This is a genomic window from Demequina lignilytica (assembly GCF_030418375.1).
Classification (GTDB): Bacteria; Actinomycetota; Actinomycetes; order Actinomycetales; family Demequinaceae; genus Demequina; species Demequina lignilytica.
In genome coordinates, this window is record NZ_JAUHPZ010000001.1 from 56,563 (window position 1) to 113,389 (window position 56,827).

The 56,827-nt window shown below is 70.8% G+C and carries 50 protein-coding genes (2 of these 50 running past the window's edge); 24 read left to right on the forward strand and 26 right to left on the reverse strand.

What is annotated here, in order from left to right:
- On the reverse strand, window positions 1–509 hold the 5' portion of the coding sequence (locus tag QQX13_RS00280; RefSeq protein WP_301152058.1) for a restriction endonuclease subunit S. Its footprint begins 745 nt before the window's first position; only the first 509 of its 1,254 coding nucleotides appear in the window; its start codon is at window positions 507–509; its stop codon lies beyond the left edge, outside the window.
- Window positions 506–2,074, reverse strand: coding sequence for a type I restriction-modification system subunit M (locus QQX13_RS00285; RefSeq protein ID WP_301152059.1), 1,569 nt, complete (start codon window positions 2,072–2,074; stop codon window positions 506–508). Before QQX13_RS00285 ends, QQX13_RS00280 begins: the two co-directional genes overlap by 4 nt.
- 132 nt (window positions 2,075–2,206) lie before the next feature.
- Between QQX13_RS00285 and QQX13_RS00290 the strand changes: the two genes are divergently transcribed.
- Window positions 2,207–2,776 (forward strand): GIY-YIG nuclease family protein, encoded by a 570-nt coding sequence (locus tag QQX13_RS00290; RefSeq protein WP_301152060.1) that lies wholly within the window; start codon window positions 2,207–2,209, stop codon window positions 2,774–2,776.
- A gap of 453 nt (window positions 2,777–3,229) precedes the next feature.
- Here the strand turns inward: QQX13_RS00290 and QQX13_RS00295 are convergent, their stop codons facing one another.
- Window positions 3,230–3,712: an SRPBCC family protein gene (locus tag QQX13_RS00295; protein WP_301152061.1), complete on the reverse strand. Its 483-nt coding sequence runs from the start codon at window positions 3,710–3,712 to the stop codon at window positions 3,230–3,232.
- A 433-nt stretch (window positions 3,713–4,145) separates the two neighbouring features.
- Entirely contained in the window at window positions 4,146–4,991 is an 846-nt protein-coding gene (locus tag QQX13_RS00300) for a Sir2 family NAD-dependent protein deacetylase (RefSeq protein WP_301152062.1), read from the reverse strand.
- 232 nt (window positions 4,992–5,223) lie between these two features.
- Between QQX13_RS00300 and QQX13_RS00305 the strand changes: the two genes are divergently transcribed.
- Together QQX13_RS00305 and QQX13_RS00310 are read left to right on the forward strand one after the other, a co-directional pair.
- The gene (locus QQX13_RS00305) at window positions 5,224–5,457 is read left to right on the forward strand and encodes a hypothetical protein (RefSeq protein ID WP_301144163.1); all 234 of its coding nucleotides are present in this window, start codon (window positions 5,224–5,226) and stop codon (window positions 5,455–5,457) included.
- Window positions 5,458–5,680: 223 nt separating this feature from the next.
- The gene (locus QQX13_RS00310; protein ID WP_301152063.1) at window positions 5,681–6,040 is read left to right on the forward strand and encodes a UBP-type zinc finger domain-containing protein; all 360 of its coding nucleotides are present in this window, start codon (window positions 5,681–5,683) and stop codon (window positions 6,038–6,040) included.
- A gap of 28 nt (window positions 6,041–6,068) precedes the next feature.
- Here the strand turns inward: QQX13_RS00310 and QQX13_RS00315 are convergent, their stop codons facing one another.
- The 7 genes from QQX13_RS00315 to QQX13_RS00345 all read right to left on the reverse strand — a co-directional run bounded on the left by QQX13_RS00315 (window position 6,069) and on the right by QQX13_RS00345 (window position 14,646).
- Window positions 6,069–6,947, reverse strand: a complete 879-nt coding sequence (locus QQX13_RS00315) for a carbohydrate ABC transporter permease (RefSeq protein ID WP_436968537.1) — start codon at window positions 6,945–6,947, stop codon at window positions 6,069–6,071.
- Between the two features lie 9 nt (window positions 6,948–6,956).
- On the reverse strand, window positions 6,957–7,859 hold the full coding sequence (locus tag QQX13_RS00320) for a carbohydrate ABC transporter permease (protein ID WP_301152065.1): 903 nt from the start codon (window positions 7,857–7,859) through the stop codon (window positions 6,957–6,959).
- 78 nt (window positions 7,860–7,937) lie between these two features.
- A complete protein-coding gene (locus QQX13_RS00325) occupies window positions 7,938–9,242 on the reverse strand; it encodes an ABC transporter substrate-binding protein (RefSeq protein ID WP_301152066.1) in 1,305 nt (434 codons plus the stop codon).
- Window positions 9,243–9,428: 186 nt separating this feature from the next.
- Entirely contained in the window at window positions 9,429–11,090 is a 1,662-nt protein-coding gene (locus QQX13_RS00330; protein ID WP_301144167.1) for an FAD-dependent oxidoreductase, read from the reverse strand.
- A 9-nt stretch (window positions 11,091–11,099) separates the two neighbouring features.
- A complete protein-coding gene (locus tag QQX13_RS00335; protein ID WP_301144168.1) occupies window positions 11,100–13,343 on the reverse strand; it encodes a PAS domain S-box protein in 2,244 nt (747 codons plus the stop codon).
- A gap of 85 nt (window positions 13,344–13,428) precedes the next feature.
- Window positions 13,429–13,659, reverse strand: a complete 231-nt coding sequence (locus tag QQX13_RS00340) for a hypothetical protein (RefSeq protein ID WP_301144169.1) — start codon at window positions 13,657–13,659, stop codon at window positions 13,429–13,431.
- 105 nt (window positions 13,660–13,764) lie between these two features.
- Window positions 13,765–14,646, reverse strand: a complete 882-nt coding sequence (locus tag QQX13_RS00345; protein ID WP_301144170.1) for a hypothetical protein — start codon at window positions 14,644–14,646, stop codon at window positions 13,765–13,767.
- A gap of 274 nt (window positions 14,647–14,920) precedes the next feature.
- On the opposite strand from QQX13_RS00345, the gene QQX13_RS00350 reads away from it, so the two are divergent.
- On the forward strand, window positions 14,921–15,883 hold the full coding sequence (locus QQX13_RS00350; protein WP_301144171.1) for an ABC transporter ATP-binding protein: 963 nt from the start codon (window positions 14,921–14,923) through the stop codon (window positions 15,881–15,883).
- Complete coding sequence (locus QQX13_RS00355; RefSeq protein ID WP_301144172.1) at window positions 15,876–16,655, forward strand: ABC transporter permease; 780 nt, start codon at window positions 15,876–15,878, stop codon at window positions 16,653–16,655. The genes QQX13_RS00350 and QQX13_RS00355 overlap by 8 nt, the downstream gene beginning before the upstream one ends.
- 84 nt (window positions 16,656–16,739) lie before the next feature.
- On the opposite strand, the gene QQX13_RS00360 is transcribed toward QQX13_RS00355, so the two are convergent.
- Window positions 16,740–19,001, reverse strand: a complete 2,262-nt coding sequence (locus tag QQX13_RS00360; RefSeq protein WP_301144173.1) for an immune inhibitor A domain-containing protein — start codon at window positions 18,999–19,001, stop codon at window positions 16,740–16,742.
- Between the two features lie 637 nt (window positions 19,002–19,638).
- Between QQX13_RS00360 and QQX13_RS00365 the strand changes: the two genes are divergently transcribed.
- Genes QQX13_RS00365 through QQX13_RS00385 form a run of 5 tightly spaced genes read left to right on the forward strand, consistent with a single transcriptional unit; the run spans window position 19,639 to window position 26,610 of the window.
- Complete coding sequence (locus QQX13_RS00365) at window positions 19,639–20,835, forward strand: glycosyltransferase (RefSeq protein WP_301144174.1); 1,197 nt, start codon at window positions 19,639–19,641, stop codon at window positions 20,833–20,835.
- Complete coding sequence (locus QQX13_RS00370; protein WP_301144175.1) at window positions 20,825–22,132, forward strand: glycosyltransferase; 1,308 nt, start codon at window positions 20,825–20,827, stop codon at window positions 22,130–22,132. Before QQX13_RS00365 ends, QQX13_RS00370 begins: the two co-directional genes overlap by 11 nt.
- The gene (locus QQX13_RS00375) at window positions 22,129–24,738 is read left to right on the forward strand and encodes a glycosyl hydrolase family 8 (RefSeq protein ID WP_301144176.1); all 2,610 of its coding nucleotides are present in this window, start codon (window positions 22,129–22,131) and stop codon (window positions 24,736–24,738) included. Before QQX13_RS00370 ends, QQX13_RS00375 begins: the two co-directional genes overlap by 4 nt.
- Before the next feature lie 22 nt (window positions 24,739–24,760).
- Window positions 24,761–25,210, forward strand: coding sequence for a GtrA family protein (locus QQX13_RS00380; protein WP_301144177.1), 450 nt, complete (start codon window positions 24,761–24,763; stop codon window positions 25,208–25,210).
- Window positions 25,207–26,610 (forward strand): FAD-dependent oxidoreductase, encoded by a 1,404-nt coding sequence (locus QQX13_RS00385; protein WP_301144178.1) that lies wholly within the window; start codon window positions 25,207–25,209, stop codon window positions 26,608–26,610. Before QQX13_RS00380 ends, QQX13_RS00385 begins: the two co-directional genes overlap by 4 nt.
- A gap of 6 nt (window positions 26,611–26,616) precedes the next feature.
- Here the strand turns inward: QQX13_RS00385 and QQX13_RS00390 are convergent, their stop codons facing one another.
- Both QQX13_RS00390 and QQX13_RS00395 read right to left on the reverse strand, forming a co-directional pair.
- Window positions 26,617–27,876, reverse strand: coding sequence for a glycoside hydrolase family 5 protein (locus QQX13_RS00390; protein WP_301144179.1), 1,260 nt, complete (start codon window positions 27,874–27,876; stop codon window positions 26,617–26,619).
- Window positions 27,877–27,988: 112 nt separating this feature from the next.
- Window positions 27,989–29,566, reverse strand: a complete 1,578-nt coding sequence (locus QQX13_RS00395; RefSeq protein ID WP_301144180.1) for an SDR family oxidoreductase — start codon at window positions 29,564–29,566, stop codon at window positions 27,989–27,991.
- Between the two features lie 155 nt (window positions 29,567–29,721).
- Between QQX13_RS00395 and QQX13_RS00400 the strand changes: the two genes are divergently transcribed.
- Together QQX13_RS00400 and QQX13_RS00405 are read left to right on the forward strand one after the other, a co-directional pair.
- Complete coding sequence (locus QQX13_RS00400) at window positions 29,722–30,375, forward strand: class I SAM-dependent methyltransferase (protein ID WP_301144181.1); 654 nt, start codon at window positions 29,722–29,724, stop codon at window positions 30,373–30,375.
- Window positions 30,376–30,399: 24 nt separating this feature from the next.
- Entirely contained in the window at window positions 30,400–30,678 is a 279-nt protein-coding gene (locus QQX13_RS00405; protein WP_301144182.1) for a hypothetical protein, read from the forward strand.
- Between the two features lie 69 nt (window positions 30,679–30,747).
- On the opposite strand, the gene QQX13_RS00410 is transcribed toward QQX13_RS00405, so the two are convergent.
- From QQX13_RS00410 to QQX13_RS00420, 3 genes are all read right to left on the reverse strand, one after another.
- Window positions 30,748–32,175, reverse strand: coding sequence for an FAD-binding oxidoreductase (locus QQX13_RS00410; protein ID WP_301144183.1), 1,428 nt, complete (start codon window positions 32,173–32,175; stop codon window positions 30,748–30,750).
- A 337-nt stretch (window positions 32,176–32,512) separates the two neighbouring features.
- A complete protein-coding gene (locus QQX13_RS00415) occupies window positions 32,513–33,850 on the reverse strand; it encodes a flavin monoamine oxidase family protein (protein ID WP_301144184.1) in 1,338 nt (445 codons plus the stop codon).
- 87 nt (window positions 33,851–33,937) lie between these two features.
- Window positions 33,938–35,317, reverse strand: a complete 1,380-nt coding sequence (locus tag QQX13_RS00420; RefSeq protein ID WP_301144185.1) for an NAD(P)-binding protein — start codon at window positions 35,315–35,317, stop codon at window positions 33,938–33,940.
- A 36-nt stretch (window positions 35,318–35,353) separates the two neighbouring features.
- Here QQX13_RS00420 and QQX13_RS00425 point away from each other — a divergent pair, with 36 nt between their 5' ends.
- The 3 genes from QQX13_RS00425 to QQX13_RS00435 are packed head-to-tail and all read left to right on the forward strand — an operon-like array spanning window position 35,354 to window position 36,763.
- The gene (locus QQX13_RS00425; protein WP_301144186.1) at window positions 35,354–35,698 is read left to right on the forward strand and encodes a DUF2200 domain-containing protein; all 345 of its coding nucleotides are present in this window, start codon (window positions 35,354–35,356) and stop codon (window positions 35,696–35,698) included.
- A 58-nt stretch (window positions 35,699–35,756) separates the two neighbouring features.
- Window positions 35,757–36,443, forward strand: a complete 687-nt coding sequence (locus QQX13_RS00430; RefSeq protein ID WP_301144187.1) for an SDR family NAD(P)-dependent oxidoreductase — start codon at window positions 35,757–35,759, stop codon at window positions 36,441–36,443.
- 38 nt (window positions 36,444–36,481) lie between these two features.
- Window positions 36,482–36,763, forward strand: coding sequence for a hypothetical protein (locus QQX13_RS00435; protein WP_301144188.1), 282 nt, complete (start codon window positions 36,482–36,484; stop codon window positions 36,761–36,763).
- A gap of 12 nt (window positions 36,764–36,775) precedes the next feature.
- On the opposite strand, the gene QQX13_RS00440 is transcribed toward QQX13_RS00435, so the two are convergent.
- Window positions 36,776–37,939, reverse strand: a complete 1,164-nt coding sequence (locus QQX13_RS00440; protein WP_301144189.1) for an aminotransferase class I/II-fold pyridoxal phosphate-dependent enzyme — start codon at window positions 37,937–37,939, stop codon at window positions 36,776–36,778.
- Window positions 37,940–38,071: 132 nt separating this feature from the next.
- Here QQX13_RS00440 and QQX13_RS00445 point away from each other — a divergent pair, with 132 nt between their 5' ends.
- Window positions 38,072–38,476 carry a hypothetical protein gene (locus QQX13_RS00445; protein ID WP_301152068.1) on the forward strand — a complete coding sequence of 135 codons (405 nt, stop codon included), beginning with the start codon at window positions 38,072–38,074 and terminating at the stop codon, window positions 38,474–38,476.
- Between the two features lie 11 nt (window positions 38,477–38,487).
- Here the strand turns inward: QQX13_RS00445 and QQX13_RS00450 are convergent, their stop codons facing one another.
- On the reverse strand, window positions 38,488–39,087 hold the full coding sequence (locus QQX13_RS00450; RefSeq protein WP_301152069.1) for a TetR/AcrR family transcriptional regulator: 600 nt from the start codon (window positions 39,085–39,087) through the stop codon (window positions 38,488–38,490).
- A gap of 63 nt (window positions 39,088–39,150) precedes the next feature.
- Here QQX13_RS00450 and poxB point away from each other — a divergent pair, with 63 nt between their 5' ends.
- On the forward strand, window positions 39,151–40,908 hold the full coding sequence (gene poxB, locus QQX13_RS00455; RefSeq protein ID WP_301152070.1) for a ubiquinone-dependent pyruvate dehydrogenase: 1,758 nt from the start codon (window positions 39,151–39,153) through the stop codon (window positions 40,906–40,908).
- A 70-nt stretch (window positions 40,909–40,978) separates the two neighbouring features.
- Window positions 40,979–42,196, forward strand: a complete 1,218-nt coding sequence (locus tag QQX13_RS00460; RefSeq protein WP_301152071.1) for a cobalamin-independent methionine synthase II family protein — start codon at window positions 40,979–40,981, stop codon at window positions 42,194–42,196.
- 9 nt (window positions 42,197–42,205) lie between these two features.
- Here the strand turns inward: QQX13_RS00460 and QQX13_RS00465 are convergent, their stop codons facing one another.
- Genes QQX13_RS00465 through QQX13_RS00480 form a run of 4 tightly spaced genes read right to left on the reverse strand, consistent with a single transcriptional unit; the run spans window position 42,206 to window position 47,406 of the window.
- Window positions 42,206–43,828: a DHA2 family efflux MFS transporter permease subunit gene (locus QQX13_RS00465; RefSeq protein ID WP_301152072.1), complete on the reverse strand. Its 1,623-nt coding sequence runs from the start codon at window positions 43,826–43,828 to the stop codon at window positions 42,206–42,208.
- Between the two features lie 31 nt (window positions 43,829–43,859).
- On the reverse strand, window positions 43,860–45,242 hold the full coding sequence (locus tag QQX13_RS00470; RefSeq protein WP_301152529.1) for a pyridoxal phosphate-dependent decarboxylase family protein: 1,383 nt from the start codon (window positions 45,240–45,242) through the stop codon (window positions 43,860–43,862).
- A 60-nt stretch (window positions 45,243–45,302) separates the two neighbouring features.
- Window positions 45,303–46,406 (reverse strand): bifunctional glycosyltransferase family 2/GtrA family protein, encoded by a 1,104-nt coding sequence (locus QQX13_RS00475; protein ID WP_301144195.1) that lies wholly within the window; start codon window positions 46,404–46,406, stop codon window positions 45,303–45,305.
- A gap of 4 nt (window positions 46,407–46,410) precedes the next feature.
- The gene (locus QQX13_RS00480; protein ID WP_301144196.1) at window positions 46,411–47,406 is read right to left on the reverse strand and encodes a phosphodiester glycosidase family protein; all 996 of its coding nucleotides are present in this window, start codon (window positions 47,404–47,406) and stop codon (window positions 46,411–46,413) included.
- A gap of 136 nt (window positions 47,407–47,542) precedes the next feature.
- Between QQX13_RS00480 and QQX13_RS00485 the strand changes: the two genes are divergently transcribed.
- The 5 genes from QQX13_RS00485 (at window position 47,543) to QQX13_RS00505 (ending at window position 52,368) form a co-directional block, all read left to right on the forward strand.
- Window positions 47,543–48,334, forward strand: coding sequence for a S1C family serine protease (locus QQX13_RS00485; protein WP_301144197.1), 792 nt, complete (start codon window positions 47,543–47,545; stop codon window positions 48,332–48,334).
- A gap of 74 nt (window positions 48,335–48,408) precedes the next feature.
- Complete coding sequence (locus QQX13_RS00490) at window positions 48,409–49,386, forward strand: AAA family ATPase (RefSeq protein ID WP_301144198.1); 978 nt, start codon at window positions 48,409–48,411, stop codon at window positions 49,384–49,386.
- 2 nt (window positions 49,387–49,388) lie between these two features.
- Entirely contained in the window at window positions 49,389–50,282 is an 894-nt protein-coding gene (locus QQX13_RS00495) for a DUF58 domain-containing protein (protein WP_301144199.1), read from the forward strand.
- Window positions 50,279–51,301: a VWA domain-containing protein gene (locus QQX13_RS00500; RefSeq protein WP_301144200.1), complete on the forward strand. Its 1,023-nt coding sequence runs from the start codon at window positions 50,279–50,281 to the stop codon at window positions 51,299–51,301. Before QQX13_RS00495 ends, QQX13_RS00500 begins: the two co-directional genes overlap by 4 nt.
- Complete coding sequence (locus tag QQX13_RS00505) at window positions 51,301–52,368, forward strand: VWA domain-containing protein (RefSeq protein ID WP_301144201.1); 1,068 nt, start codon at window positions 51,301–51,303, stop codon at window positions 52,366–52,368. The genes QQX13_RS00500 and QQX13_RS00505 overlap by 1 nt, the downstream gene beginning before the upstream one ends.
- A gap of 6 nt (window positions 52,369–52,374) precedes the next feature.
- Here the strand turns inward: QQX13_RS00505 and QQX13_RS00510 are convergent, their stop codons facing one another.
- From QQX13_RS00510 to QQX13_RS00520, 3 genes are all read right to left on the reverse strand, one after another.
- Window positions 52,375–54,222 carry a DEAD/DEAH box helicase gene (locus QQX13_RS00510; RefSeq protein WP_301144202.1) on the reverse strand — a complete coding sequence of 616 codons (1,848 nt, stop codon included), beginning with the start codon at window positions 54,220–54,222 and terminating at the stop codon, window positions 52,375–52,377.
- A gap of 46 nt (window positions 54,223–54,268) precedes the next feature.
- Entirely contained in the window at window positions 54,269–54,943 is a 675-nt protein-coding gene (locus QQX13_RS00515) for a Pr6Pr family membrane protein (protein WP_301144203.1), read from the reverse strand.
- Window positions 54,944–55,030: 87 nt separating this feature from the next.
- Window positions 55,031–56,500: an XRE family transcriptional regulator gene (locus QQX13_RS00520; RefSeq protein WP_301144204.1), complete on the reverse strand. Its 1,470-nt coding sequence runs from the start codon at window positions 56,498–56,500 to the stop codon at window positions 55,031–55,033.
- 134 nt (window positions 56,501–56,634) lie between these two features.
- Between QQX13_RS00520 and aceA the strand changes: the two genes are divergently transcribed.
- Window positions 56,635–56,827: the beginning of an isocitrate lyase gene (aceA, locus tag QQX13_RS00525; protein WP_301144205.1), read on the forward strand. Its footprint extends 1,115 nt past the window's final position; 193 of the gene's 1,308 nt are visible here — the first part of the coding sequence; it begins with the start codon at window positions 56,635–56,637; its stop codon lies off the right edge, out of view.

Sequence of the window (56,827 nt, forward strand, 5' to 3'; positions counted from 1 at the left end):
ATCTCCCGCTGCACCTCGAGCGGCGGAACCGGGACCTTGTAAGAGCGGATCATGGCGAGGTTGAGCCCCCCACGCGTCCCATCGCCTGACGACAGGTCACGGAGGCGCGAGTACTGCGTGCGAAGGAAGTGGAAGAGGAAGTCGCCGTCGAGGGCCTCGTCCGGGACAATCGCCGCGAGCGACTGGTTGGTGCAGCACTCAAGTCTTGTGCGGGCCACTGTGCCACGTGTCTTGCCCTGTCCCGCAAGCGCCATGACGACCGCCCCGGACGGGATCAGCTTGGTGCTGCAAGAGTCGTAGCCCGACTGAGAAATCAGCGTGTCTGCCTGATAGATCGTTCCCTTGTTGACCTCGCCGGAACTCAACCAGGGGATCGTGCCATCGACCCAGTACGCGGCCACAGACTTGGACGGAGTCGCACCTGCCGAGACGGCGGCGACCTCGCCGATCGTCTCGAATCGCACGCCGCTTGAGCAGTGCTTGGAAATGAGATCGTTGATGTGGCTCACTTGGTGCCTTCGAGGTCGGCGACGATGGCGTCAATGGCGGTGCGGAGTTCGGCCTGGCGGGCGACGATGCGGGCGATCTCGATGTTGAGCTCGGTGATGTCGACGACCTCGCGGGTGTCCTCGGCATCGACGTAGGAGGACACGGCGATGTTGTAGTCGTTGGCCGCGATCGCATCGTTGCCAACGACTTTGGTGAAGTGGCCGACGTCCTCACGTGAGGTGAACGCGTCAAGGATGGCCGTGCGGTGGGCATCGTCCAGCTTGTTCTTGTTGCCCGAGCGCACGAACTGTGCTGATGCGTCAATGAACAGCACCGCGTTGTCGGTCTTGGACTTCTTGAGCACGATGATGCAGGTCGCGATGCCGGTGCCGAAGAACAGGTCCGGGGGAAGCTGGATGACGGCGTCGACGTAATTGTTGTCGATGAGGTATTGGCGGATCTTCTTCTCCGCGCCCCCGCGGTAGAGAACCCCGGGGAACTCGACGATGGCGGCGGTGCCATCGACTCCAAGCCACGACAGCATGTGCATGGTGAACGCGAGGTCGGCCTTGGACTTCGGGGCCAGGACGCCTGCGGGGGAGAAGCGCGGGTCGTTGATCAGGAGGGGGTTCGCGTCGCCGTCCCACTTGATGGAGTACGGGGGGTTAGACACGATGGCGTCGAACGGCTCATCGTCCCAGTGAGCCGGGTCGGTGAGGGTGTCGCCGTGTGCGAGGTTGAACTTCTCGTAGTTGACGTCGTGCAGGAACATGTTGATCCGCGCGAGGTTGTAGGTGGTCAGGTTGATCTCCTGACCGTAGAAGCCTTGGCGGACGTTGTCCTTGCCCAGCACCTTGGCGAACTTCAACAGCAGCGACCCCGATCCTGCAGCGGGGTCATAGACCTTGTTCACGGTGGTCTTGCCGACCACGGTGATGCGCGCCAGGAGCTCGGAGACTTCCTGCGGGGTGTAGTACTCGCCGCCGGACTTGCCTGCGTTGGCGGCGTACATCTGCATCAGGTACTCGTACGCGTCACCGAAGAGGTCGATGGTGTTGTCTTGGAAGTCGCCCAGGGGAAGGTCGCCGATGGCGTCGAGGAGCTTGGCGAGCTTCTCGTTGCGCTTGGCGACGGTGGGGCCGAGCTTGGAGGAGTTTACGTCTAGGTCGTCGAAGAGTCCCTTGAGGTCATCCTCGCTCTCGGTGCCGGTGGCGGAGCCTTCGATGTGAGCGAAGACCTTCTCGAGGGTCTCGTTGAGGTTCTCGTCGTTCGCGGCGCGCTTACGGACGTTGGTGAAGAGTTCCGAGGGCAGGATGTAGAAGCCCTTCTCGGCGACGGTCTCTGCGCGCCCGAACTCGGCGTTGTCGTCGGGAAGCTTGGCGTAGTCGAACGCAGCATCACCGGCATCGTGCTCACCCTTGTTGATGTAGGCCGTGAGGTTCTCAGAGACGTATCGGTAGAAGAGCATCCCCAGCACGTAGGTCTTGAAGTCCCAGCCGTCAACGCTGCCCCGAAGGTCGTTGGCGATGCGCCAGATGGTCTTGTGAAGCTCGGCGCGCTGCGCCTGGCTCGTCGTGGGTGTCACCGGTGTCTCCTGAAGCGCGAAGGCTCAGAGGGTCCCCCCGGAGCCGCTTCTGACACTCTATTGACATTGGCAGACAACGAGGTTGCATGCCACGCGCGTTGACAGCGGTCGGCCACGGGGGAGGTGACGGGCATGGATCAACTCGTCGAGGGAGCCTGCGCACAGCTTGCGGGTCCGGGACTGCTTTTGGAGGATCTCGTCGCGCGCGTGCCCCACGCCCCAGGGCTCTATGCGTTCCATGCTCGAGATGGATTCCTCGAGCGCTTTCCGTGGGACGTCCCCGTGGAGGGCCGTCCCGTCTATGTCGGCAAGGCCCAGAAGAGTCTCCATGCGCGCGACGTGAACCAGCACTGGGAGAGCGGCAACACCGGGTGGTCCACCGTGCGGCGTTCACTGGCCGCCATCCTGCAGGCGGAACTCGGCCTCGTACCTGCGCCCAGGAACCAGACTCTCCCTCTGCGGGCCGCCAACTACGGCCTCACCGCCGACAGTGAGGAGCGCCTGACGGCCTGGATGGTTGAGCATCTCAGCATGTCCTTCTGGGTCTGGGATGGCGAGGGCCTGGGGGACGTCGAGACCCGCGTCATCCGGCACCTGGAGCCGCCGCTGAACCTCGTCAAGTCTCTACACCCCTCACGCGCACTCAAGGCTGCGCGAGCGCGCCTCGCAGAGCAACTGCGTGCGTCACAGTTGCTCACATGACACGCGCCGCAGTCGTCGCTCGGGTGAGCGCTCGCGCCCTTGGGCGTGAGGATGCCGCCGGGGACATTCCGGGGACATGCCATCTGAAACGGGGATGATGTTGAGTGACTCGCCACCGCGGATGGTTCCTACAAAGTACCTGCTAAAGCAAGCGTGACGGTGTCCGGAGTGATCGTCGGTGAGCCCCCGTGAGGTCCGCATTTCGGGTCAAGGGGTCGCAGGTTCAAATCCTGTCAGCCCGACGGTGTGGGGCCCTGTACCAGGGGAGACTCTGGTGCAGGGCCCTTCTTCATGTCCGGATGGTGACCAGGCGGGCATCCAGTGCTGACATGGTCGCGCGTGGGTCGCGTACCTGGCCGCAGGGTGAACCTCGCACATCTCGTTGTTGCGCAGCAACCCTGTGAACGTGAGCGACCGCATGAGCATCCGGTCCGTCTCCCTGGTGGGGGTGGGTCAGGAATCCTGCGCACCCGCCTCCACGTGCTGCTTGATCCGGCCGAGCCTCGCCTGGATCATCCGGTGTGCGGACTTCTCCCCGAAGTGGTCGAAGAACGAGGGCCTGCTCATCTCTGCCGTGAACAGGAGCCGGGTGCCGCGCTCCTCTGGGGTGAACGTCCAGGTGAAGGTCGACGGGGTGGTCGCGACCGGCCGCTTACGGATCCCCTTGAACCGGAGCGTGGGGCGCACCTCGAAGCGGATGAGCTCATCGGGCACCGCCTCGGTGTACTCGAACTCCACGCGTTCGTCCACCCACGGCGGAGCGACGCCCTTGAGGTGAGCGACAGTCCCGACCCCGCCAGATCGCATGGTCACGTCGGTGACGGTGACCGGGTCGCCGTCGTGGATCCGCCTGGGGTCCAGGCAGTACGTGTAGACATCGTGAGGCTGGGCTTCGATGTGCACCGACTCCTCGACGACCGGGCCTTTCTCGTCCATCGCTCCGTCTCCTTCCGGGCGTCGCCCGCACACGAGCGCGGCACGCGCGGACCCCGTTGGGCGGCCCGGCTCCGGGCGGCTCGACCGCCGGGAGGCCTGGGTCGCTCGCGCGCGGCACACTTCCGGCCTACGCCGCCACTCCGCCGCAATCAAGAGACCTTGGTCCCAGCGCCGAGGTCTCCCCGGCACGCGCCTCTCCTGCACGGGGCCCGCGGGACGCCGCCGCGAACGTCATCGCACCAGGCTCCCGCCACAAGCCCTCATCTGCCACCGACGGTGCAGGGTCCTGCGTCAGGGGAGACTCGGGTCCAGGCCCTGCCTCTGCTCGAGAGCGGTCGTCCTGGTGAGGCGCGTGTGATCGCCGGCGGGCGCAGCCCCTCAGAATCCCGGGCGTGCGTGGTGCGGCGCGGCTCGCGCGGGCGTCGCCGGCGGCTCACGCCAACGCGGATGCGAGAGCCTCGAGCGTCTCTGTGGTGCCGGCGTCGATCTTGACGTCGGCGCGGCGGTCACCCTTGGTGGCGCCCCGGTTGACGATCACGATCGGCGCTCCTCGGCGATGGGCGCGTGAGACGAGCCGAAGCCCGGAGTTCACGGCGAGCGACGATCCGGCGACCAGGAGGGCTTCGGCATCGTCGACGACCTGTTCGGCGGCGCGGGTCCGTGCGGCGGGAACGAGCTCGCCGAAGAAGACCACGTCCGGCTTGAGGATCCCCGCGCACACGCTGCAGTCGGGGACCGTGACGTTCTCCCAGGACTCTGGCATCACGTCGCCGTCCGGCCCCAGCTCGACACCGCCGGGGAGCGCGAGCGCCGGGTTGTCGCGCTCGAGCCGCACCGCGACCTCCTCGCGAGAGAAGCGGGTGCGACAGTCGAGGCAGGTCACGCCGCGCATGTCCCCGTGAAGCTCGACCACGTCGCGCGAGCCCGCTTGCAGGTGGAGCCCGTCCACATTCTGGGTGACGAGCCCGGTGACGACGCCGGCCGCCTCGAGCCCGGCGAGCGCGTGATGTCCCTGGTTAGGGCGCGTGGTCGAGAAGGTCTTCCACCCCAGGTGCGAACCGACCCAGTAGCGCCGACGCTTCGCCTCGTCGCCCACGAAGTCCTGGAGGGTCATGGGCGTGCGCCGAGGAGCGCCGTCGCCGCGATAGTCGGGGATGCCGGAGTCCGTCGACACCCCGGCTCCGGTGAGGACCGCGATGCGGCGGCCCGCGAGGACCTCGAGCGCGCGGGAGATCAGCGGAGCGACAAGCTCACTGCTCTGCGCTCCCACAGTCGTCACGCGGCCCCTCCCGGTGGTTCGTTGCGTCGTCCCGTGCTGACGATGGTCGCACGACCGCCGCGGCGCCGGGGCTTGGCTGGGACTCGGATCGGTCGGTGGCGGGGTCTGCCGCTCCGTTCTCGTGTTCGCTCAGAGCAGAAGCTCGCCAGGGGTGCATCCGAAGGGCGGTTTGGGGCGGAAGTAGGGGGTGAAGCGGTCGCACCGGGTGACCGCCGATGGAAGGAGAAGCCCAATGAAGCGCATCATCGCCACCGGATTCATCACCGCCCTCGCGCTGGTCGGATTCGCGGGGACCGCCAACGCCGCGCCCGCGGACGCGGCCTGCTTCGGTCAGATCCACAAGGCCGTCAACGCCGGCGCCGTCGGCCTCGACAACGTCGGCCAGCTGGTCCAGGCGTCCGACGGCAAGGGCCAGGGAAAGAACGCGCTCGCGCGTGAGCTGGCCGCGGGCGGCTTCTGCGACTGACCCACGGCAGTCGTTCGTCGAACGCTCCGGCGGCTCGGACCAGGAGGTCCGAGCCGCCGCTCTTGATCGGAGAACGAATGCGGATGCAGCCTCGAGCAGGTGGGCATACGGTGACGTGCCGCCAGCTAGCGGATACGCTCGAACGGTACGACTCGCCTGATCCCAGACTGACCGTCAGGATCCGGTGGCCACGCCACCGTCACCGCTCGATGAGGAGGACGCTGTGGAGACCGCAACCGAAGGCGTGTTCGACACCGCCGTGCCGCCGAGCGGACCAGGCTGCCTCGAGTGTGAGCAGACCGGCGGATGGTGGTGGCACCTGCGGCGCTGCGCACGGTGCGGACACGTCGGCTGCTGCGACGGCTCGCTCAGCACCCACGCGCGCCGTCACGCGGCGTCCACGGGACACCCGGTGGTGCAGAGCTACGAGCCGGGCGAGGACTGGTTCTGGGACTACGGTGCCGAGAGCTTCCGCGACGGGCCGACCCTGACCCCGCCGACGAGCCACCCGGAGGACCAGACCGCGCCCGGACCCGCCGAGCGCGTTCCCGCGGACTGGCGCGAGATCCTCGCCGCGCGGTAAGACGCTCACGGAACTGCCGCGGAGTCGGCTAGCCCTTCACCGACCCGGACATGAGGCCGCCGATGAAGTACTTGCCCAGCAGGATGTACACGATCAGCGTCGGGGCCGAGGCGAGGATCGCCCCTGCCATCGACGCGCCGTAGTTCGCGAGGATGGAGCCGTTGGCGAGGTTGTTCAGCGCCAAGGTGACGGGGCCGTTCTGCGCGGACGAGAAGAACACCGCGAACAGGAAGTCGTTCCACGCGGACGTGAACTGCCAGATCAGCACCACGACGAAGCTCGGGATCGACAGCGGCAGCACGATCGACCAGTAGGTGCGCAGCATCCCGGCCCCGTCCACGCGACCGGCCTCGACCATCTCCGTCGGGATCGACTGGTAGTAGTTGCGGAAGATGAGCGTGGTGATCGGGATGCCGTAGATGACGTGCAGGATGATCAGGGTCGGCACGCCGCTCGGGAGACCGATGCCCAGCACGAGCTGAAGCAGAGGGATCATCACGGCCTGGTACGGGATGAACATCCCGAAGAGGATGACGGTGAAGACCACGTCGGCGCCCTTGAACCGCCACCGCGACAGCACGAAGCCGTTCATCGAGCCGAGGATCGCGGAGATGATCGACGCGGGGACCACCATCATCAGCGACCGTCCGATCGCCGGTGCAAGCGTGGTCCACGCCTCGCTCCAGTTGTCGAGCACCCACTCGGACGGCAGGGCCCATGCGCGTGCTGCGGTCGCGTCACCGGATCCCTTGAAGCTGGTGACGAGGAGCACGTAGACGGGGATCAGGACGAGGACCAGGAAGAAGAACAGCACCAGGTACTTGACCGTGCGGCCCAGAGCGTAGCGGGGGTCGATCTCCCGGCGCCGCCTGGGCGCGGCGGTGGTGGCCTCTCGAGCGTCGGTCACGGCCATCGTCTATCGCCTGCCCTCTCGCGCGACGTGGACCAGGTACGGGACGATCAGCACGGCCACGATGACCAGCAGGATGGCGCCGACGGCCGCCGAGTTGGCGTAGTCGTACTGGCTCTTGAAGAGGAACATGTCGATCGCCGGAACCTTGGTCTGGTAGTTCGCGGGCTTCGAGATGGACATGATCAGGTCGAACACCTTGAGGGACATGTGCCCGATCACGATCACCGCCGACAGCAGGATCGGTGTCAGCTGCGGGAAGACCACCATCCGGTACAGCTGGAACTCGGATGCGCCGTCGACCCTCGCCGCCTCGCGCAGCTCCTCCGGGATCCCGCGGAAGCCCGCCAGGAACAACGCCATGATGTAGCCGGACAGCTGCCAGATCGCGGGGATCGCGATCGCCGTGATGCCCACGTTGACGTTGTTCCACCAGCCGTTCTGCAGGAAGCTCAGGCCGACCATCTGGAACAGCCGGTTGAGCCCCGTCGCGTTGTCACCCGTGTTCGCGTTGAGCAGCCATCGCCAGACGACTCCGGACGCGATGAACGACACGGCCATGGGGAACAGGTAGATCGAGCGGAACACACCCTCGTACCTGACCGGACGGTCGAGGAGCCAGGCCCACATGAACCCGAAGAGGAGCGCGCCCCCGAGGAAGACGACCGTGTACAGCCCGAGGTTCTTGAGAGAGTGCTGGAACGAGTCGCTCCCGAGCAGTTCCCAGTAGTTCGCCAGTCCCACGAACTCGACGGGCGCGCGCCCGGTGGTCTGCGCCGCTGTGTGCATGTCCGTCATGGACGTGTAGGTGTTGACCGCGATGAGGCCGTACACGAATACGCCGACGAGGACGAGCGACGGCGAGATGAGCAGCACCGGCGGGCCCCACCTGCGGATGTCGCGAAGCATGGCACCTCCTCGGTCGCGACGATGCGGCGCGGCGGGCGGCCCGCCCGACGCTCGGATCGGGCGGGCCGTGCCGTCGCGTCAGCCGGCTGCGGCGGCCAGCTCCGTCTGGAAGGTCGCCAGGTCGGAGCCGCCGGTGGTGAACTTGCTGGTCGCGTCCGAGATCGCGTTGAGCTGTGCGATCGGGGCCGCGGCGCCGTGCATCAGCGAGGGCACGATCGTGTCGGACGCGAAGTCCGCGATCGCGCTCTGCTGGTACGCCGTGAACAGGCTCTCGTCGGCGTCGGTGCGCGCGGGGATCGATCCCTTCGCGACGTTGAAGTCGGTCTGACCTTCGAGGGATCCCACGACGTCCAGCCAGGCCTTCGCGCCCTCGGGGTGCGGGGCTCCCACCGGCATGGTGAAGGAGTCGGCGAGGAAGTCGAAGACGCCGGCCGTCCCGGGGACCGGGAAGTAGACGTAGTCCGTGCCTTCGGTGAGGGACTGCGCGTCGAGCTCGCCCGCCGCCCAGTCGCCCATCACGTTGAATCCCGCGGTGCCGTCGACCACCATCTGGAGCGCATCGGGCCAGTCGAGGCCGTCACGGTCCGTGTTGGTGTAGCCCATGAGCGTCTCGAAGTCCTCGAGCGCGCCGGTGACGTCGCTCCCGGTCCAATCAGTGGTGCCGTCCCACAGCCCGACGTAGGCGCCGGCGCCGAGGTCGGAGATGAGCACCGTCTCGAGCAGGTGGACCTGGGTCCAGGTGGTCGCGACGGAGAGCGCTGTCTGACCGCTCGCCTCCACCGCATCGAGCGCGGCGAACCAGTCGTCCATCGAGGCGTAGGTCGCGGCCGGATCGAGCCCCGCCGCGTCGAGCACGGTCGGGTTCGCCCAGACCACGTTGGCGCGGTGGATGTTCGCCGGCACCGAGTAGATGGCGCCGTCCACGGTGAGCAGATCCAGCAGGTCGGCGGGGAAGGCGTCGGTGAGCCCGAACTCCGTGTAGAGGTCGCTGATGTCCTCGACCTGTCCCGCCGCGATGTAGTCGTCCAGCTCGGCGCCCGCGTGGGCCTGGAACGTGTCGGGCGGGTCGTTCGCCTGGAGCCGCGATTGCAGCAGGTCCTTGGCAGCGGATCCCGCGCCGCCCGCCACCGCGCCGTTGATGAACTCGACGTCCGGATACTTCTCCGCGAGGACGCTCACCAGCCCGTCGAGGCCGGCCTTCTCGCCGCCCGACGTCCACCAGGTGAACACTTCGACCTCGGTCGCGCCGTCCATGCTGTCGGACGTCGTCCCGGTGGGGCTCTCCGTGGAGGAGGAGCCGTCGTCGCCGCTGCACGCCGTCAAGGCGAGCCCGGCGGCCAACACGCCGGCGATGACACCGGCGTACTTCCGTGATGTGTACATGATCTTCCCGCGCCTCCATCGCCGCATTGGGTAGGGAGTCGCGCTCATGACGCCGGGCCGACACGTGCGGCTCCACCTTCCGGCATACGCCCGTTGCGCCCGTGCGTCAAAACATGCGGAGCATCGATACCGACCTGCAACGTCCGGTGTGTGTCCAGGACCGGCGTGTTGTCGAGTCGCGGGCCCCTAGACGGTGTCGAGGTAGCGATGGATCGCGGTCACCGCGACCGAGCCCTGCCCGACGGCGGACGCCACCCTGCGCACCACGTCGTGACGGACGTCGCCCGCCGCGAAGATGCCCGGCACGCTCGACTCCATGAGCAGCGGGTCCCGTCGCAGACGCCAGCCGCGCGGCCTGCGCCCGCCCGCCAGGAGGTCCTGCCCGGTGAGCACGAAGCCCGCATCGTCGACCTCGACCAGGTCGCGGACCAGGTCCGAGCGCGCCATCGCACCGACGAAGATGAAGATCGCGTCGGCGCGCACGGTCGTCGAGGTCTCGCTCGCGCGGTCGACGAGCGTGACGGTCTCCAGCGAGTGCTCGCCCGTGACGGCCGCGATCTCCGTGCTGGGGCTGACGGTGATGTTCTCCGTGCGCTCGATCTGGTCGATCAGGTACTGCGACATGCTGTGGCGCAGCGAGTCCTTGCGCACGAGGATCGTGACGGAGCGGGCGTATCGTGACAGGAACAGCGCTCCTTGGCCAGCGGAGTTCGCGCCGCCGATGACCAGGACGTCCCGATCCTGGTAGTTGGCCGCCTCCGACGTCGCCGCGCCGTAGTACACGGAGGCGCCCAGCAGCCGCTCGAGCCCGGGGGCGTCGAGGGTGCGCAGCGCCACGCCCGTGGCCAGGAGGAGAGCGTGGCACCTGAGCTCGCTGCCGTCGTCCAGCGTGACGATCCGGTAGGGCCCGTCGACCCGCACGCCGGTCACCTCCTGGGCGACCAGCAGCTCCGCGCCGAGGCGCCGGGCCTGCGTGGCGGCCCGGCGAGCGAGGTCGGCGCCCCCGATGCCCTGAGGGAAGCCGAGGTAGTTCTCGATCCGCGCGCTGGTGCCCGCCTGCCCGCCAGGCACCTCGCGCTCGACGACCGCCGTCTTCAGGCCCTCCGACGCGCCGTACACCGCGGCGGCGAGCCCCGCGGGTCCCGCGCCGATCACGATCAGGTCGTAGAAGGGCTTGAGCGCGGGCGCTCGGAGCCCCACCTTGTCGGCCAGGACGTGCATGTCAGGGTCCTCGAGGAGCGTGCCGTCAGGGAAGAACAGCACCGGGAGGACGCTCCTGCCCTCCGTGGACGCCTCGACGAGCGTGCGGGCCTCGTCGTCCTTCTCGATGTCGAGCCACTGGTAGGGGATCTGGCCGCGGGCGAGGAACTCCTTGACCTGGTGCGACCGCGGCGACCAGAGCGTGCCCGCGACGCGGATGCCGTCGTAGGGCACGGGCACGTGGGCGGCCCATGCGTCGAGGAGGTCGTCGAGGACGGGGTAGAGCTGCTCCTCCGGCGGGTCCCACGGCTTCATGAGGTAGTAGTCGAGGGCGACCTCGTTGATGCTCGCGATCGCGGCGTTGGTGTCCGCGTACGCGGTGAGCAGGACCCTCTTCGCCTCGGGGTAGAGGACGATCGCCTCGGCGAGGAGCTCGATGCCGCTCATGCCCGGCATGCGCTGGTCGACGACGAACAGCGCGACGGCCGTACCACGGCGCTTGAACTCCTGGACGGCCTCGAGCGCCTCCTGGCCGGAGAGCGCCTTGACGATGCGGTAGTCGCCCCGGTACCGCTCCTGCAGGTCACGGGCGACGGCGTTGAGGACGTGCGGCTCGTCGTCGACGGCGAGGATGATCGGCTTGGCCATGGCGGACCTCTACTGTTCCGGCGGGGTGTAGTCGACGGGCAGGCGGACCTCGAAGCAGGTCTGACCCGGCCGTGAGGTGACATCGATCTCGCCGTGGTGCTTCTGCACCACGATGGAGCGCGAGATGTTGAGCCCCAGACCGGTGCCTTCGCCCGGGCCCTTCGTGGTGAAGAACGGGTCGAAGATCTGGGATCTGACCTCACGGGGGATCACCGGGCCGTCGTTCTCGATCTGGACCACCACCCAGGGGTCGCGGTGGAAGGCCCGGACCACGATCCTCCCCTCGCCCTGCATCGCGTCGACGGCGTTGTCCACGATGTTGGTCCAGACCTGGTTGAGCTCGCTCGCGAACGCCTGGATCCGAGGCAGGTCCTCCTCGTACTCCCTCACCACGGTCACGCCCTTCTTGAGCTTGTTGTGCAGGATGATGAGCGTGTTGTCGAGGCCCTCGCGGACGTCCGTCTCACGGACCGGGGCCTGGTCCATGTAGGTGTACGTCTTGAGCGCCTTGACCAGCTCGACGATGCGGCTCGTGCCGACCGCGATCTCCGAGAAGAGCGAGTGGATGGTGTACGTGAACCCGATCCACTCGACCACGATCGGGAGCGCCGCGTCGTCGAACGTGTCCTCGAGGCGATCCAGGTCGTCGGTCGTGAACCCGAGGCTCACCAGGGACGCCGCGACGTCGCCCGCCACGCCGCCGTCGAGCCGCTCCAGCCAGTCCTCGAGCTGCTCCTCCCGATCGCTGCGGGTGACGGCGTTGAGCTCGGCGGGTCGCAGCGCGCGCTCGACGATGAGGCCGTCGAGCCGGTCGATCTCCTCGCGCTCCGGCCTCCCCAGCTCGACCGTGCACAGGCGTCGATGGATCCGGTCCAGACGGGTGAACGCCGCCCGGAGCTGGGCGGCTCCCCGCTGCGCGGAGGCGGCCGGGTTGTTGATCTCGTGCGCCATGCCCGCGCTGAGCTTGCCGAGCGAGGCCATCTTCTCCTGGATGACCAGCTGGTCCTGCATCTCGTTGAGCCGGGCGAGCGTCTCCACCAGCGCATCGTTCTTGCGCCCCAGCTCCTCGGTGCGCTCGCGCAGCTCGGCCTCGCTGGTCCGCAACGCATCCTCCGCGCGCTTGCGCTCACGGATGTCGCGGATGATGCCGGTGTAGTACCGGGTGTCGCGCACAGTCCAGGTCGAGAGCGACAGCTCGATCGGCAGCTCCTCCCCGGAGCGGTGGATCGCGGCGAGCTCGACGGTCTTGCCGATGACGTGCGCCTCGCCGGTCGCCGTGAAGCGGGCCATGCCCGCACGGTGGGCCTCGTGGAACCGCGGCGGGATGATCATCTCGAGCCGGTGTCCGACCACCTCCTCCTCGGTGTAGCCCAGGATCCTGGTCGCGGCCTTGTTCCAGCTGATGATCTCGCCGGAGTGGTCGGCGGAGATGATCGCGTCGATCGCGGACTCCGTCACGGACCGGAACTTCTCCTCGGCCTGCTTGCGCTCGCTGATGTCGCGGATGATCCCGGTGTAGTACCGCGCATCGTCGAGGAACCAGGTGGCGAGCGACAGCTCCACCGGGAACTCGGTGCCGTTCGCGCGCAGCCCGGACAGCTCCACGGTCTTGCCGATGACGTGCGTCTCGCCCCCGCCGGACACCCGGTCGACTCCGGTGCGGTGCGGCTGCCGGTACGACGGGGGGATGATCAGCTCGAGCGGGCGCCCGATGACCTCGTCCTCGGTGTAGCCGAAGAGCGCGGCGGCGGCGGTGTTCCACGAACGGATGCGTCCGCGCGCGTCCGCGGAGATGATCGCGTCGATCGCGGACTCCATGACCGACCGGAACTTCGCCTCCGACTCGCGCAGCGCCATGCGCACCTTGGCGACGGTGACCTGACGCTCCACGCGCGCGAGCACCTCCCGCGGATCGAACGGCCGGCTGACGAGGTCGTCGCCCGCCTCGAGTCCGAGCATGCGGGAGGTCGGGTCGTCGGCGTTGGCGATCAGGATGACCGGCGTGTCCTGGGTGCGGGGATTGGCCTTGAGGTCCCGGATGAAGGTGTGCGGGTGGATCCCCGACATGCCGGGGTCCACCATGACGAGGTCGGGCGAGACGCGCATCACGGCGTCGAGCGCGAACGCGCTTCCGGCCGCAGTGGTGACGGCGTAGCCGCCGGCCTCGACCACCTCCTGGAGCTCTGCCGCGCAGGCGGGATCGTCGCCGATGATGAGGATCAGGCCGGTGTCGGGGATGATGCGGCTCCTCACGGGTGCGGCGCCACGGCGCCTCGCAAGTTTCCTCCAACGTAGGGGAGGCCTGGCAGACCGTCAAAAGATCGTGCGCGCCGCCCGGTCAGACGAGCCAGCCCCCGTGCTCGAGCATCGCGTGCAGCGCGTCCCCGGGGCTGTCGTACAGGCGCGCGCCCAGATCGACCTCGCGGTCGTACTCCGTCGCGAACTCGACCCATTCCCAGGCGCCGTCGGTCGGTTCCAGCATGCCGATCTCCATCCCCGTCGGACCGGACACCACATAGTGGGACCCCTGCCATCGGGCCAGGTGGCCCGCCTCGGTCACGTCGTCCATGAGCTCCTCCGCCTTCCCAGATCGTCTCGGCATCGTCCCCCCCATGACTCCACCATCGCACCGGCGGCCGCGGGCCGCCCGGGGGAGCGCGCAGCCCCGTCGACGTCACGAGGCCTCCGGCTCGACGACGATCGTCACCATGAAGGTGTCGAGGAGGACGCCGTCAGCCTCCAGGCTCATGCGCACGATCGACTCCCCAGGCGCCACGCCCGTGATCACGACCTCCCACTCCGGAAGGAACGTGTGGGAGACCACCCACTCGACCGGCCCGTAGTCGCCCTCCTCGCGCGCAGGGCTGAGGGCGACGGGCTCGGACACGGAGACGACGGCGTCGTCGTACGCGTCGACCCGCCACCGCGCATCCGGATGGAGAGCGGTGGCGGCGAGGCGCACCGCGGTGGTCGTGTCCGGCGCCATCGGGAAGCGCTCGGCGTAGCGATCGGCGGAGAGGATCTGCGGCATGTACGTGAAGCCGTCCCCTCCGCAGCGGTTGGCGACCGCGGCCGTGGCGGCCGCGCACGAGTCGTCCACCACCTCGACCGTGTACTGCGCGATGTCGATGCGCGCGTCGTCGGCCAGCAGCTCGAAGCGCAAGGCCGTCGACCCCGGACCCGCGCCGACGAACGTGAAGTGGCTGAACGTCGCGTCGACCCTGCTCTCTCCCGGGTCCTCGGCGACCTGGGGGAAGCGGGGCGGCTCGAACTCGGAGCCCTGCGCGGACAGGACCGCGGGGTCGAACTCGACCACCGCCCATCGCGCGTCGGGGTAGGCGTTGCTGCCGAGCAGATCGACGCTGAACTCCTCGTCGGGCTCCACCGCGAGGAGCCAGCCATGATCGCCCTTGACGACGCTGAGCCGCTCGCGGCTGAAGTCGCTGAGACCGCAACCGGTCAGCAGGATCGTGAGCGCGAGAAGCAGCGCCAGCGGGAGCGCGACCGCCGCGGGCACGCTCATGGGGGACCGGCCGGAGTCGTCGCGGGCGATCATGATGCGCCTCCTGTCGGCGCCACGATCCGGAGGTGTCCGGGCCCACGGGCGGAAGGGGCGTGAGATCGCTGTCCTCTCTCAGGATATTCCGGTCCGACGCACGCGCGTGGCCGAGCAGGGGCCGTGCACGGGATCAAGGTCCTGGCCCGCCGGAGCGTCGCTTGGTAGTTTCGACAACAGGTCTGCGCGACGATGCCGGACCGGCGACGTGCCCCGAGGAGCGGGTATCGCCTCCGTCGGCACGTCCTCGTCCCCGGCCGGACGGGAGGGTTCCATGAGCACGGACGACGTGGTCGTCGCGACCCGCGGCCTCACCAAGACCTACGACGGTGTCGACGTGGTCCGTCAGCTGGATCTTCGCGTGCCGCGTCACTCCATCTTCGGGTTCCTCGGCCCTAACGGCGCCGGGAAGACCACCACCATGAAGATGCTGCTCGGTCTCATCCGGCCGACCGGCGGCACGGGCACCATCGTCGGGCTCGACATCGTCCGCGACAGCCCCGACATCCGCGCGCGGATCGGCTATCTCCCGCAGGAGCCCCGGTTCTACGAGCACATGACATCGCGCGAGACGCTCCGCTTCGCGGCGGGATTCTTCTTCGCGGGGCCGCGCGAGGGCATCGACGCACGGGTGGCGCACATGATCGACCTCGTGGGCCTGAGTCGCGTGGCCGACCGCCCGGTGAAGAGCCTCTCGGGCGGCGAGCGGCAGCGGCTCGGCATCGCGCAGGCGCAGATCCACGCGCCCGAGCTGCTGATCCTCGACGAGCCGGCCGCGGCGCTGGACCCGTTGGGCCGCCGTGACGTCCTCGCGATCCTGGAACGGTTCCGCGAGACCTCGACGGTCGTGTACTCCACCCACATCCTCGACGACGTCCAGCGCGTGAGCGACACGGTGTGCATCCTCAACCAGGGTGAGATCGCCGCCCAGGGGCCGATCGGCGACGTGCTCGCGAGCGGATCCGGACTGGTCTACTCGGTCGAGGTGGAGGGCGACGTCGCACGAGCACGCGATGCCCTGCTCGGGCAGCCGTGGGTGGACGAGGTGCAGACCTCGATCCGGGGAACGGCGGCGAGGCTGCGCGTGACGGTCTCCGACGCGGACGCGGCGGAGTCGCAGCTCCAGCGCGTCCTCCTCGCCGACGACGCCCTCGTCGTGAGGGAGTTCGGCCGCCTCACGACCGACCTCGAGGGGATCTTCATCGACCTGGTGGAGGGGGGACGGGACGATGACTAGCGGCACGGTCGAGGGGCTTGTCCGGCTCGACGAGTCCGGATGGCGACGCGGGCTCTCCACGCTCATGCGCGCGGGCTTCGCGTCCTGGTGGCGGACCCGCACGTGGTGGATCCAGGCCCTGCTCTGGACGGCCGTGATCAACGGCGCCCTCGCCGCCATGATCTGGGGCGATGCGCCGGAGGGTCCGTCGGTGTTCTCGCTGTTCGGGGTCATGACCATGTTCGCGGCGATCGCGGTGGCGATCGTCATGCAGGACGCGATCGTGGGGGAGAAGCGGAGCGGCACGGCCGCCTGGGTGCTCTCGAAGCCCACGTCACGACCGGCGTTCATGCTGTCCAAGCTGGTGCCGAACGCCGTCGGGACCACCGCGACGATGCTCGCGATCCCGGCGGTGGTCATGTACCTGCAGGTGTCGCTCGCCGGCATCGAGGTGTCGCCCCTGAGATTCGCGCTCGGGACGGCCGTGGCGGCGCTGAACCTGATGTTCTACCTGACGCTCACCCTGATGCTCGGCACTCTGGTCGCCAGTGCGGGCGCGGTGATCGCGGCGCCGCTCGCCTTCGCCTTCGGGCAGCAGCTGCTGGGGTCGAGCATCAGCGCCGTCCTGCCGTGGGCGCTGGTGGTGCCGGTCGGCGAGTCCGACGTCAGCGTGGTCGGCGCCCTCATCGACGGGACGCCCCTCGACTCGGTCGCCCCGATCGTCGTGACGGCGGCGGCATGCATCGTCTTCACCGTCGTCGCCTTCTGGCGGTGGAACAGGACGGAGCTGTAGGACCTCGCTCCCGCGCGACGACGGGCCCGCCCCCGAGAGAGGGGACGGGCCCGCCGCCTTGCGTCGCGAACCGTCAGCCGCGTGTCAGGGGTTGACCACCGACACGGTCATCGGTCCGCCCGTGACCTGCGACAGGACGGTCACCTCCACGCCATGACCCGCGACCATCACTCCTGCGAGCGGGTTGGTCTCGCTGAAGAAGGCGGCGGGGTCGGCGTCCGAGAATGTCGCGTCCTGGATGGTGGTGCCGTCGGCGCCGACCGCCGCGACGGACTCGACGGTCTGGCTCTTGCCCTTGCCGACGAGCACCTCCTTGTGGAGGGACACCGCGTCGATGGGCTGGAGGCCGAACGTGGCGTCGAACACCTGGCGACGGTTGCTGGGTGCCGTGCCGTCCGGGAAGGTGAACTTCACGGGGTTGGCGTCGACCGGCAGCGCGAGGCCGTGACCCACGTGCTCCCGGGTGTTGTTGTCCGAGTAGGCCTCGTCGATCGCCCAGACCAGCAGACCGTCCTGGAACGGGAAGTGCTCGACGTGATCGGGTGCGGTGTACGCCTTGTCGAAGTTGTACGGCCCCACCTCGAGCGTGGCGTCGTAGCCCACGTAGGTGCGGTTCTCCGCCAGGTAGTAGCGGTCGCCCTCGCTGGTCTCCGTGCCCGTCGAGCGGGCGAAGCCGCCGGCCGCGGTCCAGCCGTTGTCGCCGCCCTCGACGTCGTCGCTCAGCAGCGTGGTGCCGCCGCTCTTGATGACGATGTCGTCGAGGAAGGCGCCGGCGTAGTGGACGCCGCCGTCGGTCTGGTAGCGGAATCGGAACATCACCGGCTCGCCGCCGGGCACCGAGTAGCGGAGGTTGCTCCAACGGCCGTTGGACGAGCCGTCGAGCGGCTTGCCGACCTGGGTCCAGTTCGCCCCGCCGTCCGTCGAGTACTCGGCGTAGAGGTAGTCGTAGCCTGCCTCGATGTCGTACCAGGCCTTGGCCGTGACCGTCGCCGACCGGATGCCGGTCAGGTCGAGCTCACGGGTGAGCGTGGTGTTGAGGTCGTCCGCGCTCCCGGTCCACCAGGCGTAGTCCCCGGAGAGCGGGGCCGTGTACTGCGTGGTGATGCCCGCGTCCGGGACGTCGATGACGAGCGCCTGCGCCTGGCCGTCGACCTGCGTCGCGGCGGGGCTGAGCGTGAAGGTGCCGGCGGCGCCGGCGCCCGCGCTCACGACCTCGTAGTCGAGCCAGCCGAGCTGCAGCTTCTCCCACGGACCGAAGTGATTCGGAGTGGTGCCGATGTCCTCGACGCCGTCACCGAGCCACGATCCGCTCGACATGAGCGTCCAGAAGCCGGACGAGTTGTCGCCACCCGAGGTGTCGTAGAAGTCCGGCAGGCCCAGGTCGTGGGCGAACTCGTGGGCGAAGACGCCCAGGCCGCCGTTCTCCGGCTCGACGGTGTAGTCGCCGATCCAGTACCCGGTGTCGCCGATCTCCGTGCCGCCGAACTTGACCTGGGTGCCGTCGACGGTCGGACCGGTCTGGCCGAAGTCCGTCGAGTTGACGTACCAGCGGTGCGACCAGATCGCGTCACCGCCCTGCGCGCCGCCGCCGGCCTCCTCGCCCTCACCGGCGTGGACCGCCTGGAAGTGGTCGAGGTAGCCGTCCGGCTCGTCGAAGTCGCCGTCGCCGTCGTAGTCGTAGCGGTCCCACACATCGAACGATGCGAGCTCCGCCTGGATCTCCTCGAGGGACTTGCCAGCAGCGACCTGCGCGTCGTACCAGGCGTTCCCCGTGTCCTCGATGAACTGCCAGGCGCCGCCGTCGTCCTCGACGCTGTTGTCGCCGTAGGTGGAGGCGTTGCCGGGCAGCTGCACCCAGTCGCTCACCTCGCCGGCGACCGTGTAGGCGCCCGACGACTGCTTCGTGTAGAAGTCCGCGAAGGACTCGCCCGCTCCGAAGAACAGGTCCTCGTAGAACGCCTGCGAGAAGTCCTCGACCCACTGGGTGGTGTTGTCCACCGTGCGGTCGGGCTGCGCGATCTGGTTGTGCAGGGGGCCCGGCTCGTTGCCGAGCTTGCCGCTGCCGGAGTCGCCGAACTCGGACAGGATCGTGAACACCTGGCCCGTGCCGGTGACGGCGGCCTGGTAGTACTTGTCCTCCGCCAGCTGGACGACGCCGTCCTCGCCGGGGCTCGCCTGGCCGGACAGGATGAGCTCCTGCGCGACCTTGCGACGCTCGTTCTGACGCTCGGTCAGGGGACCGGGTCGGTTGTCGGGCCGGGCCGTCGCCGAGGTCGGCGCGTCTCCCGGTCCGTCGTTGTCAGGGACGGCGACCGCTGCCGGCGCGATGCCGGCTCCGACCGCCATAGTGGCTCCCGCTGCTGCCACAGCGAGCCATCCACGCGTGAATCGCTCCACGTGCACTCCTTACCAGGGTATAGACCGTGAGTTGCCCCTCAGCCACGGTGAATCGGACGCTAACACGGGGTGCCGGAACTCGCAGGAGATACGTGGTGAAACGGTGATATTTTGCGTGAAGCGGAGGAATCCGCCATGTGGTACGGACTGACGAGTCGCGCGTGCCGGCACCGCCGCCAGGCCCGTGGGAGGCGTGTCCCGGGCGTCCGGCCGGGGACGGAGGGAGAGCCGCTAGGCTGGATGTACCAGGGACGTAACATGCGTTAACGAAGAATTCACGTGTCCGTAATGGGTGGAATCGTGCGTATGTCCGATTCGGCCTATACATCCGATCGGGACGGGTTTACGGTGTCGGCAGACAGCGTCGCCGCGGTACTGGGGGGTTCCGGGTGAGGAGGCTCGTGTGAGGCGAGTCGGCCCGGGATTACCACGCCGCTGTGCTGGTCCACGGTCGTAGAGGCATACGGTCCGGGGGCGGTGGGGGCGCTGTGCTCGAGAGCACAGGACCAGGAGCGTCTCAGCAATGGCTTCTTCGAACGCAGGCCCGACCGCACCGTTTCCGAGCGCACCGCCACGCACCGCGCTCATGATCGTCCCCACCTACAACGAGGCCGGCAACATCGCGGCGCTCCTCGACGAGCTGTTCGCCCTGCGGACGCGGGAGCGCACCGGCTGGGACCTGCACGTCCTGGTGCGTGACGACCGCTCGCCCGACGGCACCGGGGAGATCGTGGAGGAGATCGCATCCGGGAAGCACCGCGGCAAGGTCATCCTCTCCCGCGGCACCAAGCAGGGCCTGGGCAAGGCGCTCGAGCTGGCGTTCGCCGAGGCTCTCGACCGCGGCTACGAGGTCGTCATGACCATGGACGCGGACTTCTCCCATGCACCGGTCGACGTGGTCCCGCTGCTGCAGGCGATCGAGTCGGGCGCGGACGTGGCGGTGGGATCCCGGTACACGCCGGGCGGCCTCATCCCCGGCGACTGGCCGCTCAGCCAGATCGTCCGGACCCGCGTCGCCGGCACCGTGGCGCGCGGGGTCGGGGGCATCGACCCCGGCCTCCGGGAGCTGACCACCAACTTCCGCGCCATGCGCCGCGTCGTCCTCGAGTCGATCGACTTCGACCGGGTGCGTGCCCGCGGCTACGGCTTCCAGATCTTCCTCGCCAACGCCTTCACCACGGGAGGGTGGAACGTCACCGAGGTGCCGATCAGCTTCCACACGCGGGCGCACGGCGTGTCGAAGGCGAGCGTCAAGGACGTGCTCGAGTTCGTGCGGATCGCCGTCCAGCTGAACGACGACTCACCGTTCAAGCAGCTCGTCCGGTTCCTCCTGGTGGGGGTGTCCGGCACGCTCGTGAACCTCGGCTCGCTCTGGCTCCTGCGCCAGATCTTCATGCCGGAGGACCCCGTGGGCGACCGCGTGTGGCTGCTCTCCGCCGCCGCCATCCAGATCTCGATCCTGTGGAACTTCATCTGGCACACCGCGTTCACGTTCAAGCGCTACCGCCGGGTCGGCGGCGAGCTCGGACCCCGGCAGATCCTGGTCAACCTCGCGAAGTTCGAGGGGGCCTCCGCCCTGACGCAGACGGTCATCTTCGGCGCCTTCGTCGTCTTCTCCAACCTGGGCGTGTTCTACCTGATCGCGCAGGCCCTCGGCATCGTGATCGCGGTGGCGGTGAACTACTGGGTCAGCAGCCACTACATCTGGGACTGGCGTCGCCGGCTCTCGGACGTCGCGGCTCCTGCGCTCGCGAGTCCTCAGGAGCTCCGCCGTGCCGCATGACATCCTCACGCTCGCCGTCCTGGCCGTGGCGGTCGTGCTGCTGGTCCAGGCGGTGGCCAGCCTGGTCCAGACGCTCTACATCTGGGACTCCCCGGATCGCATCCGTGCGGCCGGCAAGCCGGACACCTACGAGAAGCCCCAGCACGGCTTCACCGTCCTGCTGCCGGCGCGCCACGAGGCGGAGGTGATCGGCGAGACGCTCCGCAGGCTCGGCGAGGCGCGGTACCCGCGTCGCCTGGTCGAGCTCATGGTCATCTGCACGGCCGACGACACGAGCACGATCCAGGCCGCGGAACGGGCCCGCTTCGAGCACGACCTCAGCAACGTCACCGTGCTCGTGTTCGACGGGGAGCCGGGGAAGTCGCGGGCGATGAACCTGGGGCTTGCGGCCGCCAAGCACGAGCTGGTCACCATCTTCGACTCCGAGGACGACGTGAGCCCGGAGATCTTCTCGATCGTCGACACGATCTACCAGCGGCGCGACGTCGACGTGCTCCAGTGCGGCGTCCAGCTCATGGACCATGACAGCCACTGGTTCAGCGCGCACAACGTGCTCGAGTACTTCTTCTGGTTCAAGTCGCGCATGCACTACTTCGCGGAGCGGGGAGCGGTGCCCCTCGGCGGCAACACGGTGTTCTTCCGCGCCCGGGATCTCCGCGATGTGGGCGGCTGGGACGAGCACGGACTCACCGAGGACGCGGACCTCGGCATCCGCCTCAGCATCGAGGGGAAGCGGTTCGGCGTGATGTACGACGCGGCGCACGTCACCCGCGAGGAGGTCCCGCACTCGACCCGGGCGTTCGTCAAGCAGCGCACCCGGTGGAACCAGGGCTTCCTGCAGATTATCCGCAAGGGGGAGTGGCTCCACCTGCCCGGGCTCCGGAAGAAGATCCTGGTCGGGTCGGTGCTGACCGCCCCCACCTTCATGGCGATCGTCATCGCCTGCGCACCGCTCTTCATCCTGATCGGCATCACCACCAAGCTGCCGGTGATGGTGAGCCTGCTCAGCTTCGTCCCGCTCCTGCTCGCGGCCGTGATGCTGTGCACCAGCGTCGTCGGCCTCTACGAGTTCGGCAAGGATCAGGGCCTGCGGATCGGTCCCCATCGCTACCTGCTCCTCGTGCTGAGCTTCATCCCCTACCAGGGGCTGCTGATGGTGAGCGCCGTGCGGGCGACCTACCGCGAGCTCACCGGGCGCCGGGGCTGGGAGAAGACGGTCCACACCGGCAACCACCGGATCGCAACGCCCGCGCCCAAGCCCGCGCTGGTGCCCGTGATGGCGTCGGAGGCCGCGTGAGCGTCCTCCAGGCCGCGCCCGAGGCGGCGGCCCCCGCCGCGCCCGCGAGGCCGCCGTTCTGGCGCACCCGTGGCGCGGAGGTGCTGCTGGTCGCCACGCTCCTGATCGTCAGCGGGCTCCTGCATGCCTGGAACATGCTCGGCTACCCGTACTTCGAGAACGACGAGGCGACGTACCTGTCCCGAGGCTGGGCCTTCATCACGGAGGGTCAGCTCGACGTGGCGACGTACCGCTACGACCATGCTCCCCTGGGGTGGATGGCCATCGGATCGTGGCTGGGGCTCACGGGCGGCGGCGCGATGTTCGGCGGCATGCTCGAGGCGGGCCGCGTCCTGATGCTGCTGGTGCACCTGGTCAGCACCGTGCTGGTGTACCTGGTCGCGAAGCGCCTCGCCGGCGGCCGCATGACCGCCGGCGTCCTCGCCGTCCTCGTGTTCGCCATGTCGCCCGTCGGGATCTACTTCCAGCGGCGCGTGCTGCTCGACAACCTGATGGTGCTCGGCGTGCTGCTCGCGCTCCTGCTGCTGCTGCGACGCCCCCTGACCCTGGGGGCCACCGTCGCGAGCGGGCTGGCGTTCGGCGTCGCGGTCCTGGTCAAGCTCAACGCGATCTTCTTCGGCGTCGGCTTCGCCGTGCTCCTGTGGGTCGGAGCGGTAGGCGCGCAGCGCAAGCACGCGGTGCTCCAGTGGTTCGCGAGCGCCGGTGGCACCGTCCTGCTGTTCTTCGTGTACGCGCTCCTGAACGAGGAGCTCTTCCCGGCGCCGGTGGATGCCGACGGCGAGCCCGCGCACGTCAGCCTGGTCGACACGTTCGAGCTCCAGCTGGGGCGCGGCGACTTCGCCTGGCCATGGCAGCCCGAGTCGAGCTTCATGGAGGCGGTGGGGTCGTGGGTGGGCAAGGACTCGCTCACGCTGACGCTCGGTGCGGCCGCCACGGTCGGCCTGCTGCTGGTGCTGGCGGCGCGTCGGTTCCGCGACCCGTCCGCGTGGGCGGTGCTCGCGCTCGTCGGCGGATACGTCGCCTTCCTCGCGCGCGGCGGGATCGTCATCGACCTGTACGTCGCCCCGCTCATCCCGTTCCTCGCGATCGCGGTCGGCCTCTTCGCGGCTCGGATCACGGACCGGGTCCCGGACGACTGGCGGCGCCCCGCCGTGGGCACCGTGCTCGCCGCGGCGCTGGTGGCGGGATACGTGCTGACCTCGGACCGGCTCTACCTCACCAAGGACGAGACCTCGAACCAGGACGCCGCCCTCGCCTGGATCGAGCAGGAGGTCCCGACGGACGCGCTCATCGCCGCCGACAACTACGTCTACCCGGAGCTGGTGCAGGAGGAGTCGTACACGGGCGCGATGTATTTCTTCCACGCGGAGTACGACCCCGAGCTTCGCGACACGTACGCGGACGACTGGCGCGAGATCGACTATCTGGTGCTCACCCACGAGGTGGTGGAGCAGATCTCGCAGGGCACCGTTCCCCGCATGGCCGAGCTGCTCGAGCATTCGACGCTCGCCGCCAGCTTCATGGACGGCTCCTCCGCCTTCGTCGACCTCGACGCGGGCATCTCGACCAACGGCGACTGGGTCCAGGTGTGGCAGACCAAGAGCCGCAACCAGATCGTCCTCCAGGATGCCTGGCAGCGGTTCCGCGACGACTGGATCGTGAGCTACGGCCAGGTGCTCGAGGACGACGCCGTCAGCACCACCTCCCTCGACCAGGTGCTGGCGATGGAGCAGGCGCTGGCCGAGGGGGACGAGGCCGCGTTCCGCGGCGTGTGGCAGTGGACCACGGACCACATGCGGCACCGGGAGGACGATGCGCTGACCTCCTGGCAGTGGCTGACGGACGAGGACGGCGAGGGCGAGCTCGGCAGCAGCGACACCGTGTGCTCGGCCGACCAGCGGTTCATCGGGCTGCTCCTGGAGGCCGACTCGACGTGGGGTGCGCCGGACCTGCGGTCCGAGGCCGCGCGCATGGCGGACGACTGGTGGGAGCGCTGCACCTTCACCCTCGACGGGCTCAGGCTGGTCGACTCGTCGGCGGACGGCTCCGTCGACGACCAGCTGATCAACCCCTCCTACTTCGACCCGACCCTGTACAGGACGTTCGCCACCCAGCTGCCGGGGCACGACTGGGACCGCCTGATCGACGACGGCTACGCGTTCCTCGCCCGCGTGCTCGACGAACGCGGCACCATCCCCAACTGGATCGTGCTCACCCAGGAGGGCGACCTTGCCGCCGTGGGCGACCTGGTGGACGGGGAGGGCGACGTGATGGGCGAGGACACCCTCCGCCTGGTCCCCACCCTGCTGCGCGAGGAGATCGCGGGGGAGCCCCGCGCTCGGAAGCTGCTCGACGGCCTGGTCCCGCAGGTGGTCGGCTACGCGGCGGACGCGCCCGGGCTGCCGTCCTCGGTCGCGCTCGCGCTCGTCGCGCAGGTGCGCGACATCGGGGCCGACGCGCACGAGATCTATCTCGCGAGGATCGCGTCGCAGGTCGACCCCGAGACCGGCACCTGGGACGGCACCCTCGCGGACTTCGCCTGGACCTACTCCTGGCACCGATTCCAGGAGCGCGTGCCGCCCGCGCTCGCCGTTCCGATCAGCTGACCCACCGGACCTGGAGGCCCACATGGATGCCGTCGCCCTCACCCCCGCCCGATCCGGGCAGCTCCGTGCGCTGCTCGCGCGCTATCGGCGCTTCCTCCTCTACGCGCTGATCGGCGGGGGTGCGGTCGTGGTCGACGTCGGGCTGTACGCGGTGCTCGCGGTTCCCGTCGGCCTGCACCCGATCGCGGCCAACACCACCTCGACCTTCACCGCCATGGTGCTGAGCTTCGCGGCCAACAGCGTCCTCAACTTCAAGGTCACCGACCGGATCGTCGCGCGGTTCCTGTCCTTCGCGCTGGTGACCGGCGCGGGATACGTCGTCAGCACGCTGATCCTGCTGGTCCTCATCGACGGGCTCGGCGCCAACGCGCTCGTGGCCAAGGGTGCGACCCTCCCGGTCGTGCTCCTGCTGCAGTACACGCTCAACAAGAAGATCACCTTCGCCACCGCGAATGAAAGGACGGCATCATGACCGAGCCCAGCGTCACACCCGCACGCGTCGCCATCGTCGGCGGCGGATTCACCGGCCTCACCGCCGCGTACGAGCTCGCGAAGGAGGGGCACCTGGTCGAGGTCTACGAGGCGGCGCCCACCTTCGGCGGACTCGTCGCCGGGTTCGAGCTCGAGGACGGATTCCCGCTCGAGCGGGCGTACCACTTCCTGTACACCACCGACGAGTGGATGATCGGGATGGCCGAGGAGCTCGGCATCCGCGACAAGCTCACCTTCCACCCCAGCTCGATCAAGGCGTTCCACGGCGGCCGGACCTACGGCTTCACCACCCCGCTCGAGCTTCTCTCCTTCTCGCCGCTGTCCTTCGTGGACCGCGTCCGGACGGGTCTGACCGGTCTCCGCACGCTGTCGCTCAAGAAGTGGCAGCCGCTCACGACCATCACCGCGTACGACTGGCTGTGCAAGGTCAACGGCAAGCGCGCGACGGACATCGTCTGGAAGCCGCTGCTGGTGGGCAAGTTCGACGTCTACTGGGACAAGGTCACCATGGCGTGGCTGTGGACCCGGATCCACGTGCGGCAGACCTCGAAGATCAAGGGGGAGCAGACCGAGCGGCTCGGCTACTTCGAGGGCGGCTTCCGGATCATGGTCGAGCGATGGCTCGAGGAGCTCTCCGCCAGGGGAGCGGTGCTGAGGCCGGCGACGCCGATCCAGTCGTTCACGGAGGTGGACGGCAAGCCGGCCCTGGTGATCGACGGCGAGACGCGGCGGTTCGATGCGGTCCTCGGCGCGATCCCGAGCAACGCCCTCGCGCGCGCCGCGCAGGATCACCCGGCCATGACGCCCGAGTACTCGAAGCAGCTGACGGACATCGACTACCTGGGCGCGGCGCTGATGGTCATCACCACCACCGAGCCGATCACCGACACCTACTGGCACCAGATCCACGACCTCGACGCGCCGTTCCTCGTGTTCCTCAGCCTCGACTCGCTCATCGGGGTCGAGAACACCGGCGGCCGCTACATCTACTACGTCGGGGACTACGTCCAGAACGACGACGAGGTCATGACGATGGACGAGGACGAGCTACGTGAGCGCTGGTACGCCGGGCTCGAGAAGCTCCTGCCGGACTTCTCGCGCGACCAGGTCGCGGAGTCGCACGTCTTCCGCTTCCGCAACGCCCAGCACATCGTCGACGTCACGTTCGAGTCGCGCATCCCCGAGATGAAGACGCCCCTGCCCGGGTACTTCCTCGCCAACTTCTCGCAGGTGTTCCCCGAGGACCGCGGCACCAACTACGCGGTGCGTGACGGCCTGAAGGTCGCGGCGCTCATGAACGCGGCGCTCGCCGCCGACGGCTCGCGCGTGGCGCAGCAGGAGGACGGCGCGGCGCTCCGCGTCGAGGCGGCGGCGTCCTGATCCGACCTAGTCGCCGTACGCGGAGGCCAGCTCCTCCGCGTACGGCAGGTCGTACGACCCGGCGCCGTAGGCGTCCCAGTAGTGATGAGCCTCGTACCTGAAGTTCTCCGCCGGGTCCACGATCCAGCCGGTGGGGTGCGTCGTCGACCACCGTGCGAGGCTCGACCAGTCGTACCCGGCGATGAGCAGCAGGTGGCTGTCCCCGGCTGACCGGAGCGCGTCGACGGTCGCCTGGGTCATGTCCTCCCACGCCTGGGCGGCGCCGCGCTCGTCGCCCCCTCCGAGGTCATGGGGCTCGTTCATCATCCCGTACCCGAGCACCGCCGGGTGGTCCCCCCAGGCGTCGGCGATCCGCAGCCAGACGTCCGCGAGCAGAGAGCCCGGGAGGTCGTCGGACCCGAGCGTCACGACGCCGGAGGGCGAGGCGAAGGACCCGTAGTTGTGGAGGTCGAGGATCACGTCGATCCCTGCGGCGGTGGCCGCATCGAGCTGCGCGGACACGACCGCGACCTGAGCCTCGTCGAACGCGCTCCCGGGCTCGGGCTGCAGGCGCTCCCACCGGATCGGAAGCCGCACCAGGTCGATGCCGCGTCCCGCCAGCCACGCGTAGGACGCCACGGGCTCGGCGAAGTACTGGACTCCCAGCTCGCCGGGCGAGGCGCTGCTGAAGTCGGCGCCGGTGCCGAACTCGAGGCCCGCGAGGTTCACGCCGTGGCGTGCATCCGAGGCAGTCGAGGCGGCGTCGCGCGTCGACTGCAGCTCCTCGATCACGGTCGCCTGGCTGCTCGACGTGTCCAGCGAGCCGGTGCCGCCGTCACCGTAGGTGATCAGCGCGTAGTGATCGGGCCAGTGGCTCCCCGCGGCCCAGGCGGTGGTCCACAGGCCCTCCTGCTCGGCCACCAGGTACCAGTACCGCCCCAGCGGCTCCCACCCGGGATCGGAGGTGGGCCAGCCGACCTCGCCCACATACCCGGCGGCGTCGTTGTCCGCGAGCCAGGTCACGAAGCCGCGAAGCTCGTCCAGCCGCTCCGCCTGGAGCGGATCCAGCTCGACCCCCTCGAGCACGTCCGGAATCGGCGTGGCCGAGGGCGACGGGCTCGCGGCGGCGGTCGGCGACGCGACCGTGGAGCCGGTCGGAGCGGGCTCCGGGTCCCCGCCCGCGAGCGGACCGGCGAGCGCGAACGCGACCGCGCCGATCCCGAGCACCACGGGCCAGACGGCGTGCGGGCTGACGGTGCGTCGGACGGGTGGATCGGGCAGGCTCACAGAGGTCACCTTTCGGGCGATCCGGTAGGGATCCGGACCTCAGGGATCGACGTCGAGGGGTGCTGCGGGCGGGGCGGGTGAACGCGTACGGCGATGATACCGGGGGCCTGCCCTATTCCCCAGGCCCTCCCGCGGATCCGCCCTCGGCCTCCGCGACGATCCGGTTCACCATGCCGCTGAAGACCAGCCCGTGGAACGGCAGCATCGACAGCCAGTACAGGCGACCGGTGAGACCCCGGGGGAAGAACACCGCACGCTGGCGGTACTCCGATCCGTCCTCCGCCGGCTCCACCCCGAGCTCGAGCCAGGCCTTGCCGGGGACCCGCATCTCCGCGCGGAGGCGCAGCAGCCTGCCGGGCTCCACGTGCTCGACGCGCCAGACGTCGATCGCGTCGCCCTCGGTGAGGCGGTCGTAGCGCCTCCGGCCGCGCTTAGACCCCACGCCGCCGGCAATCCTGTCGATGAGCCCCCGCGTGGCCCACAGCACCGAGGCCGAGTACCACCCGGTCGCGCCGCCGACCTGGGTGATCACGTCCCACACCGCATCCGGGGGTGCGGACGTCGCCTTGCTGCGGGCGTCCTGGAACACGGTGCGGCCGGCCCAGTCGGGGTCGCTGGGCATGGGGTCGCTCGGCGCCCCGATCACCCGGGAGTCGACCCAGCTGGTCTCGACCGCGTCGATCTCGATCCGGCCGAGCGCGAAGCGCACGGCGTCGCGGTAGCCCATGAGCCCCTCGGGCGGGGGCGGGATGAGCCCGTCGATCGCATCGTCCTTCATCACGCACGAGTGGAGCAGCGACTCCACCAGCGGTCGCGCGATCTGGCGCGGCACGGGGGTGACCAGCCCCACCCAGTGGGAGGCGAGCCCGGGGGTGAGCACCGGGAGCGCGGTGATCCCGCGCCGGGGGAGCCCGGCGACCTCGGCGTAGCCGTTCATCATCTCGGAGTACCGCATGACATCGGGGCCACCGATGTCGAAGGCGTCGTTCACCTCGCCCTCCACCCGGGCGGCGGCGAGCAGGTAGTACAGCACGTCCCGCACGGCGATGGGCTGGATGGTGTTGCGCACCCACCGCGGGGCCGGCATGTACGGGAGCACCTCCGTGAGATGCCTGATCATCTCGAAGGAGGCCGAACCGGAGCCGATGACCACGCCGGCCTGCAGCACGATCGTCGGGGTCGCGGACGCGATCAGGATGTCTCCGACCTCCTGGCGGGAGGCGAGGTGCGCGGAGAGCTCGACGCCGTCGGGATGCAGCCCGCTGAGGTAGACGATGCGGTCCACGCCGTGCGCCGCCGCCGCCTTGGCGACGGTGAGGGCGATCGCGCGGTCGAGCCGGCCGTAGTCACGTCCGCTGATCATGGAGTGCACCAGGTAGTAGACGATGTCGACGTCGGCCATCGCGCGCGCCATCGCGTCCGCGTCGGACGCGTCACCCTCGATCACCTCGACCTGGTCCGCCCACGGCAGGGCGGCGAGCCTCCGGCCGGACCGGGTGAGCGCCCGCACGCGGTAGCCTCCCGCGAGCAGCCGCGGCACCAGTCGGCCGCCGATGTAGCCGGTGGCGCCGAGCACCAGCACGCGGGGCGCCCGGCCGTCGGCCAGCGGCACGGCCCGGAGCGCCGGCTCGGTCCCGAGCGGGCTGCTCAGGGCCTCGACATCCACCTCGGCGGCCTCGTTGTCACCCATGGTGGCCCCTTCCTCGTGCCTGCACCGGTCCCGGGTCTCCGTGGGGTGAACCGCGCGAACCTCCGCGGGCATTCCCGACGTGCCCGGGGCGCGCGGCGGGAGGATGATGGAAGGTGAGGACGCCGGGCGAGGGACGACGAGCCGAGGTGATCGCCATGGCACGGGAACGGTGGGGCAGCCTGGCCCCCACGTACGACGAGGACCACGCCTACATCTCGGGGACCGACATGGTCCGGCGGGTGCAGCGGTGGCTTCGCGTCCAGGTGCCCGATGGCGAGGTGATCGAGCTCGGGTGCGGGACCGGCCTCTACACCCGGGCCTATGCGCCGCGGGCACGGCGCGTGATCGCCACCGACATCTCGCAGCCGATGGTCGACTTCGCGTCGGGACGGCTCGAGCACCACGAGAACGTCGCGGTCCGACGGGCCGACGCCTGCCGCACGGGTCTGCCGTCGGCCTCCGCCGACGCGGTCGTCGCGGTCAACCTGCTGCATATCGCGGAGGATCCCGAGGGGATCGTGCGCGAGGCACGGCGGCTCGTGCGGCCCGGGGGACGGCTCCTCGTGGTCGACTTCACCTCCGAGGGCCTGCCCGTCAGGAAGGTGCTGTCGGGAATGGTGCGGGTGCTCCGGCGATGGGGACCCATGCCGCAGCCCAAGGGTGCCCGGCACCTCGACCTCGCGCGGCTCCGGCGCCTCGTGTGCGAGGCCGGCTTCGAGGATGTCGACGCCCGCCTGCTGGTCGGCGAGGCGATGGACGCGGATGTGCTGGTCGGGCGGGCTCCCGGCCGGCCGACGGGGCGCGGCTGACGTCGCGCCGGGAAGGAGGTCGGCATGCGCACGACGGAGACTCGCGGTGGCCGCCGCGTGGTGCAGGTGCTGAGCTGGGTCCTGGGCACGATCGCCGCCGCCGCCACGCTGTGGCTGCTCTTCCTCCTGCTCGTGATCGCGAGCGAGTGGTCCGGGTACGTCGGCCACGAGTCGAGCACGGCGCTTGCCATCCTGACGACGGTCGGCGTCGTGCCCGCGGTGCTCGCGTGGATCGGGTTCGCGATCGTGCGGATCGTCGCACGGCGCGCCACCCGTCCGCCCGGCGACGGCGATGAGGCCTGACGGCGCCGCGAGCGACTCGCGAGGCGCCCCCGGAGGGGTGCGCTCCCGCGCACCCCTCCGGGGCGGTGGCTAGGCCGGCTCGATGTTGTTGTTGACGCGGAACAGGTTGCCGGGGTCGTACATGCGCTTGACCGCCTGCAGCCGGGCGAGGTTGCCGCCGTACTGCTGCTCGATCACCCGGCGGTCGGTCGAGTCGTCCGCGGAGAAGTTGAGGTATGCGCCGCGGGCGCCCTGGAGGGCCCTCGCCCCCTCGACGGACTCACGTACCCAGTCGCGCACCTTGCCGAAGGCCGCGGGGTCGCGGGTGCCGCCGTCGAAGCTGAGCATGAACGGCGCGTTGCGGTCGCCGAACGCGGTGTCCTCCGCAGCCGCCCGCGCGGTCGCGCCGCCCATGATCGGCATGTGGATCAGCACGGCGGGATCCGGCCGGTCGAGGGCGCGGTCATGGACGTACGCGATCGCCTCGTCCGAGAGCTCGTCGAGGTACAGCGACTTCCAGTACGAGTACAGGTTCTCCGTGAGCGCGTCGAAGCCCGCCTGGAACGCGCGGTAGGTCGGGATGAAGCCGCTCATGTCGAACAGCGGATCGCCCAGGCGCGTGAACTCGTCGATCACCTCCTGCCCCTCGCTGCGGTCGCCGGCCCAGAGCGCGGCGACGATCATCACGTCGCGGCCCTGCACGGGCGGCGGCAGCTCGTCGACGGGCGGCATGGACCAGTACAGGGCGCGCGTCGTGACCTCGTCCCCGACCGACAGCGCGAGGTCGCGCCACGCGGGGACGATCTCCGCGCCGGCCTCGATCGGATGGAACACGGTGGCGAGCGCGACATCCGGGCCGACGGGATGCGCATGGAACGTCAGGTCGACGGCCACGCCGAAGTTGCCGCCTCCTCCCCGGATCGCCCAGAAGAGGTCGGGGTTCTGGTCCTCGCTCGCCGTCACGAGCTCGCCGCTCGCGAGCACGATCGTCGCCGAGACGAGGTTGTCGCAGGCGAGACCCCACCGTCGATGCAGCCAGCCGATCCCGCCGCCGAGCGTGAGCCCGCCCACGCCGGTCGTGGACACGACGCCACCCGGCACCGCGAGTCCGAAGACCTGGGTCTCCCGGTCGACCTGGCCCCAGGTCGCGCCACCCTGGACGCGAACGGTGCGGTTGGCGGGGTCCACCCACACGCCGTTCATGTTGCGCAGGTCGAGTACCAGCCCGCCGTCCACGCTGCCGTGACCCCCGACATGGTGGCCCCCGGAGCGGACGGCGAGCGCGTACCCCCGTTCTCGCGCGAGGTTGACGCCGTCGATCACGTCCGCCTCGCCGGAGCAGCGGATGATGAGCCCGGGGTGGCGGTCGATGGCGAGGTTCTGCACCCCGCGGACCGCGTCGTAGGAGGGATCGTCGGGGCTGAGGACCGCCCCGCGGAACTGCATGCTCAGCGCGCTGAGCTCCTCGGCGTCAAGGTGGACCTCGCCGCCGGCGTCGTGTGCCAATGATGTGGCCATGATGGTGACCGTTCCTGGTCGCTGTGCCGGCCGCGATGGGGACTGGCCTCGCCCGGGCCGACAGCTGATCGTCGCTGACCTGGGTTTCGGGCGTGGTGTTCGGCGCGTGGGACGCGACGCGGCGGTCGCGCCGGGTGCGCCGGCGTGCGGGGTGCGGCGGTTCACGGAACGCGCGGCGACCGCCGGCGACGGTCATCAGCGTGACCATGCCGGCACCTGGCCTCCGGCCGGCAACGTCGTCGTCGCCGTCCATGCGCATCCCCTCCCCAGTGGATCGCGCGTCTCCACCCTCCCGTCCAGTGGAGCACCGCCGCCACCGGCCGTCAAACGCAGCGTCTCACCCCGACGGCGAACGCTCCCACAGGGCCTCGATGGGGAGAGCCCGCCCGAGCACGCGCTCCGCCGCGCGGTGCCCCGACAGCATCGCGGCGGGCACGGTGGCCGGGTCGTCCGTCCACGTGGCCTCGCCCGCGAGGTGCAGCACACCGCCGACCGGGGTGGCCAGCGCGTCGTGGTCGCTCGTGGTCGAGCCCGGCACCATGTAGGCGTAGGAGCCGCGCGCGAACGGGTCGGCGTGCCAGGCCGTGATGTCCACCCGGGTGGGGTCCGGGATACCGTCGCCGTAGAGCCGCCGCAGCTGCTCCATGACGGACTCGGCCACCGCCGCATCGTCCCACCCACGGATCGCCCTCGCCGTGGGTCCCGCGGCGAAGGTCAGCAGCGTCGGCACGCCGTGGAGCCTGCTCAGGTCGTACCAGGAGTGCCACCGGCGGCCCGCGGGACCCTGCTGGCGGATCGCGTCGACGTCGGGGTCCCAGAAGCGGGTCGGGAAGCGCAGCACGAGCTTCTCGAAGGCGTTCATCTCCAGCCGCTCGAGCGCTCCCGCGACGGGGTCCGGCAGAGGAGGCGAGAACCGGAGGTCGCCCGACTTGAGCACGCCGACCGGCACGGTGATCACGGCGGCTCCGGCGTGGAGAGCCGCGTGCGGGGTCCGCACGGTCACGCCCGCGCCCGACCACTCCACCTCCGTGACCACCTGGCCCAGCCGGATGTCGAGCCCCGTTGCAAGCGCCCGGGGGAGGGCGTCGTAACCGTCCGGGAACACCACCTCGACCCCGTCGACCGCGTCGTCGTCCAGGCCGTGGGCGGCGAGGTCCTCGATCCAGGCGCCGTACTGCTCCTCGGTCCGATGCTCGAGGAACTCGCGCACCCGGGCCGCCCGAGCCTCGTCCCAGCCGAGGCGCGCGAGCGCCCCCTCGACGACGTCGCGGTAGGTCGCGTTCGGGGCGGAGGATGCGACGACCGGCTCGAGCGCCTCGAGCGCGGTCTCGACGTCGCGGACGAATCCGCCTGCACGCTCGTCGGACATCCTCGCGCCGTCCGGATCGAAGTACGCGATGGGACGTCCGCCCGGCTGGTAGCTGCCGACCGTGAGCTCCTCGGTGCGCATGCCGAGCGCGCGCGCGGCCGCCGCCACGGGGCTGCCGTCGACGCCGTGGATCCACGACGCACCCAGGTCGGTCGCATGGCCGCCGGACCGATCGGTCCAGACACGGCCCCCGACGCGGTCGCGGGCCTCCAGCACCACGACGCGGCGACCCTCGAGCGCGAGCAGGCGCGCGGCGGCGAGGCCGGCCACACCGGCCCCGACCACGATCGTGTCGACGGATTCCATCGGTCCGACGCTAGCGAATCGGGGCGCCCCCGAGACTGGGCGATCCGGCTGGATCTGCGGCGCGTCCGGATCCTCTGTCCGGCACCGTCATCCCGCCGCGGCGAGCGCCTCGAGCTTGACCACGGCCTCAGGAGCCGCGTCCTCGATGCGGGCGAGGATCTCCGTGAGCGCGGGCGAGCGGTCGGCCGCCGCCGGCAGGCGTGCCGGGTTGAGCGTGGTCGACTGCGTCCACGCCGCGATGTCCGGCTCCGCCATGAACGCCGCGGTGGCGCGCATGCCGTGGGCCATCATGTCGACCCAGTCGCGCGGGGTGTCCGCCAGCGGGGAGGGTGGGCACGTGGCGTTCTTGAGCGCGTCGTCGTCCGGGCGCGTGGCCTCGACGTACCCCACGAGCGCCGCACCGAAGCAGGGGAATCCCGCGCGCACCGGCTGCAACGTGATGGCCCGGTCCGTCCAGATCGGGATCAGTCCCGGGCGACGCAGACCGTCGGCCGCGCAGTGCACCGTCAGCGTGCCCGGCTCGAGCGGGAAGGAGCCGCGGTCGAGGTCGACGGCTCGGGCGCCGACGCCCCGGATGCGGCCGGCCCGGATCACGCGGTCGACGGTCCGCAGCAGCGCGAGCTCCCAGCGCGCCAGGGTCGGGGTCTTCGCCATGGTGGGGGTGATCGCCGTGTCGATCCGGACCACCGCCCCGGAGTCCTCGAGGCGCAGCAGCAGATCGTCCGGAGTCGTCGCGACCAGGGCGGCCTCGACGAGCGACGCCACCATCCCCTGGAACGCGACCGGGTCGGGCTGGACCGCGGCGCGGTCGAGCATCCACGGCTCGCGGGGGCGTACCCAGCTGATGGCGGACGGGTCGACTCCTGCTGACAGCAGCCAGACGATGGCGTCGGTCGCCGTCTTGCCGCAGCCCGCGATGAGGAACCGCTCGTGCTGCGTGGCGCGGGACGGCAGGTCGGCGACCGGGGAGACCGCCGCATCGTCCGTCGCCGCGAACGGAGCCGGCGTGTCCGCGGGTGTCCGCGGCGAGAGGTAGCGGGCGTCGACCACCCGTGTCGTGCCGTCGAGCTCGACCGTCGCTCCCGTCTCGAGGTCCCGCACCACGCGTCCCCCGAGGTGCTCGTGGCCCGCGAGGAACACCACGCGGTCCGTCTCGCGGAGCCGGCCGAGGACCGCCTCGAAGTAGGCGAGGACCTCCGCGCCGGTGGCCCGCTCCTGCAGGCCGGCCTCGGGGCCGGCCGACTGGACCCGGCCGGCGCCGAGCATGGTCGACGCCACGCCGTAGAACTGCGACGCCTGGTGCAGCCGCACGAACGGATAGGCGTCGCGCCAGTGGCCTCCGGGGCCGGGGCGGCGGTCGACCATCGCGACGCGGGCGTCGCCGTGGTGCACGAGGGCGTCCGTGAACGCGAGGCCAGCGGCGCCGGCCCCCACCACGAGGTAGTCGACGTCCTCGGCGATGGACATGCCACCATCGTCGCACCACCTGCGTACCCTGACCCCATGCATCGGATCTTCACCATGCCGTTCGCCGACGTGTACCCGCTCTACGTCGCCAAGCTGGAGCGGAAGGGCCGTACGGCCGAGGAGCTCCACCGGGTGATCGCGTGGCTCACCGGCTACGACGACGACGCCCTCGCCCGGGTGCTCGAGGAGCGGTCGACGTTCGCGGACTTCTTCGCCGGCGCGGAGCTGAACCCTCACGTCGACCTCATCACCGGGGTGATCTGCGGGGTGCGCGTCGAGGAGGTCGAGGACCCGCTGATGCGGCAGATCCGCTACCTGGACAAGCTGGTGGACGAGCTGGCGCGGGGCAAGGCGATGGAGAAGGTGCTGCGCGCTCCCTGACGCCTCGCGGGATCGCGCTAGGGTCGAGGCAGACCCCACCGCTCGAAGGAGAGACTCCATGCCCACTCTTGCGATCATCGGCGCCGGACCCGGCCTGGGTGCGGCGGTGGCGCGCCGGTTCGGACGCGAGGGCTTCGCGATCGCGCTGGTGTCCCGCGACCAGGCGAAGCTCGACGCGCTCGCCGACGAGCTCGCGGGCGACGGGCTCACGGCCCGCGGCTACGCCGCCGACGTCCGGGACGCCGCCGCGCTCACGGCCGCGCTCGAGCGGGCCGCCGCCGAGCTGGGCCCCGTCTCGGTGCTGCAGTACAGCCCGCTGCCCGCGCGCTCCTATCTCAAGCCCGTGCTCGAGCTGGATCCCGAGCTCGCGGCGGAGGCGCTGAGCTTCTCCGCGCTCGGACTCATCGCCGCCGCGCGCGCGGTGCTGCCGGCCATGCGGGCCGGTGGAGAGGGGAGCATCGTCCTCATCAACGGCGGCACCTCCGTGAAGGCGCGCCCCGACTTCGCCGGCACGTCGGTCGCCTTCCCGGCGGAGACCGCCTACGGCGAGATGCTCCACGATGCGCTCGCGCCGGAGGGCGTGCACGTGTGCCAGCTGGTGATCCCCGGCGCCATCCCGATGCTGCCGCTCGAGCGCGGACTCGAGGATGTCGCGGACCGGATCTGGGACATCCATGCAGGTCCGGGGGAGTTCCGCACCATGCTGATCCCGCTCGACCAGGGGCGAGAGCCCGACCACGACTGACCCTTGCCGGGACGCCCGTGCGGACCTACGTTGGGGCCATGTTCATCCTGATGTCGATCCACCACCCGCACCCCGAGCACCGCGACGCGCTCATCGACTCGATGCACCGCTACGGGGCGGCGATCAGCGGTGAGCGCGGGCTGCGGTCGATCCACACGCTCGCCGACGCGGGGTCGGAGCGGTTGGTGGGCCTGGCGATCTTCGACAGCCGCGAGGACTTCGAGCGGCTCGCACCGAGGGCGCGGGCGGCGGTCGCCGACGACCCGTTCGAGGTCTGGGAGCAGGTGCCGATCGATGGGCTCGCGCTCACCGAGATCTGAGACGGGCGGGCGTCAGGCGAGCTCCCGGAAGGCCGGCAGCGCTGCCTCGATCGAGGGCATGGTCGCGGTGAGGCTGATCCGGAAATGGGCGGGACGGTCGAAGAGGCTGCCCGGCATGACCAGCACGCCGCGCTCCGCCAGCGACGCCGCGAAGGCGTCGCCATCCCCACGGGGCGCATCCCCCCACAGGTAGAACGTGCCCTCGGGACGCGTGAGGGTGTAGCCGGCCTCCGCGAGCGCGCCATGCATGCGGTCGCGCTTCGACTCGAGCTCCGCGAGGTCGAGGCCGACGTCCTCGAGCGCGGGGACGGCGTACTGCATCAGCGCGTCGGGGAAGCCCCAGCCGATCGCGAGCTGGACCGGGTCGTAGGCCTCCCGGATCTGATCGCGCTCACCGCGCGGCAGCAGTGGGGAGAGGGCGAGGTAGCCCAGTCGCTGGCCGGGGGCGAGCAGGATCTTGCCGTAGCTGTAGTCGATGAGCGTCCACGGGTAGACGGCGGCGGGGCTCACGAAGGGCACGCCGGAGAAACGGATGCGCCGGTACGGCTCGTCCGACAGGATCCAGATCCGGCGGCCGATCCGTGCCGACTCGGCGTCCAGGAGCAGCGCGAGCGCCTCGAGCTGGTCGCGGGGGAGGACGCGCCCCGTGGGATTGGCCGGGCTGTTGACGACCACGATGCGCGTGCGCGGCGTGATCGCACGGGCGATCGCGTCGAGGTCGAGGTCGAACGTGTCGTGCGCGAGGTCCGCAGGGACGGGCGTCAGCGCCGACGCGCGAAGCATCGGGGGATAGCAGAACCACCCCGGCACGGGCACCACCACCTCGTCGCCCGGGTCGGTGAGCAGGTGGAATGCGAGCGAGATGGCGCCGAACGCCCCCTGGGTCATCGCGACGTCGCCCGGCTCGAACTCGAGACCCAGCTCGGCGGACAGCCCTGCCGCCACGGTCTCCCGCGCCGGTTGCTGGCTGGTGGTGTAGGCGAACCAGGTGTCCGAGCGCGGCTCGACCTGGCTCCGGATCGCGTCGACGAGGCCGTCCAGCGGTGGCTCATGGGGGTTGCCGAACGTGAAGTCGAGGGTCCCCGGCACGGCGGCGCGCCTGCCGATCTGTTCGAACAGCGACAGCACCGACGCGATCTCGTGCTGAGCAGACAAGGCTCGGCGTGCGAGCTCCATGGTGTTCCTCCCTCCGTCCGCACCGTGCGGACGCCCCGTACCCATCGTGGCGCGGACCGTCGGGCGGTGCAGCGTGAGCGCCGCGGTGAGACGATGGAGGTGTCCCCGATGCGACCAGGATCGGAGGTCATCATGAGCACGACAGCGCACGGCGCGCCGGTGGTGCGTCCCGGCCGTCGCCTCCGTCGGGCCGGCATCGCGATGCTGGTCCTCGGGTTCGCCTGGTTCGCGTGGGGCGGGCTCGTGGCGTGGTTCTCGGCCGACTACGGGAGCCAGCCGTCGGGGTCTCTCCAGCAGCAGATCGCCCAGGTCGGACCGGAGGACCCGCAGGGAGATCCGGACCTCTGGGTCGGCATGGATGAGCAGGGCACCGTGATCTGGCAGGGCACGCGGGAGGAGTTCGAGGATCTCACGGCGTCCGGTCGGCAGGACCTCCAGGACGATCTCCGGATCAGGTATCTCTACCCGGGCATCGCCGTCATGGCGGCCGGCGCGGGCATCACCGTGGCATCCGTGGTGGTCGCGCGGCGTCGGTAGGCCGGCCCGGGTCAGGGCGTGGCGACCAGGCCGGGGGCGACGATGCGCATGACGGACCGCACGAAGCGGTCGTCGAGCGGCGCACCGGTGTAGAACGCGCGCTCGTACACCGGGGAGAAGACGGCGTCGATGGCGGCCTCGACGTCGAGGTCCGAGCGGAGCTCGCCGGTCGCGATCCCCGCGGCGATGATCTGTGCCGCGACCTCGCGCCGGGGTGCGAGCCAGTGCTCGTGGAAGCGCCGCCGGATCTCGGGATCCGTGGCCGCGCCGGAGGCGACCGCGCGCAGCGCGCCCTCGGTCGACGGGTCGGTCATGATCCGCACCAGGTCCTCGAGCTGCGCGGTGAGCCGCTCGATGGCGCTGCCCTCGGCGTGATCGAGCGACCAGTGCGTCCGCTCCTGCAACGCGTCGATGAGGAGCTCGTGGGCGGCGGTCCACCACTTGTACAGCGTGGTGCGGCTGACGTGCGCCTGGGAGGCGATCCGCTCCATGGTGACGAGCCGTGGGTCCTGGGCCGCGAGGTCGGCGGCGGTGTCGAGGATGCGGGCGCGGCGCACCTCGTCGCGTGGGCGGCCGGGGCCTCGTTGCACCGGCGCGGAATTAATGGACATGCTGTGCAGTTTAGCGGGAGGGGGCCCGCCCGGGCATCCCGGAACCGCCAGTGAGGAGCCACCATGTCCCGCAACGTCGCCCAGCTGTTCGTCGACACGCTCGTGGATGCCGGGGTGAGCCGCGTCTGGGGCCTGCCGGGGGACTCGCTCAACGCCTTCGGCGAGGCGATGCGGCGGGACGGTCGTCTCGAGTGGATCCATGTCCGCCATGAGGAGGTCGCGGCCTTCGCCGCCGGGGCGGACTCGGCCGTGGCGGGCGGGCTCGCGGTCGCGGTCGGATCGTGCGGACCCGGCAACCTGCACTTCATCAACGGCCTGTACGACGCGCATCGGAACCGCACCCCGGTGCTCGCGATCGCCTCCCACATCCCGCTCGAGCAGATCGGCTCCGGCTACTTCCAGGAGACCCACCCCCAGGACCTCTTCCGGGAGTGCAGCGTGTACTCCGAGCTGGTGAGCGACGCCTCCCAGCTGCCGTGGGTCCTCGAGACCGCGATGCGTGCCGCGGTCGAGAACGACGACGTCGCGGTGGTCGTCGTCCCCGGCGACGTGTTCTACGCCGACGCCCCGGACCGGCGCGCGTCGGCGCCCATCCGGCGGAGCCGGCCCGTGGTGGTGCCCGGCGACGACGAGCTGCGCCGTGCGGCCGAGCTGCTCGACGGCGCCGACAGGGTCACGATCCTGGCGGGCGCCGGAGCGGCGGGCGCGCATGACGAGGTGGTGGCCCTCGCGAAGCGCCTCCAGGCGCCCGTGGTCCACGCCCTGCGCGGCAAGGAGCATCTCGAGCACGACAACCCGTACGACGTCGGCATGACCGGCCTGATCGGATTCGCCTCCGGCTACCGGGCGATGCTGCGGGCCGATGCGCTGCTCGTCCTCGGCTCCGACTTCCCGTACCGGCAGTTCTACCCGGAGGACGCCAGGATCATCCAGGTCGACCTGCGCGGGGAGCAGCTCGGTCGCCGCACGCCCATCGATCTCGGGCTCGTCGGGGACGTGGGTCCCACCGCGACCGCGCTGGGGCGCCATCTGCGGGCGCGGACCGACGGGGACCATCTGGAGGACTCGCTGCGCCACTACCGCAGGACCCGCAAGGAGCTCGACGCGCTGGCCGACGACGACGGCAAGGCGCCCATCCACCCCCAGTACCTCACCCGGCTGCTCTCCGACCGGGCCGAGGACGATGCGGTGTTCACCGCCGACGTGGGCAGCCCGACCGTGTGGGCGGCGCGGTATATCCGGATGACCCGCGACCGCCGGCTCCTGGGCTCCTTCAACCACGGCTCGATGGCCAACGCGCTCCCGCAGGCGCTGGGCGCCCAGGCCGAGGACCGTGACCGTCAGGTGATCTCGCTCTCCGGGGACGGCGGCCTCGCGATGCTGATGGGGGACCTCATCACCGCGGTCCAGAACCACCTGCCCGTCAAGGTGGTCGTGTACGACAACGCCTCGCTGAACTTCGTCGAGCTCGAGATGAAGGCGGCCGGCCTGCCCACCTACGCCACCGACCTCGAGAACCCGGACTTCGCCGCCGTCGCGCGGGCGATGGGGATGACCGGCATCCGCGTCGAGGACCCGGCGGATCTGCCCGACGCTGTCGATCGCCTGCTCGCGGCCGACGGACCCGCGCTTCTGGACGTGGTGTGCGCGCGGGAGGAGCTCGCGCTGCCGCCGTCGATCGAGGCCGCACAGGCCAAGGGCTTCGCGCTCTGGGCGCTGCGCACCGTCATGAGCGGGCGCGGCGACGAGCTCCTCGACCTGGCCGACACGAACCTGTGGCGCCGGCTCGCCTCGCGGGGAGGCGCGATCCCCGCCCGGTGATCCGACGGCGACGGCGGACGGCAGAATGGTGCCGTCCCGCCGTCCCGCCGTCCTCGACCAGGAGCGATCCATGTCCGACCTGACCATCGCCACCACCACGTCCGGCTCCCTGCCGCGCACGCCCGCGCTCGTCGCCGCCACCGCGGCGCTCGAGCTGGCGGACGACGGGTTCACCCTGATCCAGACGGACGAGTACCGCGAGCTCGCGGCGGCGGCCGTGGTCGACCTCGTGCGTCGCCAGGTGGACGTGGGGATCACGCTCGTCGGCGACGGCGAGTACGGCAAGGCCATGACCGCCGCGCACGACTTCGGCGCATGGTGGTCGTACTCGTTCCAGCGCACCGCCGGGCTCGCCCTGCCGCCCGCGGATGCTGCGCCGCCCGCGCCGGTGCGCTCGACCCCCGGCGACATCCGGCTCACCACCATGCAGGACCGGCGGGACTGGGTCCGGTTCGCGGAGGCGTACTTCGATCCGACCTCCGGTGTGCTGATGGGCGAGCCCCCGTTCTGGCCCATGGCGGTCGGCCCGCTGTCCTACCGCGGTCACGACGCGATCGCGGCGGATGTCGCGCACCTGCGCGCCGGCCTCGACGCCTCGGGCCTGGACACCGGGTTCCTCACGTCGCTCGCGCCGGGCAGCGCGGCCCGCATCGGCAACACGTACTTCGCGTCCGAGGAGGAGCACATCTGGGCGTGGGCCGACGTGATGCGCGAGGAGTACCGCGCGATCGTCGAGGCCGGGCTGATCGTGCAGATCGACGACCCGTCGCTGGCCGAGAGCTGGGACCAGATCAACCCCGAGCCGTCGGTCGCGGACTACCGCGCCTTCCTCCGGACCCGGATCGACGCCATCAACCACGCGATCGCGGGCCTGCCGCGCGACCAGGTGCGCATCCACCTGTGCTGGGGCTCCTGGCACGGCCCGCACACCACGGACCTCGAGCTGCGGCACATCGTCGACCTGGTCGCCGAGATCGACGCGGCCGAGATCTCCTTCGAGGCGGGCAACGTCCGCCACGAGCACGAGTGGAAGGTGTGGCGGGACGTGGAGCTGCCCGCGGGCACTCGGCTCCTCCCGGGCGTGGTCAGCCATGCCACGAACGTGGTTGAGCACCCGGATCTGGTCGCCGAGCGGATCGTGCGGTTCGCCGAGATCGTGGGTCCGGAGAACGTGATCGCCTCGACCGACTGCGGCCTCGGCGGCAGGGTCCACCCGCAGATCGCCTGGGCGAAGCTCGAGTCCCTCGGCGAGGGGGCGCGCCGCGCCGCCGCCCTGCTCGACGGCTGACGGACCCCGTCAGGTGGCCGGCACCTCCCTGTCGGCTCCCGCATCGTCCCGCCGTCGCGTGCCGCCGAGGGAGAACGACGCGGCGAGGCCGATCATCAGGAACCCCGCCGCGGTGAAGGCCGCGTACCGGGTGCCGTCCGAGAACGCCTCCTGGGCGGCCCGTCCTGCCTCCGCGGTCGCGGGGTCGGCGACCAGGCCCGCGATCGCTGCGCCGGCCGAGTCGACCACCGCGGTCACCACCTGGTCCGCCTGCGCGGCGGGGACCCCGGCAGTCTCGAGCCGGTCGCCCAGGACCGCACCGGTCGACGTGAACAGGACCGTGCCGAGGATCGCGACGCCGAGCGCCGAGCCCACCTGGCGCGACGTCGACTGGGTGCCGGAGCCCTGGCCTGACATCTCGACGGGGACGTCCTGCAGGATCACGCCCGTCAGCTGCGCGGTGGCGAGCCCGACTCCCATCCCGTAGACGAGCAGGGCGGGCACCAGCCAGCCCCAGTGCGCCTCGGGCCGCACCACCAGCCCGGTCCACACCACGCCGGCGATCTCCAGCGCGAGGCCTGCCCGCACCACCGCCACCGGCGCCACCCGGCCCGCCATCGCTCCGGCGAATCCGCTCGCGAGGAACGAGCCGCCGGCCAGCGCCAGCAGGATGAACCCGGTCTGCAGCGCGTCGAACCCCAGCACGAACTGCAGCCAGAGCGGCAGCGACAGGATGATCCCGAACTCTCCGAGGGACACCACCAGCGCCGCCACATTGCCGTTGCGGAAGGAGTGGATGTCGAACAGGCTGAGCTCCAGCAGCGTGGGACGCCCGGCGCGGGAGCGGGCTCGGGCCCACACCAGCGAGGCGACAGCCGCGGCGAGCGAGATGCCGAAGGCGACCGGGATGGGGGACAGCGCGAACGGCCACGCGAAGGAGCCGGCCGTGAAGGTCTGGGTCGCGGTCCACCAGCCGTAGGTGCGGCCCTCGATCAGGCCGAACACGAGCGTGCCGAACAGCACCACCGAGAGCGCCGCGCCCACGACATCGATCCCGCGCCTGGCGGTCTCGCGCGACTCCGGCACCGTCGCGAGGACCCCGGCCACGATCAGGATGCCCAGCGGCAGGTTGATGCCGAACGCCCACCTCCAGGAGAAGTCCGTGGTGAGCCACCCGCCGAGCAGCGGCCCGACGGCGGCCATGCCACCGATGGTCGACCCCCACACCGCGAATGCGATCGCTCGCTCGCGACCGCGGAACGTCGCGTTGAGCAGCGAGAGCGTGGTGGGCAGGATCATCGCGCCGCCGACTCCCTGGACGAAGCGGGACGCGATCAGCAGCTCGCCGCTCGGCGCCGTGGCGGCGAGCAGGGAGGACACCGTGAAGATCGCGACGCCGACCAGCAGCAGCCGCCGTCGGCCGAAGCGATCCGCCATCGCACCGAACAGCAGCAGCAGCGACGCGAACACCAGGGTGTACGCCTCCTGGACCCACTGGACCTCGGTGGAGTCGATCCCCAGGTCATCCACGATGGACGGGATCGCGACGTTGACGATGGTGGAGTCGACGATGATGAGCGCGACGGCCACGCTGATGAACACCAGCGCGGCCCAGCGGCGCCGTCCGGATGCGGGGGGCGGGGTGGAGGTCACCGCCCCAGTCAACACCCCCGGACGGGGGGCGTCAGGCAGCGCGGTCGGCGCGCGCCTCGACCAGCGTGTCGAGGATCGAGCACAGCAGGTCGAACGAGGTCTGCGGGTTCACGATCGCGAACCGCAGCACCGGCTCGCCGTCGTGGGAGCTGGGGACGACGAACGCATGCTGCCTCTCGAGCAGGCGCTCCGACCAGCGGCCGTAGTCCTCGGACGCCCAGCCGTCGACGCGGAACACCACGACCGAGAGCTGGGGCTCGCGGACCAGCGTGAGCCCGGGTCGTGCGGCGATCTCGTCGGCGATGCGCCGCGCGAGGGCGATGCCGTAGCCGATGGCGGAGCGGTACTCGTCGGTGCCGTAGGTCGCGAGCGAGAACCACAGCGGGAGCCCGCGGGCGCGTCGGGTGAGCTGGACGGCGAGGTCGGAAGGGTTCACCATCCCCCCGTCGGCGAGGGTGTCCAGGTACTCCGCGTGCTGGGTGTGCGCCCGGAGGGCGGCGCGCGGGTCGCGGTAGATCAACGCGCAGGCATCGAAGGGCGCGAAGAGCCACTTGTGGGGGTCGACGATCACGGAGTCGGCGCGCTCGACGCCCCGGTACGCGGGGCGCATCTCCTCGACCAGCATCCCCGCGAGGCCGTAGGCGCCGTCGACGTGCAGCCAGACGTCGCGCGCGTGGACCGCCTCGGCGATCCCGCCGATGTCGTCGATGATCCCGAAGTTGGTGGTGCCCGCCGTGGCGACCACCGCGAAGACCGCCTCGCCGTGCTCGTCGAGCGCGCGCTCGACCGCGTCCGCGTGGAGGCGGCCGTCGGCACCCGGGCGGATCCCGACCACGTCGATGTCCATCACGGACGCCGCCGACGCGATCGAGGAGTGGGACTCGGCGCTGCAGACGACCACCCACCGTGACGGGTTCGGCCTCCCGGCCGCCGCGTTGCGCCGCCGGGCCACGTCCCGGGCCGCCACCAGGGCGGACAGGTTGCCGATGGTGCCGCCCTGCACGAAGACGCCGCCGGCCTCCGGCGGCAGGCCGAACTCCTCGGCGAGCCACGCGATCACCTCGTTCTCCGCGTACACGGCGCCGGCGCCCTCGAGCCAGGAGCCGCCGTAGATCGAGGAGGCGGAGACGATCAGGTCGAACGCGATGGACGCCTTGCTCGGGGCGGACGGGATGAAGGAGAGGTATCCGGGATGGTCCGTCGACAGGCAGGTCGGCGCGAGCTCCTGGTCCCAGAGCCGCAGCGCCTCCTCGGCCCCGATCCCGGTGCGGGTGATCGAGCCGGAGGCACGAAGCGCGAGCCGCTCGGGTGAGTCGGGGAGGTCGAGAGGGATGTCCTGCCAGAGCGCGCGGCGGCGCGAGTAGTCGATCACGGACTCGACGATCCGCCGCGCCTCCTCGGAGATCGCGTGCATCCTCTCGGGCTGTGCGGGACCCACCCCCGTGCTGTTCACGGGAACAGGATAGGCGGCTCCCTACGCGTGAACCGCGCGCGAAACCTCCGCATCATGCCCAGATGCATGCGTTGGGAAGGCCTCGTGCGACGTTTGCGTGCGTCGAAGCCGCGGTGCGAACACGATCGCCCTCTGGACGGCGAAGGAGATGGCGAAGAGCACCAGGTCGGTGGCGACCTTGGCGGCCAGCAGCGGGATCCCGAGCGCGGTGAGGCCGGCGACGCCCGCGTACCCGGCCACGAGCAGCGCCGCCGCGAGCACCGTGTAGCGCGCCAGCTGAGGGAGCACGCGACCGTCCGAGCGGAACACCGCGCGGCGGTTGAGGGCGAAGTTGGTGCCCGCGCTGAGCACCCTGGCCCCGGCGAGCGCCACCGCCAGGTTGCCGGTGGCCGCGTGGAGCACGAGGAGCGCGGCGGTGTCCACGCCGAACGCGACCAGCGACGACGCGGCGAACGTGGCGACCGGCGCCAGGACGCGGAGCGAGTCCGCCAGGGGCCGGAAGTGTGACGACGCGTTCCCGTCCAGGTAGACCGTCTCGATCGGCACCTCGACGAGCGCGATCCCCCGGCGCGTCGCCTCGAGCAGCACGCGGAGCTCGTAGGCGAAGCGCTCGCCCGGGACGCCGCGAGCCCACCGCAGCAGGCCCGGTGGGATCGCCCGCAGTCCCGTCTGCGTGTCGGCGATGCGGGCACCCGCGGCCACGCGCACGAGCGCCGATGTCGCCCTGTTGCCCACACGGGAGCGCAGCGGTACCTCGCCGACGAAGGCCCGTGAGCCCAGGACGATCGCGTCGGGCTCGCCCGCCGCCAGCCGCCGGACGGCCTCCGCCCCCACCGCGCGGATGTCGCGGGCGGTGTGCTGGCCGTCGCTGTCCGCGCAGACCACGATGTGTCCGGGGGCGTGGCGCTCGGCCCAGGCGAATCCGGTGCGCAGCGCCGCTGCCTTCCCGAGGTTGCGAGGGTGACGGAGCACCACCGCGCCAGCCTCGCCGGCGCCGTCGAACACCGGGGTGAACGCGGGTCCGGAGCCGTCGTCCACCACCAGCACGGGCCATGAGACGGACAGCGAGCGCACGAGCGCGACCAGCCGGGTGTCCGGCTCGTACGCGGGGATCAGGATCCACATGGCGTCACCCGATCCAGAGGATGTCGGAGGTGCCGCGCTCGTTCCCGGAGCCCCCGGGCCAGTTCACCACCTGGCCGTCGCTCACCATGGTCGAGCTGCCGCCGCCGTCGAGGTTGTACGCCTCGGTGGCGCCCAGGCCCGCCATGATCTCGGCCAGCTCGGTGAGGGTCACGCCGGCGCTCGAGTCGGAGCGTCCGTCGACCACGACGAACACGTAGTGGTTCGCGGAGATCATCCCGATCGCGGTCCGCGGCTGGTCGCCCTGGATGGAGTGGTTCCCGACGTTGGTGTCGACCTCGACCGACTCGATGCCGTCCACGATCGCCCCGTCGTCGACGAGCGCGGGGCCGAAGGACAGGGTCAGCCACGCGCCGGCATCCACCAGCTCCTGCGCGGTGGTGGCGGTCTCGTCGTAGATCTCCATGGTGCCGTCGGCGTAGATCACAGCGCCTGTGCGCGCGCCCTCGTCGCGGTAGATCACGCCGTTGCGGATCTCGATGCCGGTGTCGCGGAAGCCGTAGTAGTCGCCGTTGATCGCGAAGGACGCGCCGACGCTCTCGGCGATCTCGGACGGGTCGGCGATGATGTTCGTCCCGAACTCGTTGTTCGCGAACGCGCTCTGCAGCTGGGTGATGTCGTCGAAGGTGACGTCCGCGACGTAGTAGGTCGCCGCATCGTCCCCGGTGCCGTAGGTGTACTGGGTGATGGTGACGTCGGCGCCGTCGCTCGTCGAGGTGGACGATGCGGTGGACGTGGTCACGTCGTCGGCGGTGGCCCCCGTGGTCGACGCCTGCTGCGCCGCCTCGTAGGCGGCGACGTCCGCGATCTCCACATGGTCGATGACGAAGCGGTCGAGCGCCCACGCCGTGATCGATCCGAGGATCAGGAGCAGGACGGCGACGGCGGCCAGGATCCTCCGGCGCAGTCGGTGGCGACGAGGCGTGGGCGTCGTGACGGGCGGCTCCGGGGGAGCGGCGGGGTGCCAGGTCGGGGCTGTCATGCCATCGACCGTAGGAAGCGGAACCCACGATTCGCTGAGGACGGGCCGGGGATCGGCTCGGACACCAGGCACGTTGCCCGGGAGATCGGAGCGGGTTCTCAGGGAACTCTCGGATCCGGTCCCTAGCGTCCTGGCCATGACCCGTTCGCCCGTCCTCGCCCGCCGCCCGCTGCGCCTGATCGCCGTCGCGGCTGCCGCGATGCTCGCCCTCGCGCTCGTGCTCGGTGCCGCCTTCATGGGCGCCCGCCTCGCGACCGCGGAGGCCGACGCCGCCGCGCCCTCGGCCGCGGCGTCCGCCGCTGCGGCGGAGGACGCGGAGGAGCCGACCGTCGCGGACGTCTACGCGCTGGTCGCGCCCTCCGTCGTGGTGGTCGAGACGGGCGAGTCGACCGGCAGCGGGGTGGTCGTGAACGCCGACGGCTCGATCATGACGGCGCTGCACGTGGTCGACGGGGCCTCATCCATCACGGTGACGTTCTCCGACGGCACGCAGGCGAGCGCCTCGGTGGCATCCACGGACGAGTCTCAGGACCTCGCCACGCTCACGCCGGACGCGTTGCCCGAGGTGGTGGTGCCCGCGACCCTGGGCGGCGGCCTCGACGTGGGTGACGCCGTGCTCGCGATCGGCACCCCGCTGGGCCTCGCGTGGTCGGCGTCGTCCGGCATCGTGTCCGGCCTCGACCGCACCTTCGACGCCGACGGCACGGAGCTGGCCGGGCTGATCCAGTTCGACGCCGCCGTGAACCCCGGCAGCTCGGGGGGACCGCTGGTCGACTCCGACGGCACGGTCGTGGGGATCGTGGTCGCGCTGCTCACCACTGGTGACGACGACACCTTCGCGGGCGTGGGCCTCGCCGTCCCCATCCAGTCCGCGCTCGCCGGCTCCGGCGAGGACGGCGAGCCCGGCGACGGCGGGCCCCAGCAGTGACCATCCCCGATCCGCACCCCCTCCACCCCTCGACCCCTCCCATCACCGCATCGTCCGACCGGAAGGACACCCCCATGGAAACCACCCCCCAGGCCACGCTCGAGCAGGTGCTCTACGAGGTCAAGAAGACGATCGTCGGTCAGGACGAGCTGCTCGAGCGGCTCCTGGTCGCGCTCATCGCCAAGGGCCACATCCTGGTGGAGGGCGTGCCGGGTCTGGCCAAGACCCTCACCGTGAACACGCTGGCGAAGGCGATCGGCGGCCAGTTCCAGCGGGTCCAGTTCACGCCCGACCTGGTCCCGGCCGACCTGGTCGGCTCGCGGATCTACCACCAGGGCACGGGAGAGTTCCAGACGTCGTTGGGCCCGGTGTTCGCGAACCTCCTGCTCGCCGACGAGATCAACCGCGCCCCCGCCAAGGTGCAGAGCGCGCTGCTCGAGGTCATGCAGGAGCGCCAGGTCACGATCGGCCGCGAGACCCACCGCGTCCCTAGCCCGTTCCTGGTGATGGCGACGCAGAACCCCATCGAGAACGAGGGGACGTACCCGCTGCCCGAGGCGCAGGTGGACCGGTTCATGATGAAGGTCGTCGTGGACTACCCCTCGCCGACCGAGGAGTTCGTGATCGTCGAGCGTGCCGTGACGCCGGGCGCCGCCCCGCTGCAGGTGCTCGACCCCGACGGGCTCGTCGCGCTCCAGGAGGCGGCGCAGGGGATCTACGCCGACCCCGCGATCCTCGAGTACGCCGTCCGTCTCACCGCGGCGACACGTGAGCCCGCGCGTCACGGGATGGGCGACCTCGACCGCTACGTCACCTTCGGCGCGAGCCCGCGCGCCTCGATCAACCTGGTCCTCGCCGGTCGTGCGCTCGCCCTGCTCCGTGGCCGCGACTACGTGCTGCCCGAGGACCTCCAGCACTTGGCGCTGGACATCCTGCGCCACCGGATCGTCCTCAGCTACGAGGCCCTCGCTGACGGCGTGACCGCCGACGACCTGGTGCGTCGCGCTCTCGCCGTGGTGCCGGTGCCGGAGCCGGCGAAGGTGGCCGGCTGACCATGCTGACCGCACCCGAGCGCCTGCTCGCGCGCCTCGAGTGGACCGTCCTCCGACGGCTCGACGGGCGCCTGCTCGGCGCCCACCGCTCGCTCGCGCGCGGGCACGGCATCGACGTCGCCTCGGTCCGCCCGTACGTGCCGGGAGACGATGCGCGCCACATGGACTGGGCGGTCACCGCCCGATTGGACGAGCCCCACGTCCGGCGTCACGAGGAGGACCGCGAGGTCACCGCCTGGCTCGTGATCGACTCGTCGGCCTCGATGCGGTTCGGCGCCGCGGAGCGGGACAAGTCCGCGCTGACCGCGGAGCTCGCCACCGCGATCACCCGGCTGCTGACCAGCGGGGGCGACCGCGCGGGCGCGATCCTCTACGACGGGGGACAGGCCCGGGTCCTGCCCGCACGGTCCGGCCGCGACCAGGCACTCCTGGTGGCCCGCGCGGTGACGGAGGCTCCGGACCCGAGGCACGGCGGCGAGACGGACCTCGCCGCCATGCTGCGCCTCGCGGCGACCTGCGTGCGCCGGCGCAGCCTGATCGTGGTCCTGTCCGACCTGCTCGGCGCGGAGGGCTGGGAGCGCGACCTCAGGCGCCTCACCCACCGTCACGAGGTGGTGGTGATCAGGATCACCGACCCCGTGGAGGACGAGCTGCCCGAGCTGGGCACCGTCGCGCTGGAGGACGCCGAGACGGGGGAGCAGCTCCTGGTCGACGCGTCCGATCCCGCCTTCCGTGCGCGCTACGCGCAGGAGGTGGCCGCCCGCGACGCGGCGCTGCGCACCGCCGTCCGGCGCGCCGGGGCGGAGGGGCACTCCGTCTCGACCGGCGAGGACCTGGTGTCCATCCTGGTGCGCGTCGTCGAGTCCGCGCGCTGGCGACAGGGGAGGCGCGCATGAGCTTCCTCGCACCCCTCTGGATCGTCGCCGCGGCGGTCGTCGCGGGCGCGTTCGCGGTCGCCTTGGTGCTCGTCGAGCGCCGTCGCCGGGAGGTCCTCGCGGCCTCGGGTCTCGTGGTGCGCCGCGGGGGCGGGCGGACCGTCGCGATCGCCCTGGCGATCGCAGGCATCGCCCTGCTGCTCGTGGCGGCGGCGAGGCCGCAGGCGGTGGTGACCATCCCCCGCGCCGCGGGCACGGTCGTGGTCGCCGTCGACACCTCCGCGTCCATGACAGCCGAGGACGTCGACCCCACCCGGCTCGCGGCGGCCCAGGCGGCCGCCGTGTCCTTCATCGAGGCGCAGCCGACCACCGTCGACATCGGCGTGGTCTCCTTCGCCGAGGGCGCGCTCGCCACCCAGACGCCGAGCGAGGACCACCTCGCGGCCGAGGAGGCCGTCGATTCCCTCAGCGCGACCGGCGCCACGTCGCTCGGGCAGGCGATCCTCGCCGCGCTGAGCGCGATCACGGGTGAGACCGTCACGCTCGACGGCGCGACGGAGTCGGGGGAGTCGGGCACGGAGACCACGGCGACCGCGGCCTCCACCGGCACCGCCGCGTCGACCTCCGAGACCGACGACCCGGGCTACTGGGGCGACGCCACGATCGTCCTCATCTCCGACGGGGAGGACACCGCTGGACCGGACGCGCTGGCCGCCGCCGAGCTCGCCTCCTCGCTCGGGGTCCACATCGAGACGATCGGGGTGGGCACCGCAGCGGGCACCACCCTCGAGGTCGACGGTTACACCGTCACCACGGCGCTCGACGAGGCGCTCCTCACCCAGGTCGCCGAGACCACCGGCGGGAGCTACCACGAGCTCGCCGACGCGTCCGAGGTGGACGACGTGGCCGCGGGCCTGGACCTGCGGGTCACGGCCCAGACCGAGGAGACGGAGGTCACGGCGCTCGTCGCGGGCGCCGCGCTCGTCGTGCTGCTCGTGGGCGGCTCCCTCATGATCATCCGCACCGGAAGGCCCCTCTGATGTCCCTCGCCTGGCCGTTCGCGCTCGCCGCGCTGCTCGCGGTCCCGCTGCTCGCACTCGTGTGGCTGGTCATGCGCCGTCGTCGGCGCCGCACCGCCGTCCGCGTCTCCTCGCTGCGCCTCGCGCGCGCGGCGAACGGGCCGTCGTCCCGTGCCCGGACGTGGGTGCCTGCCGCGCTGCTGGGCGTCGGCATGCTGCTCGCCGGCGTCGCCGTCGCCCGCCCCCAGACGACCGTCGACGTCGCCACGAGCGAGTCGACCATGATGCTCGCGATCGACGTCTCGAGCTCGATGTGCACCACCGACGTCGACCCGAACCGACTGATCGCGGCTCAGGAGGCGGCCGTCGAGTTCATCGAGGCGCAGCCCGAGGGCACGCGCATCGGGATCGTCGCGTTCTCCTCGATCGCCGGCGTGGTGGCCTCGCCCACCTCGGACAAGGACGACCTGGTCGCGGCCGTGGACTCCCTGACGACCTCCCGGGGGACGGCGATCGGGCAGGCGATCCTCGCCTCGATCGACGCGATCGCCTCGATCGACCCGGACGTGGCTCCCACGGGCGTGGAGGTGGAGGCGACGTCCACGAGCGCCGACCAGGACGACGACGCCGGCTACGCCGCCGAGACGATCGTGGTGCTCACCGACGGCTCCAACTCCACCGGAGTGGAACCGGTGACCGCCGCCGAGGAGGCCGCCGCCCGAGGGCTGCGCGTCTACACCATCGGCTTCGGGACAACCGAGTCCGCCTCGTCGTCCTGCAGCGCGGGGCAGGTCGACACCTCCCAGCTGATGGGCGGCGGCGGGGGAGGCGGTGGTCAGACCATCGACGTCGCCACGCTGCAGGAGGTCGCGGATCTCACCGGCGGCGAGTACTTCTCCGCCGACGCGGCGGACTCCCTGACCGAGGTGCTGCTGGATCTGCCCGAGGTGGTCGACGTGCAGCAGGAGAAGGTCGACGTCGGGAACTGGTTCGTGCTGGGCGCTGCCGGCTCGGCCGCTGCCGGCGTCGCGCTCTCCCTGTGGTGGGGTCGCACGCGGCGACCGCAGCGCGCGGCGACGACCCCCTAGGGGCTGCTACCAGCGGTTGCCGCGGCCCCTGCGGTCGCCGTCACGGGAGTCGCGGCCGCCGCGGGTGTCGCGCCGCGGCCCGCCCTTGCCCCGCGGCGCGTCGTCGCGGCCGTACCGGTCGGACCGGTCCGACCCGCGGCGCGCCCCGCCGGGCCCGCGGTCCACCTGGATCTCGATCAGGCGGCCGCTGATGCGCGTGCGTGCCAGGCGGTCGAGCACGCCCGCCGGCATGGACGCCGGCAGCTCGACCAGGGAGAACTCCGGCTTGATCGTGATCGCGCCGAAGTCGTCACGTCCGAGCCCGCCCTCGTTGGCGATCGCGCCGACGATCTGTCGCGGGTCCACCTTGTGACGGCGGCCGACGTTGATGCGATAGGCGACCCAGCTGCCTCCGGAGCGGGCCTCGCGACGGCGGTCTCCGCCGCGCTCGCCGTCGCCCTCGCGGCCCGGCCGCTCCTTGCGCTTGTCGGGCGCGAGCTCCATGCGCTTCATCTCGTCCGCATCGTCGAGCAGCAGCTGCGTCTCGCCCTGCGCGACCACCGCGAGCGCGGCCGCGACGTCCGCCTCCGGCACATCATGGTGCTCGACGTAGTGGTTGATGATGTCGCGGAAGCGGTCGATCCGCGTCGACTGCTCGAGGGCCTCCGTGATCGAGTCGTCGAAGCGTGACAGGCGCGAGGCGTTGATGTCGTCCACCGTGGGCAGGTGCATCTGGGTGAGGGGCTGCCGCGTCGCCTTCTCGATCGCGGCGAGCAGTCGACGCTCCCGCGGGGTCACGAAGCTGATCGCGTCGCCGGTGCGACCCGCACGACCGGTCCGACCGACCCGGTGCACGTAGGACTCGGTGTCGATCGGCAGGTCGTAGTTGAACACGTGGGTGATCCGCTCGACGTCGAGGCCCCGCGCCGCCACGTCGGTCGCGACCAGGACGTCGAGCTTGCCGTCGCGCAGCTGGTTGATGGTGCGCTCGCGCTGCGCCTGCACCACGTCGCCGTTGATCGCGGCCGCGGCGAAGCCGCGCGCCCGCAGGCGCTCTGCGACCGTCTCGGTCTCATTCTTGGTCCGGGTGAACACGATCGCCGCCTCGAAGTTCTCGACCTCGAGGATGCGGTTGAGCGCGTCGAGCTTCTGCGGGTACGAGACCACGACGTAGCGCTGGGTGATGGTCGAGGAGGTGGTGGTCTTCTTCTTGACCGTGATCTCGACCGGGTCGTTGAGGTGGGTCGCGGCGATGCGGCGGATCGACGACGGCATCGTGGCCGAGAACAGCGCGACCTGCTTGCCGGGAGGCGTGGAGCCGAGGATGGTCTCGACGTCCTCGGCGAAGCCCATCTTGAGCATCTCGTCCGCCTCGTCGAGCACCACGTACCTCAGCTCCGACAGGTCGAGCGTCCCGCGGTCGAGGTGATCCATGATGCGACCGGGGGTGCCCACCACGATGTGCACGCCGCGACGCAGCGCGGACAGCTGCACCCCGTAGGCCTGACCGCCGTACACGGGCAGGACGTGGACGCCCTTGAGGTGCGACGCGTAACGCTCGAAGGCCTCGCACACCTGGAGCGCGAGCTCACGGGTCGGTGCGAGCACGAGCGCCTGCGGCTTCTTCTGGGTCCGGTCGAGCCGCGCGAGGATGGGCAGCGCGAACGCGGCCGTCTTGCCCGTGCCGGTCTGGGCGAGGCCCATCACGTCGAGCCCGTTCAGCAGCAGGGGGATGGTCTGCGCCTGGATCTCGGACGGGGTCTCGTAGCCCACGTCCGACAGCGCCTTGAGGACGGGGCCCTCGAGCCCGAGGTCGGCGAAGGTGGTCAGCGGGGTCTGGTCGGCGCCCTGCGCCTCGCCGTTCTCGGAGCTCATAGGACAACGGTAGGCGGTCGAGGCGGCCTTCGGGGCGCTTTCCTGGTCAGATTCGCTGGGTCGAGCCCAGCCCACGCGTCACCGGGCGCGCCTCATGGGGCCGCGCCTGTGCCGGAGCAGGTGCGGGCACGGGTGCCATGATGCGCCCCCGGAGGGCACCGAGCAGGTGAAGGATGCCGGCGACGATGACGCCGGTGGCCGCGATGCCGAGCAGGGACCCGGCCACGGCGATCGCGCCGCGAGCGGGATCGAGGAAGGGATAGGGCACCCAGCCGTCGACGACGCCCCTCACCATCAGGTAGCCGAGCCACATGCCGGGCAGGACGAGGACCGACCACAGGTGCCGGCTGGTGAGGCGCCGGCGGGTGCCCACCACGAGCCAGTCGAGCACGAGGATGACGGCGGAGCCGCCGTGGATGACCGCGTTCGCCCACGGGAAGATCGGCTCGGTGAAGGGGGCGAGCACGGCCCAGTAGACCGCCCCCACGATCACCAGGTAGGTCGCTGCGTTGACCCTCATGATCGCGACCCAGCGGGGCTCGGTGCGGCGCCGGTGCCCGACGGATCCCAGGAGGGCGACGATGCCCGCGACGTTCGCGAGCGGCGTGAAGTAGCCGGGGAGCTGATCCCAGGTGAAGGTGCCGTAGGACAGGTCCGCCCAGGCCTGCGTCGCCAAAGCCGAGGCAATGCCGAGGGCGGCGACGATGCGGGTGATGGTCAAGGCGGCTTCTTTGCTCACAAAAGAAGACTTTACACAACCGTGATGGAAACGTGACATTCGCCGTGGCGTGTGTCGGGACCCCGGCGGTCAGCCGTCCGGCGGGGCCTGACCGTCCAGGAACTCGTACACGGCGACGCGATCGATGCCGGTGGCGTTGCCCGAGGGCGTGGCGGCGAGCAGCGACGAGTTGATCCGGGCCGCGGGCCGCACCTGTCCGTCCCAGCGCTCGGAGAGATCGTGTCGCGGCTCCCGGCAGCACCCGGGGTCCGGGCACGTCGAGGCGCGCCGCGTGGTCGTGTCGCGTCCCCGGAACCACTTCGAGTGGACGTACTGGGTACCGACCGACACGGAGTGGTCGCCCGCGCCGGTGGTCTGCACCGCCGACGTGCACCAGTAGGTGCCGTTCGGCTTGTCGGTGTACTGGTGGTAGATCCCGTACCGGTCGGCCCGCTCGAACACCTGGCGCGCGCTCCACTGGCGGCACACGCGCTGACCCTCGACGTTGCCGAGCGCGTCCTGGGGGAACTTGGCGCCGTCGTTCTCGTAGGCCTTGGAGACCACCCCGGCGGAGCTGACCTTGAGGAAGTGCACGGGGAGGTCGAGGTGCTCGGTGGCGAGGTTGGTGAAGCGATGGGCGGCCGACTCGTAGCTCACCGCGAAGGCGTCGCGAAGGTCCTCCACCGACAGGTCGCGCACGGCCTTCGCCGCGGTGAGCAGGTCGACCGCGGAGCGCTCCGGCATCATCAGCGCGGCGGCGAGGTAGTTGGCCTCCACCCGCTGGCGGAGCAGGTCGCCGTAGTCGCGCGGCTCCTCGTGGCCCAGGACGTGCGCGGCGAGCGCCTGCAGCAGGACCACCCTGCGGTCGGCGCCGTCGCTGCGGATGGGCAGGTAGAGGCGGCCGTGCCGCTCGTCCGTCACCGATCGGGCGGTGACCGGGAGGTCGTGCACGTAGTGCAGCGTGAAGCCCAGGTGCGACGCGAGCGAGGAGGCGGCCGAGTGCGACAGCGGTCCTCCGTGGTGCCCGATCGCGCCCAGCAGGCCGGCGGCGACCCGCTCGAGCTCCGGGTAGTGGTTGTGCTGCTCCCGCTGGGTGGCGCGGAGCTCGGTGTTCGCGCGGCGCGCCTCCTCCGGGGTGGACGCGCGACGTTCGTGCAGGCGCACCAGCTCGGCATGCATCGCCAGGACGGTCTCGAGGGCGGCGTCGGGGAGCGAGCGTCGCACCTGCAGCCGCGGGATCTGCAGGGCCTCGAACAGCGGGCCGTCCTGGGCACGCGCGAGCGCGATCTCCAGGGCGTCGCGCCGGGACGGCGGCTCGGGGTCGAGGAGGTCGTCGAGCGAGGCGCCGAGAGCGGCGGCCATCGCCTGGAGCTCCGACACTCGCAGCTCGCGGTGCCCGTTCTCGATCACCGAGATCTGCGAGGCCGCCCGTCCGAAGGCCTCGCCGAGCTGCTGCACGGTCATGCCGCGCGCGGTGCGGAGCGCGCGGATGCGCCGGCCGATGGTCAGGGGCGTGGGGCCGGCCTCGTGCTCGGCTCCCGTCGTCGTCGACGTGCTCATGCCGCGACTCTGCCACACGAGCGTTTCGAAGGCCAGAAATTCGCGAGAAGTTCTGATGCCTCACCCCGCGAATTCGGGTGAACGTGCCTCCTACCGTGGTCATACGGACACCCCGAGGAGCAAAGGAGCTTCCGATGACCAGCATGATCCGCCCCGGAGATCAGACCCAGACCGCAGCCGAGCTCGAGTCCGAGTGGGAGTGGGACCCCCGGTGGACCGGCATCCGCCGTGACTACACCGGCGCGGACGTCGTCGCGCTGCGCGGTCCGGTCCGGGAGCAGGCCACCCTCGCCGCCCGCGGGGCGGAGGCGCTGTGGGACATGATCC

Excerpts from the sequence above, each read along its gene's own strand:
- QQX13_RS00510 (WP_301144202.1), bottom strand. The coding sequence starts at position 54,222 with ATGAGCTCCGAGAACGGCGAGGCGCAGGGCGCCGACCAGACCCCGCTG.
- QQX13_RS00425 (WP_301144186.1), top strand. The coding sequence starts at position 35,354 with ATGCATCGGATCTTCACCATGCCGTTCGCCGACGTGTACCCGCTCTAC.
- QQX13_RS00405 (WP_301144182.1), top strand. The coding sequence starts at position 30,400 with ATGCGCACGACGGAGACTCGCGGTGGCCGCCGCGTGGTGCAGGTGCTG.
- QQX13_RS00325 (WP_301152066.1), bottom strand. The coding sequence starts at position 9,242 with ATGTACACATCACGGAAGTACGCCGGTGTCATCGCCGGCGTGTTGGCC.
- QQX13_RS00330 (WP_301144167.1), bottom strand. The coding sequence starts at position 11,090 with ATGGCCAAGCCGATCATCCTCGCCGTCGACGACGAGCCGCACGTCCTC.
- QQX13_RS00460 (WP_301152071.1), top strand. The coding sequence starts at position 40,979 with ATGTCCGACCTGACCATCGCCACCACCACGTCCGGCTCCCTGCCGCGC.
- QQX13_RS00490 (WP_301144198.1), top strand. The coding sequence starts at position 48,409 with ATGGAAACCACCCCCCAGGCCACGCTCGAGCAGGTGCTCTACGAGGTC.
- QQX13_RS00360 (WP_301144173.1), bottom strand. The coding sequence starts at position 19,001 with ATGGCGGTCGGAGCCGGCATCGCGCCGGCAGCGGTCGCCGTCCCTGAC.
- QQX13_RS00350 (WP_301144171.1), top strand. The coding sequence starts at position 14,921 with ATGAGCACGGACGACGTGGTCGTCGCGACCCGCGGCCTCACCAAGACC.
- QQX13_RS00320 (WP_301152065.1), bottom strand. The coding sequence starts at position 7,859 with ATGCTTCGCGACATCCGCAGGTGGGGCCCGCCGGTGCTGCTCATCTCG.
- QQX13_RS00435 (WP_301144188.1), top strand. The coding sequence starts at position 36,482 with ATGTTCATCCTGATGTCGATCCACCACCCGCACCCCGAGCACCGCGAC.
- QQX13_RS00450 (WP_301152069.1), bottom strand. The coding sequence starts at position 39,087 with ATGTCCATTAATTCCGCGCCGGTGCAACGAGGCCCCGGCCGCCCACGC.
- QQX13_RS00410 (WP_301144183.1), bottom strand. The coding sequence starts at position 32,175 with ATGGCCACATCATTGGCACACGACGCCGGCGGCGAGGTCCACCTTGAC.
- QQX13_RS00520 (WP_301144204.1), bottom strand. The coding sequence starts at position 56,500 with ATGAGCACGTCGACGACGACGGGAGCCGAGCACGAGGCCGGCCCCACG.
- QQX13_RS00500 (WP_301144200.1), top strand. The coding sequence starts at position 50,279 with ATGAGCTTCCTCGCACCCCTCTGGATCGTCGCCGCGGCGGTCGTCGCG.
- QQX13_RS00395 (WP_301144180.1), bottom strand. The coding sequence starts at position 29,566 with ATGGGTGACAACGAGGCCGCCGAGGTGGATGTCGAGGCCCTGAGCAGC.
- QQX13_RS00440 (WP_301144189.1), bottom strand. The coding sequence starts at position 37,939 with ATGGAGCTCGCACGCCGAGCCTTGTCTGCTCAGCACGAGATCGCGTCG.
- QQX13_RS00345 (WP_301144170.1), bottom strand. The coding sequence starts at position 14,646 with ATGATCGCCCGCGACGACTCCGGCCGGTCCCCCATGAGCGTGCCCGCG.
- QQX13_RS00365 (WP_301144174.1), top strand. The coding sequence starts at position 19,639 with ATGATCGTCCCCACCTACAACGAGGCCGGCAACATCGCGGCGCTCCTC.
- QQX13_RS00420 (WP_301144185.1), bottom strand. The coding sequence starts at position 35,317 with ATGTCCATCGCCGAGGACGTCGACTACCTCGTGGTGGGGGCCGGCGCC.
- QQX13_RS00355 (WP_301144172.1), top strand. The coding sequence starts at position 15,876 with ATGACTAGCGGCACGGTCGAGGGGCTTGTCCGGCTCGACGAGTCCGGA.
- QQX13_RS00415 (WP_301144184.1), bottom strand. The coding sequence starts at position 33,850 with ATGGAATCCGTCGACACGATCGTGGTCGGGGCCGGTGTGGCCGGCCTC.
- poxB (WP_301152070.1), top strand. The coding sequence starts at position 39,151 with ATGTCCCGCAACGTCGCCCAGCTGTTCGTCGACACGCTCGTGGATGCC.
- QQX13_RS00480 (WP_301144196.1), bottom strand. The coding sequence starts at position 47,406 with ATGACAGCCCCGACCTGGCACCCCGCCGCTCCCCCGGAGCCGCCCGTC.
- QQX13_RS00485 (WP_301144197.1), top strand. The coding sequence starts at position 47,543 with ATGACCCGTTCGCCCGTCCTCGCCCGCCGCCCGCTGCGCCTGATCGCC.
- QQX13_RS00445 (WP_301152068.1), top strand. The coding sequence starts at position 38,072 with ATGAGCACGACAGCGCACGGCGCGCCGGTGGTGCGTCCCGGCCGTCGC.
- QQX13_RS00290 (WP_301152060.1), top strand. The coding sequence starts at position 2,207 with ATGGATCAACTCGTCGAGGGAGCCTGCGCACAGCTTGCGGGTCCGGGA.
- QQX13_RS00475 (WP_301144195.1), bottom strand. The coding sequence starts at position 46,406 with ATGTGGATCCTGATCCCCGCGTACGAGCCGGACACCCGGCTGGTCGCG.
- QQX13_RS00470 (WP_301152529.1), bottom strand. The coding sequence starts at position 45,242 with ATGCACGCGATCTCCGAGGAGGCGCGGCGGATCGTCGAGTCCGTGATC.
- QQX13_RS00400 (WP_301144181.1), top strand. The coding sequence starts at position 29,722 with ATGGCACGGGAACGGTGGGGCAGCCTGGCCCCCACGTACGACGAGGAC.
- QQX13_RS00495 (WP_301144199.1), top strand. The coding sequence starts at position 49,389 with ATGCTGACCGCACCCGAGCGCCTGCTCGCGCGCCTCGAGTGGACCGTC.
- QQX13_RS00505 (WP_301144201.1), top strand. The coding sequence starts at position 51,301 with ATGTCCCTCGCCTGGCCGTTCGCGCTCGCCGCGCTGCTCGCGGTCCCG.
- QQX13_RS00340 (WP_301144169.1), bottom strand. The coding sequence starts at position 13,659 with ATGGACGACGTGACCGAGGCGGGCCACCTGGCCCGATGGCAGGGGTCC.
- QQX13_RS00430 (WP_301144187.1), top strand. The coding sequence starts at position 35,757 with ATGCCCACTCTTGCGATCATCGGCGCCGGACCCGGCCTGGGTGCGGCG.
- QQX13_RS00385 (WP_301144178.1), top strand. The coding sequence starts at position 25,207 with ATGACCGAGCCCAGCGTCACACCCGCACGCGTCGCCATCGTCGGCGGC.
- QQX13_RS00305 (WP_301144163.1), top strand. The coding sequence starts at position 5,224 with ATGAAGCGCATCATCGCCACCGGATTCATCACCGCCCTCGCGCTGGTC.
- QQX13_RS00295 (WP_301152061.1), bottom strand. The coding sequence starts at position 3,712 with ATGGACGAGAAAGGCCCGGTCGTCGAGGAGTCGGTGCACATCGAAGCC.
- QQX13_RS00380 (WP_301144177.1), top strand. The coding sequence starts at position 24,761 with ATGGATGCCGTCGCCCTCACCCCCGCCCGATCCGGGCAGCTCCGTGCG.